The sequence below is a fragment of the Rhizobium sp. G21 genome (genome assembly GCF_014158035.1).
In the GTDB taxonomy this organism is placed as follows: Bacteria; Pseudomonadota; Alphaproteobacteria; order Rhizobiales; family Rhizobiaceae; genus Rhizobium_E.
In genome coordinates, this window is sequence record NZ_JACFXW010000002.1 from 286,976 (window position 1) to 344,646 (window position 57,671).

General features: G+C 63.4%; 45 protein-coding genes and 11 pseudogenes (2 of these 56 running past the window's edge). 22 read left to right on the plus strand and 34 right to left on the minus strand.

Annotated elements, in window-relative coordinates; genetic code table 11:
* The 13 genes and pseudogenes from H2O14_RS22655 to H2O14_RS22705 form a co-directional block, all read right to left on the minus strand.
* A pseudogene (locus H2O14_RS22655) lies at positions 1-2,949 on the minus strand (molybdopterin cofactor-binding domain-containing protein) (it extends 188 nt beyond the left edge of the window).
* Between the two features lie 16 nt (positions 2,950-2,965).
* Positions 2,966-3,817: pseudogene (locus tag H2O14_RS22660) on the minus strand (aromatic ring-hydroxylating dioxygenase subunit alpha); the annotation flags it as partial.
* A 3-nt stretch (positions 3,818-3,820) separates the two neighbouring features.
* Entirely contained in the window at positions 3,821-5,206 is a 1,386-nt protein-coding gene (locus H2O14_RS22665) for an amidohydrolase family protein (protein WP_182829675.1), read from the minus strand.
* Positions 5,207-5,246: 40 nt separating this feature from the next.
* Positions 5,247-6,419: a GMC family oxidoreductase gene (locus H2O14_RS28605; protein WP_281410056.1), complete on the minus strand. Its 1,173-nt coding sequence runs from the start codon at positions 6,417-6,419 to the stop codon at positions 5,247-5,249.
* Positions 6,302-6,805 (minus strand): GMC family oxidoreductase N-terminal domain-containing protein, encoded by a 504-nt coding sequence (locus H2O14_RS28610; protein ID WP_281410046.1) that lies wholly within the window; start codon positions 6,803-6,805, stop codon positions 6,302-6,304. Before H2O14_RS28610 ends, H2O14_RS28605 begins: the two co-directional genes overlap by 118 nt.
* 8 nt (positions 6,806-6,813) lie before the next feature.
* Positions 6,814-7,422, minus strand: a complete 609-nt coding sequence (locus tag H2O14_RS22675) for a thiamine pyrophosphate-dependent enzyme (RefSeq protein ID WP_182829676.1) — start codon at positions 7,420-7,422, stop codon at positions 6,814-6,816.
* On the minus strand, positions 7,419-7,919 hold the full coding sequence (locus H2O14_RS22680) for a thiamine pyrophosphate-binding protein (RefSeq protein WP_182829677.1): 501 nt from the start codon (positions 7,917-7,919) through the stop codon (positions 7,419-7,421). The genes H2O14_RS22675 and H2O14_RS22680 overlap by 4 nt, the downstream gene beginning before the upstream one ends.
* 93 nt (positions 7,920-8,012) lie before the next feature.
* Entirely contained in the window at positions 8,013-8,546 is a 534-nt protein-coding gene (locus tag H2O14_RS27960; RefSeq protein WP_246697721.1) for a LysR substrate-binding domain-containing protein, read from the minus strand.
* Complete coding sequence (locus H2O14_RS27965) at positions 8,546-8,998, minus strand: LysR family transcriptional regulator (protein WP_312858697.1); 453 nt, start codon at positions 8,996-8,998, stop codon at positions 8,546-8,548. Before H2O14_RS27965 ends, H2O14_RS27960 begins: the two co-directional genes overlap by 1 nt.
* Positions 8,949-10,651, minus strand: a pseudogene (locus tag H2O14_RS22690) (adenine deaminase C-terminal domain-containing protein). Before H2O14_RS22690 ends, H2O14_RS27965 begins: the two are co-directional and overlap by 50 nt.
* Positions 10,652-10,765: 114 nt before the next feature.
* Positions 10,766-11,395 carry a glutathione S-transferase family protein gene (locus H2O14_RS22695; RefSeq protein WP_182829678.1) on the minus strand — a complete coding sequence of 210 codons (630 nt, stop codon included), beginning with the start codon at positions 11,393-11,395 and terminating at the stop codon, positions 10,766-10,768.
* Positions 11,395-12,087: a Rieske (2Fe-2S) protein gene (locus H2O14_RS22700; protein WP_182829679.1), complete on the minus strand. Its 693-nt coding sequence runs from the start codon at positions 12,085-12,087 to the stop codon at positions 11,395-11,397. The genes H2O14_RS22695 and H2O14_RS22700 overlap by 1 nt, the downstream gene beginning before the upstream one ends.
* 35 nt (positions 12,088-12,122) lie before the next feature.
* Positions 12,123-12,371, minus strand: coding sequence for a hypothetical protein (locus H2O14_RS22705; RefSeq protein WP_210275582.1), 249 nt, complete (start codon positions 12,369-12,371; stop codon positions 12,123-12,125).
* A 445-nt stretch (positions 12,372-12,816) separates the two neighbouring features.
* Between H2O14_RS22705 and H2O14_RS22710 the strand changes: the two genes are divergently transcribed.
* From H2O14_RS22710 to guaD, 8 genes are all read left to right on the plus strand, one after another.
* Complete coding sequence (locus tag H2O14_RS22710) at positions 12,817-13,932, plus strand: BMP family ABC transporter substrate-binding protein (RefSeq protein WP_182829680.1); 1,116 nt, start codon at positions 12,817-12,819, stop codon at positions 13,930-13,932.
* Between the two features lie 70 nt (positions 13,933-14,002).
* A complete protein-coding gene (locus tag H2O14_RS22715; RefSeq protein ID WP_182829681.1) occupies positions 14,003-15,583 on the plus strand; it encodes an ABC transporter ATP-binding protein in 1,581 nt (526 codons plus the stop codon).
* Complete coding sequence (locus tag H2O14_RS29040; protein WP_312858698.1) at positions 15,576-16,232, plus strand: ABC transporter permease subunit; 657 nt, start codon at positions 15,576-15,578, stop codon at positions 16,230-16,232. Before H2O14_RS22715 ends, H2O14_RS29040 begins: the two co-directional genes overlap by 8 nt.
* Complete coding sequence (locus tag H2O14_RS29045; protein ID WP_312858699.1) at positions 16,153-16,620, plus strand: ABC transporter permease subunit; 468 nt, start codon at positions 16,153-16,155, stop codon at positions 16,618-16,620. Before H2O14_RS29040 ends, H2O14_RS29045 begins: the two co-directional genes overlap by 80 nt.
* 11 nt (positions 16,621-16,631) lie before the next feature.
* Positions 16,632-17,570, plus strand: coding sequence for an ABC transporter permease (locus tag H2O14_RS22725; RefSeq protein ID WP_182829682.1), 939 nt, complete (start codon positions 16,632-16,634; stop codon positions 17,568-17,570).
* Between the two features lie 61 nt (positions 17,571-17,631).
* The gene (locus H2O14_RS22730; protein WP_182829683.1) at positions 17,632-18,492 is read left to right on the plus strand and encodes an aromatic ring-hydroxylating oxygenase subunit alpha; all 861 of its coding nucleotides are present in this window, start codon (positions 17,632-17,634) and stop codon (positions 18,490-18,492) included.
* A 4-nt stretch (positions 18,493-18,496) separates the two neighbouring features.
* Entirely contained in the window at positions 18,497-19,837 is a 1,341-nt protein-coding gene (locus H2O14_RS22735) for an amidohydrolase (RefSeq protein WP_246697723.1), read from the plus strand.
* Positions 19,838-19,863: 26 nt separating this feature from the next.
* Positions 19,864-21,219: a guanine deaminase gene (gene guaD / locus H2O14_RS22740; RefSeq protein WP_182829684.1), complete on the plus strand. Its 1,356-nt coding sequence runs from the start codon at positions 19,864-19,866 to the stop codon at positions 21,217-21,219.
* A gap of 42 nt (positions 21,220-21,261) precedes the next feature.
* Here guaD and H2O14_RS22745 read toward each other — a convergent pair whose 3' ends face one another.
* Together H2O14_RS22745 and H2O14_RS22750 are read right to left on the minus strand one after the other, a co-directional pair.
* Positions 21,262-23,703: an FAD-dependent oxidoreductase gene (locus H2O14_RS22745; RefSeq protein WP_182829685.1), complete on the minus strand. Its 2,442-nt coding sequence runs from the start codon at positions 23,701-23,703 to the stop codon at positions 21,262-21,264.
* Positions 23,700-24,596: a phosphotransferase family protein gene (locus H2O14_RS22750; protein WP_182829686.1), complete on the minus strand. Its 897-nt coding sequence runs from the start codon at positions 24,594-24,596 to the stop codon at positions 23,700-23,702. The genes H2O14_RS22745 and H2O14_RS22750 overlap by 4 nt, the downstream gene beginning before the upstream one ends.
* Before the next feature lie 255 nt (positions 24,597-24,851).
* Between H2O14_RS22750 and H2O14_RS22755 the strand changes: the two are divergent.
* Positions 24,852-25,612, plus strand: a pseudogene (locus tag H2O14_RS22755) (DeoR/GlpR family DNA-binding transcription regulator).
* Positions 25,613-25,650: 38 nt separating this feature from the next.
* Here the strand turns inward: H2O14_RS22755 and H2O14_RS22760 are convergent.
* Complete coding sequence (locus tag H2O14_RS22760; protein ID WP_182829687.1) at positions 25,651-27,438, minus strand: APC family permease; 1,788 nt, start codon at positions 27,436-27,438, stop codon at positions 25,651-25,653.
* Positions 27,439-27,556: 118 nt separating this feature from the next.
* Positions 27,557-27,877 carry a hypothetical protein gene (locus tag H2O14_RS22765; RefSeq protein WP_182829952.1) on the minus strand — a complete coding sequence of 107 codons (321 nt, stop codon included), beginning with the start codon at positions 27,875-27,877 and terminating at the stop codon, positions 27,557-27,559.
* Position 27,878: 1 nt separating this feature from the next.
* Between H2O14_RS22765 and H2O14_RS22770 the strand changes: the two genes are divergently transcribed.
* From H2O14_RS22770 to H2O14_RS22780, 3 genes and pseudogenes are all read left to right on the plus strand, one after another.
* Complete coding sequence (locus H2O14_RS22770; RefSeq protein ID WP_246697724.1) at positions 27,879-29,147, plus strand: ammonium transporter; 1,269 nt, start codon at positions 27,879-27,881, stop codon at positions 29,145-29,147.
* A 24-nt stretch (positions 29,148-29,171) separates the two neighbouring features.
* Positions 29,172-29,342 carry a hypothetical protein gene (locus H2O14_RS22775; RefSeq protein WP_182829689.1) on the plus strand — a complete coding sequence of 57 codons (171 nt, stop codon included), beginning with the start codon at positions 29,172-29,174 and terminating at the stop codon, positions 29,340-29,342.
* A 206-nt stretch (positions 29,343-29,548) separates the two neighbouring features.
* A pseudogene (locus H2O14_RS22780) lies at positions 29,549-31,832 on the plus strand (DUF1989 domain-containing protein).
* Between the two features lie 24 nt (positions 31,833-31,856).
* On the opposite strand, the gene H2O14_RS22785 reads toward H2O14_RS22780, so the two are convergent.
* The 9 genes and pseudogenes from H2O14_RS22785 to H2O14_RS22825 form a co-directional block, all read right to left on the minus strand.
* Positions 31,857-32,456, minus strand: a complete 600-nt coding sequence (locus H2O14_RS22785; protein ID WP_263825240.1) for a PAS domain-containing protein — start codon at positions 32,454-32,456, stop codon at positions 31,857-31,859.
* Between the two features lie 128 nt (positions 32,457-32,584).
* Complete coding sequence (locus H2O14_RS22790) at positions 32,585-33,829, minus strand: NAD(P)-binding domain-containing protein (RefSeq protein WP_409526967.1); 1,245 nt, start codon at positions 33,827-33,829, stop codon at positions 32,585-32,587.
* A 158-nt stretch (positions 33,830-33,987) separates the two neighbouring features.
* On the minus strand, positions 33,988-35,028 hold the full coding sequence (locus H2O14_RS22795; RefSeq protein WP_182829690.1) for a heme-dependent oxidative N-demethylase family protein: 1,041 nt from the start codon (positions 35,026-35,028) through the stop codon (positions 33,988-33,990).
* 29 nt (positions 35,029-35,057) lie between these two features.
* Positions 35,058-36,016: pseudogene (locus H2O14_RS22800) on the minus strand (PDR/VanB family oxidoreductase).
* Positions 36,013-36,618, minus strand: a complete 606-nt coding sequence (locus tag H2O14_RS22805; RefSeq protein ID WP_182829691.1) for a dimethylamine monooxygenase subunit DmmA family protein — start codon at positions 36,616-36,618, stop codon at positions 36,013-36,015. Before H2O14_RS22805 ends, H2O14_RS22800 begins: the two are co-directional and overlap by 4 nt.
* Before the next feature lie 10 nt (positions 36,619-36,628).
* The gene (locus H2O14_RS22810; protein ID WP_182829692.1) at positions 36,629-37,762 is read right to left on the minus strand and encodes an aminomethyltransferase family protein; all 1,134 of its coding nucleotides are present in this window, start codon (positions 37,760-37,762) and stop codon (positions 36,629-36,631) included.
* Between the two features lie 204 nt (positions 37,763-37,966).
* The gene (locus H2O14_RS22815) at positions 37,967-39,493 is read right to left on the minus strand and encodes a tripartite tricarboxylate transporter permease (RefSeq protein WP_182829693.1); all 1,527 of its coding nucleotides are present in this window, start codon (positions 39,491-39,493) and stop codon (positions 37,967-37,969) included.
* Positions 39,494-39,520: 27 nt separating this feature from the next.
* Entirely contained in the window at positions 39,521-39,991 is a 471-nt protein-coding gene (locus H2O14_RS22820; RefSeq protein WP_182829694.1) for a tripartite tricarboxylate transporter TctB family protein, read from the minus strand.
* 136 nt (positions 39,992-40,127) lie between these two features.
* Positions 40,128-41,102 (minus strand): Bug family tripartite tricarboxylate transporter substrate binding protein, encoded by a 975-nt coding sequence (locus H2O14_RS22825; protein WP_182829695.1) that lies wholly within the window; start codon positions 41,100-41,102, stop codon positions 40,128-40,130.
* Positions 41,103-41,346: 244 nt separating this feature from the next.
* Here H2O14_RS22825 and H2O14_RS22830 point away from each other — a divergent pair, with 244 nt between their 5' ends.
* The 4 genes from H2O14_RS22830 to H2O14_RS22840 are packed head-to-tail and all read left to right on the plus strand — an operon-like array spanning position 41,347 to position 44,489.
* Entirely contained in the window at positions 41,347-42,024 is a 678-nt protein-coding gene (locus H2O14_RS22830; RefSeq protein ID WP_182829696.1) for a response regulator transcription factor, read from the plus strand.
* The gene (locus H2O14_RS22835) at positions 42,011-43,402 is read left to right on the plus strand and encodes a sensor histidine kinase (RefSeq protein WP_182829697.1); all 1,392 of its coding nucleotides are present in this window, start codon (positions 42,011-42,013) and stop codon (positions 43,400-43,402) included. Before H2O14_RS22830 ends, H2O14_RS22835 begins: the two co-directional genes overlap by 14 nt.
* Positions 43,399-43,713: a hypothetical protein gene (locus tag H2O14_RS27970; protein ID WP_246697725.1), complete on the plus strand. Its 315-nt coding sequence runs from the start codon at positions 43,399-43,401 to the stop codon at positions 43,711-43,713. Before H2O14_RS22835 ends, H2O14_RS27970 begins: the two co-directional genes overlap by 4 nt.
* On the plus strand, positions 43,710-44,489 hold the full coding sequence (locus H2O14_RS22840) for an ABC transporter substrate-binding protein (protein ID WP_312858700.1): 780 nt from the start codon (positions 43,710-43,712) through the stop codon (positions 44,487-44,489). Before H2O14_RS27970 ends, H2O14_RS22840 begins: the two co-directional genes overlap by 4 nt.
* Positions 44,490-44,495: 6 nt before the next feature.
* Here H2O14_RS22840 and H2O14_RS22845 read toward each other — a convergent pair whose 3' ends face one another.
* On the minus strand, positions 44,496-44,975 hold the full coding sequence (locus H2O14_RS22845) for a class I SAM-dependent methyltransferase (RefSeq protein WP_182829698.1): 480 nt from the start codon (positions 44,973-44,975) through the stop codon (positions 44,496-44,498).
* A 125-nt stretch (positions 44,976-45,100) separates the two neighbouring features.
* Between H2O14_RS22845 and H2O14_RS22850 the strand changes: the two are divergent.
* The 3 pseudogenes from H2O14_RS22850 to H2O14_RS28620 all read left to right on the plus strand — a co-directional run bounded on the left by H2O14_RS22850 (position 45,101) and on the right by H2O14_RS28620 (position 47,144).
* Positions 45,101-45,954: pseudogene (locus H2O14_RS22850) on the plus strand (FkbM family methyltransferase).
* A 55-nt stretch (positions 45,955-46,009) separates the two neighbouring features.
* Positions 46,010-46,465 (plus strand): annotated as a pseudogene (locus H2O14_RS28615) (DUF3095 family protein); the annotation flags it as partial.
* A gap of 11 nt (positions 46,466-46,476) precedes the next feature.
* Positions 46,477-47,144: pseudogene (locus tag H2O14_RS28620) on the plus strand (DUF3095 family protein).
* 12 nt (positions 47,145-47,156) lie between these two features.
* On the opposite strand, the pseudogene H2O14_RS22860 reads toward H2O14_RS28620, so the two are convergent.
* From H2O14_RS22860 to H2O14_RS22890, 7 genes and pseudogenes are all read right to left on the minus strand, one after another.
* Positions 47,157-48,439: pseudogene (locus H2O14_RS22860) on the minus strand (nucleotide sugar dehydrogenase).
* Positions 48,440-48,676: 237 nt separating this feature from the next.
* Positions 48,677-49,743 (minus strand): annotated as a pseudogene (locus H2O14_RS22865) (ABC transporter ATP-binding protein).
* A complete protein-coding gene (locus tag H2O14_RS22870) occupies positions 49,740-50,663 on the minus strand; it encodes a PfkB family carbohydrate kinase (RefSeq protein WP_182829699.1) in 924 nt (307 codons plus the stop codon). The pseudogene H2O14_RS22865 and the gene H2O14_RS22870 overlap by 4 nt, the downstream one beginning before the upstream one ends.
* Positions 50,664-51,686 (minus strand): SIS domain-containing protein, encoded by a 1,023-nt coding sequence (locus H2O14_RS22875; RefSeq protein ID WP_409526968.1) that lies wholly within the window; start codon positions 51,684-51,686, stop codon positions 50,664-50,666.
* Positions 51,683-52,528 (minus strand): carbohydrate ABC transporter permease, encoded by an 846-nt coding sequence (locus H2O14_RS22880; protein WP_182829701.1) that lies wholly within the window; start codon positions 52,526-52,528, stop codon positions 51,683-51,685. Before H2O14_RS22880 ends, H2O14_RS22875 begins: the two co-directional genes overlap by 4 nt.
* Positions 52,528-53,412 (minus strand): carbohydrate ABC transporter permease, encoded by an 885-nt coding sequence (locus tag H2O14_RS22885; RefSeq protein WP_182829702.1) that lies wholly within the window; start codon positions 53,410-53,412, stop codon positions 52,528-52,530. Before H2O14_RS22885 ends, H2O14_RS22880 begins: the two co-directional genes overlap by 1 nt.
* 75 nt (positions 53,413-53,487) lie before the next feature.
* The gene (locus H2O14_RS22890; RefSeq protein ID WP_182829703.1) at positions 53,488-54,726 is read right to left on the minus strand and encodes an extracellular solute-binding protein; all 1,239 of its coding nucleotides are present in this window, start codon (positions 54,724-54,726) and stop codon (positions 53,488-53,490) included.
* Positions 54,727-54,938: 212 nt separating this feature from the next.
* Here H2O14_RS22890 and H2O14_RS22895 point away from each other — a divergent pair, with 212 nt between their 5' ends.
* The 3 genes from H2O14_RS22895 to H2O14_RS22905 all read left to right on the plus strand — a co-directional run.
* Positions 54,939-56,150: an ROK family transcriptional regulator gene (locus H2O14_RS22895; protein WP_182829704.1), complete on the plus strand. Its 1,212-nt coding sequence runs from the start codon at positions 54,939-54,941 to the stop codon at positions 56,148-56,150.
* A 214-nt stretch (positions 56,151-56,364) separates the two neighbouring features.
* Positions 56,365-57,297: a polysaccharide lyase gene (locus H2O14_RS22900; protein WP_246697727.1), complete on the plus strand. Its 933-nt coding sequence runs from the start codon at positions 56,365-56,367 to the stop codon at positions 57,295-57,297.
* Between the two features lie 119 nt (positions 57,298-57,416).
* Positions 57,417-57,671: the start of an ABC transporter ATP-binding protein gene (locus tag H2O14_RS22905; protein WP_182829706.1), read on the plus strand. 1,641 nt of this gene lie beyond the right edge of the window; 255 of the gene's 1,896 nt are visible here — the first part of the coding sequence; its start codon is at positions 57,417-57,419; the stop codon falls past the right edge of the window.

The window sequence follows — 57,671 nt, forward strand, 5'->3', positions numbered from 1 at the left end:
CGGCGGGCGCGTCCTGAATGCCAGGCAGCATGTAACTGTCGAGATTGCCGGTGAGATAGCGGCCGTCGCGCATGGTCGCATCCTCCGTCAGCGTAAAGCCAATGCCCTGTACGGCGCCGCCTTCCATTTGCCCGAGATAGGCGGCGACGTCGATCACGGGGCCTGCTGCCGTGTGCTGATGCAGATCGAGAATGCGGATCTCCCCGTTACGCGGCTCACCGCCACCCGCGCCAGCGCCGCGCCGAAAGCGAAGATGTAGCGGGCATTGCCGGCGGAATAGCTGTTCTTCGGGAATTCGAAGGTGATGGTGACGCTGGGGCGCTCATTGGGCGCGAGGCGTTCGGCGAGTTGCCGATAGGTCAGAAGCAGATCGCCGCGATTGGCGCCGCGCAGCGTGACGCCGCCGGGAGCGAGCGCCAAAGTTTCGGGATCGCGTCCGAGACAGGCGCCTGCCGCAGTCCGCATCTTCAGAGAAAATTCCGGGGCGGCCCTGCGCGCCGTCAGCCACACGACGGCGGAACCGCGCGAGGCGGTGGTGGAGCCGGATTCCGGCGTGAGCGAGGTGTCGCCGGTGACGGGCCTGACATCGTCGCGGCTGCAACCGAGCTCATCAGCCAGTACGGATTTGATGGCGGCCAGCAGGCCCTGACCCATTTCATCCAGACCATAAGCGCCTTCGATCATGCCGTCCTCGGTGAGCGAGACCCGGCCGCCGGCAGGATCAGGGACCAACGAGCCCAGGCCGTTGCCCTGATAGTTCAGCGCCATGCCGGCGCCGATGACCCATTCGCCATCCGACTGGACGCCCGAGGGCATCCGCCAGATCGGCGAAGCCTCGGCGGCGGCGAGCATCTCGTGGATGCGCTCGGAGGGCGCGACCTTCTGGCCGAGATAGCCCGGCGTTCCCGGCGCGCGAAGATTGCGGGCGCGGATCTCGATCGGGTCGAGGCCGGCGAGCGCTGCAAGACGGTCCATCTGGCATTCGATGGCATAGGTCATCTGATTGGCGCCGAAGCCGCGAAACGCGCCGCAGACGCCGTTGTTTGTGTAGGCGAGCCGACCGCGCGTCGTGACATTCGCGACCACATAGGGACCGGCGGCGTGTTCGAGCGCGGTTTCGAGCACGCCGGGCCCGAGCGAGGCATAGGCGCCGGCGTCCGACAGCACGTCAACCTCCTGCGCCACCAGCCGTCCCTCGGTGTCGCAGGCCGTGCGCATGCGGATGGTCATCGGATTGCGTTTCTGGCCGGCGAGCACGGATTCGGCGCGGCTCAACTGCAGTCGGACCGCATGCCCGCTCTTCAGCGCCAGAAGCGCCAGCGCCGGCTGCACCGTCAACTCATCCTTGCCGCCGAAGGCGCCGCCGGTCGGGCTGGTGATGACGCGGATCTTCTCCTCCGGCATGGCGAGGATGCGCGACAATTGCATCCGGTCGCGGCCGCCATGCTGGCCGCCGACGGCGACGAGCAGCGATCCATCATCCTCGATCCGCGCATAGCCGCCTTCGGTCTCCATGAAGCCGTGCATCTGGCGCGGCGTCACATAGACGTCCTCGACCACATGGGCCGCCGTGGCGAAGGCTGAAGCGGCGTCGCCGCGCGAAAAGCTGATTTCGCGCTGCAGGTTGCCGGCGTCGTGAAAGGCGGGCGCGTCCGGCTGCAGCGCCTGTTCCGGACTGTTCACCACCGGCAGCGGCTCATAGTCGATTCGGATCAGCGACAGCGCCTTCTCCGCGGTCTCGGCGTCGACGGCAGCGACGGCCGCCACCGCATCGCCGACATAGCGCACCTTGTCCGCGCAGAGCGCCGGCTGATCCTGCACGACGATGCCGAACGCGTTGTCGCCCGGGATATCGCGATGTGTCATCACAGCGACGACGCCCGGCAGCGCCTTGGCGAGACTGGTGTCGATGGAGAGAATGCGGGCATGGGGGACGCCGGCGCGGAGGATGCGGCCGACCAGCATGTCGTCCTCGCGCCGGTCGGTGAGGTAAGAAAGCTTGCCCTCGACCTTGTCGCGCATGTCTGGCCTGACATGCCAGCGATCGCGTTGCTCGCTGCGCGACAGGGTGATTTCGCCGTCGATCCCGGGAGTAGTCGGCGGTGAGTAGGCGGGGCGGCGCGCCAGTGTCGGCAATACGCCGCCGAGTCCGTGAACGAGCGCATTCGCCGCCGCTAGCCGCCGGTAGCGGCCCGACCGGAAATCGTCATCCGGCGCGTCGATCGTTTCGACAAGAGCTTCGCGGATCGCGGCCCAATCCAGATCGCTGTCGTTGCGGCCGTTCAGCAAGTATTCGGCGCCAAACAGCCTTTGCGGCCTCGTGGCGCCGCCGCCGAGCGCAAGGCGCACGCCTGAGATTTTGCCGCCGTCCATCGCGAGGATGCCCGCGACATTGATGACGCTCGGCGTGAAAGCGGCGCGCAGGCCGATCTTGCGCCATGTCCAGCGTGGGAAGTTCTGGCGCGGCAGTTCGATGGCGACAATCAGTTCCAGCGCTTGCGGCGACCCAACCAGCCACTCTTCCAGTGGCATCACGAACTGACCGCCGGGTGTGGCGAGGACCAGATTGGCGTCGAGCGCCAGAAGCGCGGGCAACAGGCAACCGTTGCGATTGGCGATGTTGCCGCCGATCGTCGCCATGTTGCGGATCGATGGGCCTGCGACGGTGCGGAGCGCGGCAGTGAAAAGGGGGCAGGCCTCCGAAAGTGTGCTGTTCTTGGCGAGATCCGCAAGCGTCGTCAGCGCGCCGATCGAGACCCGTTCCGACCTGAAGGATATGCCCCGCAAGGCCGCAAGCCCAGAGAGATCGATCAACCCTTCCGGTTTCGGCGCGCCCTTGGCCCAATCGAGTTGCGTCGTCGTCGCGCCCGCGACGGGTTTCAGCCTTCCGCCGCCGCTTCGGATCAGCGAGAAGACGTCGTCGATGGAGCGGGCGCGCCAGATCTGCATCAATGGCCCCCGCCGTGGTGCCGTAGCGCAGGCCTTTCTCCTTGAGCCAGCGGCGATAGGCAATGGAGGAACTGTCGGCGCGGGTGGGGATCTCGGCGCGCGGTTCGAGCGGCAAGAGCAGCGGTCGCTGGTTTTCGACGATGATCCGGTCCTGCAGGAAGATCACCTGTTCGAAATTCAGAAGCGCCTTATGGGTCGAGAGGCTGTCGACCAGATACATCACCGGCTGCGCCCGGCAGAGCCCGTCCTCCATGGGCTGGATGAACAGCGCGATGGCGTCGAGCCGGTTCGGCGAGGTCGGGCAGACGCGGTACAGCATCACCACGAAAGGCGAGGGGACGCGATAGGTCAGCCGCACGAAATCGCCCTGCTCCTCGGTCGCGGCGATGCGCGGCTGGAAGAAGGTGCAATTGGTGGCCCAGACCTCGTCGACATCGCGGCGGATTTCGCTGAGATAGTTCGGCACTTCCGTATGCGGCTCGGAACCGAGGATATCCGTATGTACGAAGGGGAAATGCGCCATGTCGAGGAAATTCTCGACCACGCGCAGGCCGGACGCGCGCATCGTCACCCAGCCGCACGGAACGAAGCGACGATCGCTTTCCTCGGCTTCTTCGATATGGACGATGTCTTTCTTAGGCGCGCCGAGCGTGGTGAAGAGGCAGCCATAGCGGACGCGGGTCGGCAAGGGCGGGCCGAGCGTGCCGTCATCCAGCATTTCGCGCACCTGAGGCGCGCCCTCAGCGTTGTGCGCGTAGACCAGCGATTGGCCAAGGAGCCTGGTCGTCTGCGGCGCCTCGGTCACCTCGCTCGCGGTCGCGATGGCGTACCAGTCGTCCAGCGCCACCTGATCGGTCGTCTTGGCCATGGCTCACTCCGCTCCATCGGTCCATTGCTTGGTTCCGCCGCCATTGGCCGCCAGCCATTCGGCGCGGCGGGCGAAATGATCGGGCGCGAAGCGATGGATCTCATTGATGATCTCGCCGATATCGGCGGTTTTCAGCACGCCGTCCTCGACGATGATGTCGCCATCAACCATGGTCATCGCCACGTCGCCGCCGCGCACGGCGTGGACGAGATTGTGGTGCAGGTTGAGATAGGGGCCTTCCGGGAAGAACGGCGTCATGCGCGGCGTGTTCGTCTTCATCGCGATGATGTCGGCGCGCTTGCCCACTTCGATCGAGCCGATCTCGTGATCGAGGCCGATGGCCTTGGCGCCCAGGATGGTCGCCATGCGCAGGCATTGCCAGCTGTCCATCGCGGCGGCGTCGCGATTCCTGAGTTTGCCGAGAAGCGAAGCGGTCTTCATCTCCTCGAACATGTCGAAATTGTTGTTTTCCTTTTCGCCATCCGTGCCGATGCCGACGGCGACGCCATGGGCCAGCATGTCGGCGATCGGCGCGATGCCGGAGGCCAGCTTCATGTTGGAGACCGGATTGTGGGCGACCGAGACATTGTATTTCGAGATCAGCTCGATCTCATGCGGATTGAGCCAGACGGCATGCGCGAGCATGGTCAGAGGCGTTTCGAAGAATCCGAGCTCCTCGAGCGCGAACATCGGCCGCTTGCCGTAGCGGGTCATGAACTCCGCCACCTCGATCTCGGCTTCCGAGCAATGGGTGTGAAAGCCGGTCTTGTGTTTCTTGGCGAGTTCGATCGCCCGCTTCTGGCCCGCTTCGTCGGCATAGAAGAGATGTTCGAGCCCGACCCAGACATTGACGCGGCCGCCTGCCTTGCGATGCCAGCTTTCGATCAACGCCTCGTTCATGTCGAGCGTGTCGAAATAGTTGTAATCCGGATGTTCGCCGACATAGGGCACCGCGACCAGCCGCGTGCCGATGGCCTCTGCCGCTCGGGCGCTGCCGTCCATATAGCGCCACATGTCGACCACCGTCGTCGTGCCCGCCAGCGCGGATTCGGCGTAGCAGAGCCAGCTCGCCGTTTCCGCCTCATGCGGCTGCAGCATGCGGTGCATGGGGTTGATGTGGATGGTCAGCCAGTCCCAGACCGGCAGATGCTCGGCCGTGCCGCGCAGAAAGCCGGAATGAGCATGCGCGTTGATGAGGCCGGGCATCAACACGGCATGGGTCATCATCTTGACCGGATAATTCGGATAGGTCGCCGTGATCTCGTCGAGCGGTCCAACCGCGAGGATGCGGCCGTCATCGATTGCGACCGCTCCCTCGGCGATCACGGTGTTGTCGTCATCCATGGTCAGCAGGCTCTCGCCCGCAAGGATCATTGCCGTCTTCGCCATGTTCTCTCCTGGTCTCCCTCATGGAGACGCGATGCAAAATTCAGGCCGCTCCCAACAGAAAATCGGCGGCGCGTTCGCCGATCATCGTGACGGGAGCATGGGTGTTGCAGGTCGGTATGATCGGAATGACCGACGCATCGGCGATCGTCAGGCCGGTAAGGCCGCGCAGCCTCAGTCTTGCGTCGACCACGGCCATCTCGTCACTGCCCATTTTCGCCGTCCCGACCGGATGGAAGAAGGTGGAGCATCCCTGGCGGATGAAATCGATCATCTCAGGCTTGGACAGCCGCCGGGACGGCGCGGCAAAACCATCAAACAGATCCGAGAAAACGCGGGTTTCGGCGAGATCCATCATCGTCTCGACCGCCACTATGAGCGCATCGAGATCGGAAGGTTCGGCCAGATAGTTCGGCTGGATGTCGAGCGGCCCGAACGGGTCGGATGACAGCATTTTCACATGGCCAATGCTTTTGGAATGCATCAGCCCCGCGCCGATCGAGAAGACGTTGCCGGAGAGATCGTAGAGCTCGCGGATGCGCGGCTCGGATGAATTGCCCTGGACGGGAAAGGCGTGGATATCGGGCTGGGCAAGGTCGGGGCGGGATTTCCAGTTGATCATCGAGCCGCCGCCATTGTCGAGCGCCGGTCCCATCGGCTGTTTCGATCGGCAGACCACCGCCTGCACCAATGGATGGTCCTGCAGATTCTTGCCGACGCCGGGCAGCGCATGGCGCGTCTCGATGCCGAGGGATGCAAGCTCCATGGGGTCGCCTATGCCTGAGAGCATCAGCAGACGCGGCGTATCGATCGCGCCCGCCGCCAGCACGACCTGTGTCGTCGCACGCGTCTCGATGGGCTGTCTCTCCACGAGATGCCGGACGCCGACTATCGCGCCGTTCTCGACCATGAGGCCGCCAGCCTGGGAGTTGCACAGGATCGTGAGGCGCGGATTGTCGAATATGGGCGCGAGATAGCCGGTGACGGAACTCCAGCGCTTCCCGCCGGAAATGTTGAAGTTCGAGGGCGCCGCGCCTTCATTGGTCTCGGCATTGGGATCGGCGATCGTGGGAATCCCGAGTTCGCCAGCCCCGTCGATCATCGCTTGCGCGACGGGATGCAGCGCTCTGCTGGTCTCGATCCGCAACGGTCCGCCTGCGCCACGGAACTCAGTTTCGCCGCCTTCCCAATCTTCCGCACGCTTGAAATAGGGCAGGCAGTGGGCAAAGCTCCAGCCCTCGCATCCGGCGGCCCCCAGGCGTCGTAATCGGCAGGGTGGCCGCGATACCACATCATGGCGTTGGTGGAGGAGCAGCCGCCTAGCACCTTGCCACGCGGAATGCCGATGGGGCGGCCGGCGACGCGCTCGGTCGGCGCGTAGTCGTAAAGCCAGTCATGCCGGCTGCGGCCGAGCGGGACCCATCGGGTGGGATCGGCGATCTCCGGCGCGTCGAATTCTGCCGAGCCTGCCTCGATCACCAAGACTGTCGCATCCGACCCGTCGATGAGCCGTCGCGCCACAGCCGCGCCGCCGGAGCCCGAGCCGACGACGATGTAGTCATAGGCTTTGAGGAGCGGGCGGTGAGGGACGGGGCTCGGCATCATCTGTCTCAATTGTGCTCGCTCGGGCCCATGATGACGATGCTTTCGGTCGCCTCGACATGCCGGACGAAGATGTATTTGTCCTCACGACCGTCGGAATGTTTGCGCTTGATGTCGGGCTGCACCGTGCCCGCCACTTTCGCGACGACGATATAGGGGACGTCCGCCTTCAATCCGGCCTCGCAATGGGCTTCGAAGTCTTCGAGCGTGCGGGCGGTGAAGGCGTTTTCGACGCCCGCGCCGCGAGCGATGGCGGCGATATCCACCCGGCCTGAGGCGGTGTGCGTCGGCGGGCCGCCGATCGACTGGTAGCACTCGTTGTCCCAGACCACGACGAACAGGTTTTTCGGCTGCTCATTGCCGAGCGTGGCGAGGATGCCGAGATTGAACATCATGCCGCCATCGGTGTCGAGCGAGACGATGCGGCGATGCGGAAGGCCGGCGGCCAGGCCGAAAGCCTGCGGCGTGACGCAGCCGAGTTGCTGCTGGAACAGGCTCGCCTCGCGCATATGCGGGGCGGCGTTGTACCATTCGTCCACTGAGGCGCCGAGCGAGAGGATGACGAGTTCGTCTTTCAGTCGCGCGGCGAGGAGCTTCATGCAGTCGTAGCGCTTCATCGCACGATCTCCCCGCCGAGCGCGATGGCCGAATGGTAATAGGCGTTGTAGGACCAGTTGTAGGCGTCGACGATCGACTGCTCGATCTGCTCCTCTTCGCGGACGATCCGGTAGGGAATGCGCAGTGCGTTCAGCACCGGCTCCATGGTGATGCCGTGCGGGATGGCCCACCAGTTGTTCTCGCCGAGTTCGCCGCGATAGCTCATCAGCATCACCACCGGAATGCCGGCGCCGAGGCCCATGCGGGCGAGCGGTTCGACTGAGGCGCGAAGGCCGGAATTCTCCATCACCAGCGCTGCGCGCTTTCCCGACAGGAACACGCCGCCGCAGATCGCTGCGCCTTCGCCCTCATTGGTCACGCGGATCGTGCGGATGTCGGTATCGGCGTCGAGCGCCGGATAAAGCGGCTTGAAAAGGGAATCGGGCAGATAGCAGACGATGGACACGCCCGCTTTCTTGAGCCCGCGCAACACCGCGTCGACGGCTGATGGCTTCATGATGGTCTCTCCGTTCCGGGAGAGAAAAGCAAAGTCGAGGTGTTCCGAATAGACGGGAAAATTTGTTGCTGTTGTTGCTCCTTGCGCAACATCTCAGGCCATGCCCGGGGCTGCGAGCCGATCGATGGCTTCCGCCAGCAATTTGCCAAAGGCGGAGGCCGCGTCGGATATTTCCTTTTCCGATCGCGACAGCAGCATCAGCTTGCGCGGCGGCAGACGGCTGTCCTTCAGCGGCACGAAATGCAGCGTGCCGTCGGCCAGTTCCTGTTCGACGCCGACGCGCGTCTGAAGCACGGCGCCCAGATCCCGCTTGGCGAGATCGACCATCAGGCCGATCGAGTTGGTGCGGGCGCGGCGGGAGAGATCGATCAGAGAGCGGTTGAAGGCTTCTTCCACAGAAGCGCCGAGCGTCAGCGAGGCGTCGGACAGGATGACGCGCTGGTTGGCGAGATCGAACAGCTTGAGTTCGCTCTTGGTTGCCATTTCGCTGCCGGGAAGGGCGAGAACGCCGAGCGGCAACAGCGCTTGCGTGATGCGCCGCATGGCGCGGGGCGGTCGGATGTCGAAGACGACGGCGAGATCGCAATCGCCTTCCGCCACCGCCGTCGCCGCTTGTTGTGAACCCATCACCTTGATTTCGACGGTGATGTCCGGATGCCGTCCCCAGAACTGCTGCAGCGCCCCGGCATCAGGCCGCGGGCGACGCTTTCCACCACCGCCACCGACAGCGAGCCGCGATGCAGCCCGTGTAACTCGTTGATCTCGTTGCAGGCGCGGTTGAGTTCGCCGAGGCTGGCGCGGGCGTGATAGAGCATCAATTCGCCCGCGCTGGTGAGTTTCAGCCTTTGCCGCACGCGTTCGAACAGCGGCGTGCCCAGCTCGTCCTCGAGCTGTTTCAGCACGCGGCTGATGGAAGAGGGCGCGACATTGAGCGCGAGCGCCGCCCGCCGGATCGAGCCCAGCCGCGCCACCAGCTGGAAATAGTGGATGCGGGTAGCGACGAGCCCGAGCCGGAAAGGGTCCATGGCGTCAGGCCGGCTCGAACAGCGGCTGGATGCGCATTTCCGGCACCAGCACATTGCCCTTGTCGGTGATGCGGATCTCCGGGAATGACCGAGAGCGGGATCAGGTTGAAGCCCATATAGGGGATGGTGCAGCCGGCCTTTTCCCATTCGACCTTGAGCTTCTGCACCTCTTCGGCCACCACATGCACACGCTTGTCGGACAGGAGCCCGGCGATCGGCAGCGGCACCATGGCGGTCACCACGCCGTCCTGCACCACGCAGACGCCTCCCTGATGGGCTTCGATGGCGCGGAGCGCCACCTGCATATCCGCCTCATTCGCGCCGGCGATGATGATGTTGTGGCTGTCATGGCCGACCGAGGAGGCGACCGCGCCGCTCTTCAGCGCAAAATTCGACAGCAGGCCATGGGCGACATTGCCCGAAGATTTGCCATGGCGCTCGATGACGGTGACGAAGCACAGGCCGTGACGGTCGAACTGCGTCTGCCAGTCGTTGGCAGGCTCGAGCTTGATCTGCTCGTGGCCGAGAATGATGCCGGGCAATTCGGTGCGAATCGTATGGGCGATCACCGGCGTCGTCGGCAGGTCCGGGGTGAGCTTCAGCTCTTTCGGCAGCTTCACCGTATGATAGGCGGCCTCCGGGTAGCGCCAGAGGTCGTGCAGCGCCTCGTCCAGGATCGGGGTTATCTTTTTCTGGTCGACGACGAGTTCGCCGCCATACCAGGTCGAGACGGGCTTCAGGTCGTCGTCGAGCAGCACGAGATCGGCGCGCCGGCTGCCGCCCATGCCGCCGATTTCGCCTTCCTTGCCGAAGCGAGTGGCGCCATGCAGCGAGCCCATCGACCAGGCCTGTTCCTTGGTCATGCCGGCTTTCACGGCTTCACGCACCACCCAGTCCATGCCGAAAGCCAGGAGGTCGTCGGCGTCGCGGTCGTCGGTGCAGACGGCGACGCGCTTGTGCGACGAGCCGAGTTCGGTGATGGTCCTGATCGCGTCGGGCAGCGAATGCCAGGGCGTGGTCGGCGGGCCGCCGCGCAGGAAGAGCCAGATGCCAGCCTCCAGCATGTCGTCGGCGATATCGCGGTCAATGGCTTCATGGGTGTCGGTGACGCCCGAGGCGGCATAGGCCGCGACGAATTCCCGGCCATAGACATGGCCGCAGACCGGCTTGCCGCGCGACAACGCCGCCGCCAGGATCGCATGGCTCCGCTCGTCGCCCATGGTCACCGGCACGAAATCCATCTTTTCCCCGAGCGCCACGGCTTCGGGCCATTTGTCGAACAGCGCCGCAATCTTGTCGGGAGTCAGGTCGCCGCCGGCGGTTTCGAGTTCCGGCGAGGTTGCCGGGACGGTCGAGGGCACGGTGAGGAAAATGGACAGTGGCGCGTGCCGGGCATCCTCCAGCATCGCCTCGACGCCCGCGACATCCATGACATTGCCGATTTCGTGGCTGTCGCAGAAGATCGTCGTCGTGCCGTTGAGGAGAGCGGCCTCCGCATAGGCGCAGGCCGTGACCATCGAGCTTTCGATATGGATATGCGGATCGACGAGGCCGGGCGCGATGATGCCCCCGGGCGTCATAGCGTTTCGCGCCGCCCTTATGGGTTCCGGCGGGCTTGACAGCGGCGATGCGGCCGCCGGCGATCCAGACTTCGCGCGCGGGCAGGATGCGCTCGGAATAGGTCGAGAGCACGCGCGCGTCGGAGATGACGAGATCTGGATCGGCGCGGCCGGAGGCGACGTCGGCGAGCCTTCGGGTCATGCTGGCGAGCGGCGCGACGGAAAAACGGGTGAGGGACGTCATGGTCTTCTCCTGAGGCCGTCAGTGATAATCGGGGATGCCCGGCATGGTCTTGAACCCGTCGAGCGTGCGGAAGCGGCGGATCCAGCGGCGCAGCGCCGGGAATTCGTCGTGATCGATGCCGAAATCGCGCGACAGCGCGAAGATCGGAAACAGCGTGACGTCGGCGATCGTGGCGTGATCGGCGGCAAACCATTCGACGCCGTCCATCTGGCGAAGGGTCATATGGTCGTCCATGACGCGGAAGGCTTCACGCGCGGCGCTCCTCAAGGCATCGAGATCGCCCGGTTCGCCGAACAGCGCCACCAGCCGCGCCTGCATAGCCGGGGCGAGCGCCGAGGCCGAGAAATTGAGCCAGCGCATGGTCTCGCCGAACGCCATGGCGTCCATCGGCAGGAATTGCCCGGAGGGATCATGGGCTTTGGCCAGATAAGCAAGGATCGCCTCGGGACCGTAGAGCGTCAATTCGCCTTCTCTCAGCACCGGCAGCGAGCCCAGCGGCGACAGCGCCCGCATGGCGGGGCCCAAATGTTCCTTGCCCGGAACCATGTCGACGGCCACGATCTCATGCGGCGTCTTGAGGATCGAGAGAAGCAGCCTGACGCGGTAGCTGGAATCGTCGAGTTCGTAATTGTAGAGAGTGAGAGACATCACGCCACCTTTGCGATTGGAGCGACCGGGGCGGCTTCGATCATTCGACGGGCGTTCTCCGCCCATTTGGCGATTTGCTTGCGGGTCGAGGCATCGACCGCGCCTATGGCTGCGATATGCAGGGCGCATTTCTCCGGTGGGATCGCCTGTCCGGCGATGAGAAGCTTAACCGCGCCGCTCGTGAAAAGCACTGCGCCCGAAGACAGAAGCTCCACCGTCACATCCGCGCCGTCGACGGGCAGGCAGGCCAGCAGGGGCGCGATCGCCTCGATCGAACGGTCGATGTAGAGGCTGCGGATCGGCGTGACGTCGTCGGATACGACGGGCAGCGCCAAAGCGTCCGCCGTCTCCTTGAGACTGGTCCAGATCACGCCGCCTCGCTCAGTGACCGCATAGGACGGGATCTTGATGGTCGCGGGAACTTCGAGGTCCGGATGCGCCGGAATATAGCGGCACTGCCCGCCCGTGTCGTATTGCCAGCCGTGATAGAGGCAGGCGATGTGGTCGCCACGCACGAAACCAAAGCTCATGCGCATGCCGCGATGCGGACAACGGTCTTCCCAGACATGCGCCTTGCCGCTGTTGTCGCGCCAGACCACGATTTCAAATCCATCGATCTGTGTGCCCGCTGACGTTCCGGCCTCGATCGAGGCGCTGAGCGCTACCGGCGTCCAGCCGTTTGCCGCTGTCATGTCTTCACTCCTTCGCATCCGATCCCACGGACCATTCAAATTTCATTCCAGGCTCCCGCGCGGGTGACCTCGCGGATGACGCAATCGCTCGGCCCCAGGCTGCAGGCCATTTCGAACATATCCACCAGCGCTTCCTGCCCGGTGACCCTCATCGTTGCACACCCGTCGTTGCAGGCGCCGACCACGAGCGCGAGATCGAGCCTTGCCGCCCGGTGGCGCGCAAATTCAATAAAGCTCTCGCAGACGATCTCCCCGATGAAGGCGAACTGGATGTCTTCGGTCACGGCATGCCCTTTAATGCGGTGTCTATGCGCGGCGGGTTGGTCTGAAAGAGGCGGAGCTTCGGTTTCAATCACGTCCCAGCATTTTAATTGTGCGAATGACTAAAAATTAGACATGCACTTGATTTCATCAATGTAGACTTCGGCTGGCGTATATTTCAAGCGATTTTTGACGCGACTTGTTGCGCGGAGCGCATCAAGCACGTCGAAAATTCATGGCTATGCGGAACATCCCCGATTTGAAAGGCTGCCGATCCGGCGGTTCCCGGGCCTTGGCCAATCGCAGGCGAAGAGCAGAAACTGGCGCAGCGAAGCCGCCCTGGTTTCGACTGGTCGCGATTATCGCTCGTAGGCGCTGCGTGTCGGCGCCTTGGCATGGGAGTTGCTTGATGACATCGAAACGTCGGAAGCGAGGCTTTACCGGCGGAAAACCAAAAAAGGGGTTCACATGATCGATCTGCGTAGTCTTTCCCGTCGCGGTTTCCTCAACATGGCCGCCGCCGGCGCCGCTTCCACCATGCTGCCGGGAGGCTTCGCCCGTTCGGCGATGGCCGCAACGCCTTTGGCCGCCGTCAAGGAAGAAGACGCCGTCATCGGCTTCGGCCATGTCGGCCCGATCACCGACGAAGGCTGGACCTGGAGTCACCATCAGGGCCTGCTCGCCGTCAAGGAAGCCTATCCGAAGCTCAAGAAGGTTCTCGAAGTCGAGAACGTCCCCTATTCCGCCGATGCGACGCGCACCTATCGCCAGTTCGTCAGCGAAGGCGCCAATATGATTTTCGACACCTCGTCGACCGGCGACTTCCTGCATGAAGTTGTCAAGCGCGCGCCGGACACCGCCTTCCTGGAGTGCAACGGCCATATCCTGATGGACAATCTCGGCTGGTATTACCTGGCGCACTGGTATCCGACCTATGTCTTGGGCGTCGCCGCCGGCATGCTGTCGAAAACCGGCAAGCTCGGCTATGTCGCCTCCTTCCCGGTCGCCTCGGTCTACGCCTCCACCAACGCCTTCCTCATGGGCGCGCGCACCGTCAATCCGACTGCGACCTGCAAGACCATCGCCATCAATTCCTGGTTCGATCCGCAGGCCGCATCGCAGGCCGGCACGGCGCTGATCGATGACGGCTGCGACTTCCTGTTCGGCATCATGGATGAAGCCGCTTATCTGCAAGTGGCCGAGAAGCGCGGCGTCTGGGCCGCGATGTGGAACACCGACATCCGTCGCTACGGCCCGAATTCCTACGTGTCCTCGATCATCATCGACTTCAAGAAGTTCTACGTCGATCAGGTCGGCAAACGTCTCGCCGGAACCTGGACCCCGGGCGAAACGCTGTTCGGCATGGGCGCGGGCGTCGATCGCGACAAGTGGGGCGAGAAGGTTCCGGCCGAGGTCGGCAAGGCTGCGGACGCCGTGCGCGACAAGATCCTCGGCGGCTGGTCGCCGTTCGAAGGCGAACTCAAGGACGCCAAGGGCAATGTGAAGGTCGCCAAGGGCCAGAAGATGACCGAGATGGAGCTCTACAACTGGGATTGGTCGGTCGAGGGCGTCACCGGTCTCTGACTTCAGCCACAGGAAGGGGCGCGATTCGCGCCCTTTCTCCCCCGCCTGTCTCCCTCTCCGGTTCCGCCCGATGTCAGATCACCCGACCCGCTATGTCGCTCCGCCCGGGGCAGCGCCACTCGTGCAATTGAAGGGCATCGCGAAATATTTTCCTGGCGTCATCGCCAATGAAGATGTCGACCTCGACGTCATGCCCGGCGAAATCCACGCGCTTCTCGGCGAAAACGGCGCGGGAAAATCGACCCTCATGAATATCCTGACCGGCATCTACCAGCCGGATGGCGGTGAGATCATCATCGACGGCTATGCGCGGGAATTTTCCACGCCGCAGCAGGCCATCGCCGCCGGCATCGGCATGGTCCATCAGCATTTCAAGCTGGTCAACGCCTTCACCGTGGCTGAGAACATCCATCTCGGTTGGAGCGAAACGCCGCGGCGCGCCTCCGCCTCCATCCTCGAAGCGAGGACCGCCGATCTCGCCGCGAAATTCAATATCGACGTCCGTCCCGCCGCCCGCATCACCGAATTGTCGACCGGCGAACAGCAACGCGTCGAAATCCTGCGCGTGCTGGCGCGCCGGGCGAAGGTTCTTATTCTCGACGAACCGACCGCCGTGCTTACCCCGGGCGAAGCGCGCGAATTGTTCAAGGCGCTGCGCGACTTCGTCTCGACCGGCAACGCCGTCATTTTCATCTCGCACAAGCTCGATGAAGTGCTGGAGATTTCCGACCGCATCACCATTTTGCGCGGCGGCCGCAAGATCGCCACGGAAAACGCTGCGGACTGTACGCCCGCCAAACTTGCGCGCCTGATGGTCGGCCGCGACATCGTGCTCGCCGATATGCGCGGCCGTCCAGAAGGCGCGGCCCCAATGTCGGCGGCTCCCGTGCTCAGCCTGCGCAACGTCGTCGCGCTCAATGATTTGGGCGACGAGGCGCTCCATGGCCTGTCGCTGGATGTGCGGGCCGGCGAAATCGTCGGCGTGGCGGGCGTCGCCGGCAACGGCCAGCGCGAACTCTCCCAGGTGCTGACCGGCACCCGCGCCATCGCGTCGGGCGAGATCGTGCTCGACGGCCGGGTGATCGACCGCGCCAACGCCGCCGATTTCGTCGCGCGAGGCGTCGGACATATCCCCGAAGACCGACTGCATAGCGGGCTTGCGCCGGCGCTGAGCGTCACGGTCAATGCGGTCATGCGCGAATATGGCGCCCCGCCGGTCACCCAAAGCGGCGTCTACCGTCCGGGCGCCGCAACCGCGCTCGCCAAGGATATCGCCGCTGCGGCGGACGTCGCCATTCCCGATTTCGCCATGCCGATCCGCAATCTCTCCGGTGGCAACCAGCAGCGCCTCGTCGCCCGCCGCGAAATGCGGGTGGCGAAGAAGGCGCTGGTGGCGGCCTATCCCAGCCGTGGCCTCGACGTCGGCGCCATCAACACCATGCTGCGCTACATCGTCGAACTGCGCGACGCCGGGGCTGGCATCATTCTGATTTCAGAGGATCTCGAAGAATTGCTCAATCTCTCCGATCGCATCGCAGTCCTCTATGAAGGAAAGATCATGGGCGTCGTGGACAACGACACTGTCGACATCGAGGAGATCGGTCTGCTGATGGGCGGCCGCAGCAAGGACGGGGGCGCCGTCCATGGCTAAGGTCCGTCTTCAACGACTTCCCTCCGCCCATCCCGGCATGGCGCTCGGCGCCCGAATCGCGGCCATCGCGCTCGCCTTGATTTTTGCCGGCGTCATCCTCGCTCTGGCTGGCCATAATCCCCTCGATCTCGGCATGCAGGTGTTAAACGCTTCCTTCGGCTCGTCCTTTGGAATGGAAGATCTGGGGCTTCTGGTCATCCCGCTGATCCTGACCGGATTGTCGGTGACGGTGGCGCAACAGATCGGCGCCTGGAATATCGGCGCCGAAGGCCAGTTCTACGCCGGCGCCTTCGCCGCTACCGCCGTCGGCCTGTTCATTCCGCTTCCAGACGGATTGAGCCTGATTGCGATGTTCATCGCCGGCGCGATCGGCGGGCTGGTCTGGATCCTGATCCCGACGCTCGCCCGCGCCTATGCCAATGTCAACGAACTGATCACGACGCTGCTTCTGAACTTCGTCGCCATCCTGCTGGTTTACTATGTCTCGACCGACGCTTGGCGCGAGCGGGGGAGTGGCCAATTCCGCGACCCCGCGCATCCCCGCCGAAATGCCGGAATTCTGGGGGTTGGTGCATTGGGGCCTTCCGATCGCCGTCATCCTCGCCGTTGTCGCAGCGCTGATCTTCAACTTCACCAAATGGGGCTATGAAATCCGCCTGATCGGCTCCAACCCCTCGGCCGGCCGATACGCGGGCATCGCCTCGCGGCGCTATCTGATCCTGGTCATGCTCGCATCCGGCGCGATCGCGGGCGTCGCCGGCATGCTGGAAATCGCCGGCACAGTGCATCGCCTGCAAGGCGGCATTTCCAACAATTACGGCTATCTCGGCATCATGGTGGCCGTGCTGGCGCGCGGCTCATCCGTCGGTGTGATCTTTTCCGGCGCGCTGATGGCCTTCATTCTCAATTCCGGCATCATCCTGCAGACGGAAGGGCTCACCACCTCCGCCGTGCTCGCCATAACCGGCCTTATCCTCTTCCTCACCGCGATCGGCGATGAACTTTCTCATTACCGCATCATCCGCGACAAGGCCTGAAAGGACGCGCCATGGAACTCCTGACCGGTCTGCTCACCACCGCTTTTCTCGCCGGCGGCGTGCTGTCGCTCGCAGCTATTGGCGAAGTGATTTCTGAACGCGTCGGCGTGGTCAATCTCGGCGTCGAGGGCCTGATGGCGATGGGCGCGGTGACCGCCGTCGTCACCGTCACCGCCGCGCCCTATCCAATGCTGGGATTCCTGGCCGCGCTTCTGGTCGGCGCGTTGCTCGGCATATTGTTCGCAACCGCCACCGTGGCGCTTCGCGCCAATCAGGTTCTGTGCGGGCTGGCGCTGACGCTCATGGGCACAGGTCTCGCCCAGACCATCGGCAAAGCTTATTCGGGAATGCCGGTGCCTGCCACCTTCGAGGGCGTTGCGATCCCGCTTCTGTCCTCGATCCCGATCCTCGGCAAGGCCTTTTTCAGCCAGAACATTCTGGTCTATCTCATCTATATCATCCTGCCTTTCGGCCTCTCATTTCTGATGTTCCGCACTCGCCACGGCCTCAACATGCGCGCAGTCGGCGAAAATCCGGCGGCTGCGGACGCCGCCGGCATTCCCGTTAATCTGATCCGCTTCGGCTATGTCGCGCTGGGTTCGGCCCTGGCTGCGGGCGCGGGCGCGTATCTCGTTCTCGCTTTCGTGCCGTCTTGGTCGGATGGCGTCGTCTCCGGTCGCGGCTGGATTGCCGTGGCGCTGGTGATTTTCGCCGGCTATCGGCCCATTCCGGCGGCGCTGTCGGGTCTGTTGTTCGGCTTCATCACCGCGCTCGGCTTCGTCGGTCAGGCGCGCGGCTGGCCGATCGCGCCGGCCTTTCTATCGATGCTGCCCTATGCCGGCACGATCGCCTTCATCATCGCGCCCGTCGTCGCCTGGCAGCGGATGAAGCGGCTGATGGCGGCCCCGGCGGCGCTCGGCGAACCCTATTTCCGGAATGTGAGGTCGTGAGCCGCTTGCCTCCGCACACGGACGGCGTCATGACAGGACAAGAACTGAAGGGAGCACGGACATGACCATCGCCACAGACAAAGCGTCACTGGACCAGTGGTATGTGATCGAGACCGAGGCGGCGCTGCCGGTCGGCACATCCCCGAACCGCCTGCTTGGCGTCGATCTTGCGGTGACCACGACCGAGGACGGCGACATCACCGTCATGGCCGAGGGCCGGGCCGAGCCGCTGCCGATCCGCAAGCGTTTCGGCTTTGTCTGGACATCGCTCGGCGAGCCCGCCGGCGAGATTTTCCCGGTTCCCGAAGCAGACGAGCCGGATCGCCGCTACGTGCCCTGCGGAGCGGTGGCGGTGAAGGCGTCCGGCCTGCGCATCATCGAGAATTTCCTCGACATGGCGCATTTCCCCTTCGTGCACACCGATATTCTCGGCTCTGAGCCGCATACTGAAGTCGAGCACTACAATGTCGAAATCCGCCGCGACGTCGACGAGGTCTGGGCGACCAATTGCCAGTTTTTCCAGCCTCAGGCGGCGCTGTCGGCCACCGACGGCCTCATGACCCAATATATCTACCGGGTGATGACGCCGTTCACGACGCTGCTTTACAAGACCTGCCCGAATTCCGCCAATCGCTGGGATGTGATCTGCCTCTTCGTGCAGCCGCTCGATCCCGATCGCTGCCGGGCGCATCCGGTCATGTATCTGATCGACGACGTCTCGACGACGCCGGCGCTGATCCAGTTCCAGCAACTGATCTTCCTCCAGGACCGCATCATTCTCGAAAACCAGCGGCCCGTGCTGCTGCCGATGGAGCCGCGCTCGGAAATCCCGACCCGCGCCGACGCCTCCTCGATCGCCTATCGTCGCTGGCTCAAGGAAAAGGGCGTCACCTACGGCACGTCTCTGATGAACGCGGCCTGACGCAATGGCTGCGCCCGCGACCCAGATCGACCTCGCTTTCATCAACGCCACGGTGCTGCCGATGGGCGGGGCCGCCGAGATCGCCAACGGCGTGGTGGCGGTGCGCGGCGACGAGATCGTCGCCGTCGGCGCGGCTTCCGAGATCGATGTATCAGGCGCGACACGCATCATCGATGCGAATGGACGCGTGGTGATGCCGGGTTTCGTCAATTGTCACACCCATATCGCCTCCAACATGCTGTTGCGCGGCCTGCTGGAAGATGTGCAGCTGTTCGAATGGCTGCAGACCATGTGGCGGCTCAAGCGCAATTTCGACGAGAACACGCTCTATTGGGCAAGCCTGATGGGCCTCGTCGAGATGGTGAAGTCGGGCATGACCTGCTTCAACGAACATTTCGACGGCTATCGCGTCGAGCCTCAGACAGAGGCGCTGAAGAACGTTCCGCTCCGCGCCACGCTCGGTTACGGTTTCGCCGATCGCGGCATCTATGCGCCAATCACCGATTGGTCGTGGAAGACCCTGGACAGGTTCGGCGATAAAGTCTCCGCGCATCATCGCGGCGGCGATGGCCGCATCCATGTCGGCCTGTCGCCGCATGCGCCCTATTCCTGCGGACCGGACATGTATCGCAAGGTGCGGGATGTCGCCGACGCCTATGACCTCGCGATCCACACGCATCTCGCCGAGGGGCCGCAGGAGATGGCCTATATGCGGGAAACCTATGGGACGAGCCCGGTGAAATGGCTGCATTCCCTGGGCTTTCTGAAGCCGGATGTCACGGCGGCGCATTGCACGCAACTCGACGATGACGATATTCGCATTCTGGCGGAGACGGGGACCAAGATCGGCCATTGCCCTTGTTGCAACGCCAAGCTCGATTCCGGTACGCTGAGGCTGAGATGCTGCCAGGAGGCGGGCGTCACCGTCGGGCTCGCCACCGATGGCCCGGCCAGCCACAACAGTCTCGATATGTTTCAGGAAATGAAATTCGCGGGCATGATCCACAAGGACAAGACCCACGATGTCGAATTCCTGAAGACGCGCGACTTGCTGGAAATGGCCACCTGCGAGGCGGCGAAAGCCATGAACCGGCCGGAAACGGGGCGTTTGGCGCCCGGCGCCAAGGCGGATCTGATCATGGTCGATCTCGACAAGCCGCACACTCTGCCGGTCTATGATATCCCGGCCGCGCTCGTCTATTCGGCGCGCGCCGACGATGTCGAGATGACCGTGGTCGACGGCAAGATCCTGATGGAAAACCGCGCCGTGCTCGGCGTCGACGAGCGCGAAATCCGGGCGCGGTTTCGCGAGGCGGCGCTTTCGCTGCGCGACCGCAGCCTTTGAACACGCCAAGAGGCGGGACAATCACCATGCGCAACAAGACCCTGCTCGCCAACGCTTTTCATGCGCCGACGCCCTGGAGCGTCGAGTGCCTCACTGACGCGCTGATCACCGTCGACGCCGACGGCGACATTGCCGATGTAATCGGGCCTGAGCATTCCAGCTATGCGGAAAAGCGCGCGGCGCTTTCGGCGAGCGGAGACTTGGAGGTCCTGCCGCGCAGCTCCTATCTGCTGCCCGGTTTCGTCGATTGCCATGTGCATGCGCCGCAATATCCGCAGCTCGGCAACGCGCTCGACGTCCCGTTGGAAGTCTGGCTGCAGAAATACACCTTTCCGCTCGAAGCCCGCTATGCCGACACGGCTTTTGCCCGCCGTGCCTATTCGTTGCTCGTTCAGGACATGCTGGCCAACGGCATTACCACCGCGCTCTATTTCGCCACCATTCATCAGGAGGCGACGCGGCTCCTCGTTGATATCTGCCTGGAAAAGGGGCAGCGGGCGCTGGTCGGCAAGGTGGCGATGGACAATGCCGAGAGCTGCCCGGATTATTATCGCGATGGCTCAGCCGCCGAGGCTGTCGAGGGGACGCGGGCGCTGATCGATTACGTCAGGAGCCATCCCGCCAATCGCGACAATCTCGTGCATCCGGTGGTGACGCCGCGCTTCATTCCCTCCTGCACCGATGCGGCGCTGGAGGAACTCGGCGCGCTGGCCAAGCAATGCGGCTGCCATGTGCAGACCCATTGTTCGGAAAGCGACTGGGAGCATGGCTATGTACTCGAACGTCATGGCATGACCGACGCCGAAAGCCTTGATCGCTTCGGCCTGCTCGGCCGGCGCACCATGCTTGCGCATTCCAACCTGCTGACGGCCTCGGATATGGAGCTGATCCACACGCGTCAGGCGGCGGTGGCGCATTGCCCATTGTCGAACGGCTATTTCGCCGGCGCGGTGTTTCCACTGCGCGCGGCGCTGGAAAAGGGGCTGAATGTCGGCCTGGGCACCGACATCTCTGGCGGCCCTTCCGCCTCGATGCTGGAAAACGCGCGCGCCGCCATCCTCGTCTCGCGCATGCTGGAAACAGGCGTCGATCCCGAAAAGGCCGCGGACGAGCGCGCCTCCGGCAAGCCGGCGCGCATAGATTTCCGTCAGGCCTTCCACATCGCCACCGCCGGCGGGGCAAAGGCGCTCGATCTTCCGGTCGGCCGCTTCGAACCCGGCTGCAAATTCGACGCCATCGTCATCGACACCGATGCCGAGAAGGGCACGATGCGGCTATTCGACGAGTTCGACAGCGGCGAAGCGATCCTGCAGAAGATCATCTTCACCGCCTCGCGCGCCAATATCGCCGATGTCTATGTCTCCGGCCGCAAGGTCGCTTGAGCGGCAGCGCCGGCCGGTCGAAAAACTGGCCGGCCTTTTCCATCAGGCTTTGATCTTGGCCATGTCGGGGTCATAGAGCGGGCCGAGATGCAGCGTGGCGGGCGCCTTGTCCATGGCGACGACGAGCTCGTAAATCCCACTGGTCAGGAAGTCATCCGTCACGCCTTCAGCGTGTTTCACATAGCCGTAGCCGATATTCTTGCCGACCGTGTAGCCATAGCCGCCGCTGGTGAGGTAACCGACAGCGACGCCGTCGCGCAGGATCGTCTCGCGTCCCAGAAGAACTACCGAGGGGTCGTCAACGGTGAAGCCGACCAGCCTTTTCTTGAGCGTCTGACCCTTCACGGTCTCCAGCGCCCTGCGGCCGAGGAAGTCGACCGGCTTGCCGAGCTTGACGGCCCAGCCGAGCCCAGCCTCCTCAGGCGTATCGTTCGGCGTGATGTCGGAGCCCCAGGCGCGGTAGCCTTTTTCAAGACGCAGAGATTCCAGCGCGCGATAGCCGACAGCCTTCAGTCCATGCGGCGCGCCCGCGCCCATCAACGCGTCATAGATGCGGCCGAGATCGCCGATAGGCGCATGCAGCTCCCAGCCGAGTTCGCCGACATAGGTGACACGGAGCGCCCGAACGCGCGATCCGGCGATGTCGATCTCCCGCACATGGCCAAAGGGGAAGGCGGCGTTGGAGATTTCGGCGGATGTCGCGGCCGCCAGCGTGTCGCGCGCCTTCGGCCCCATCAGCGACAGCGTGCCCCAGGCTTCCGTAACATCGGTGAGCGTCACGTCGAGACCCTCGGGAATATGGTCGCGGATCCAGCCGAGATCATGGGTGCGGAAGCCGGTGCCGGTGACGATGTAGAATCTGTCCTCGGCAATTCGGGCGACGGTCAGGTCCGCCTCGATGCCGCCGCGGCTGTTGAGGAGCTGCGTATAGGTGAGTCGTCCCGCGGGCTTGCGGATATCATTGGCGCAGATCCAGTCAAGCGCTGCGAGAGCGTCCGGTCCCGACAGCTCGAATTTCGCGAAGGAGGACTGGTCGAACACGCCGACCGCCTCGCGCACATGGCGATGTTCCGCGCCGACCGCATCGAACCAGTTCTGCCGGCCCATGCTGTAGCGGTCTTTCAGCTCTACGCCCTCGGGTGCGAACCAGTTGGGTCGCTCCCAGCCGAGTTTCGAGCCGAATACGGCGCCCGCCGCTTTCAGCCGGTCGTAAAGCGGCGAGGTCAGGCGTGGGCGGCCGCTGTCATATTCTTCATGCGGGAAGGCGACGGTGTAGTGTTTGCCATAGGCTTCCAGCGTGCGGTCGAGCACCCATTGCCGGTCGCGATGCATCTCGGAGAAGCGCCTGATATCGACCACCCAGAGATCGAGCGGCGCTTCGCCATCGACCACCCATTGCGCCAGCACCCAGCCCGCGCCGCCGCCAGAGGCGATGCCGAAAGCGTTGAAGCCCGCGCCGACGAACATGTTCTTGCATTCCGGAGCGGCGCCGAGAATGAAATTGCCGTCGGGGGTGAAGCTTTCGGGGCCGTTGATCATCTGCTTGACGCCGACCGTCTCCAGCGCCGGCACGCGGGCAATGGCCTGCTCCATATGCTGTTCGAAATGGTCGAAATCGTCGTCGAACAGGCGGAAGCCCCATTCGTCCGGCACGTCGCCGGTGGTCCAGGCCTGCGGATTGGGCTCATAGCCGCCCATCACCAGACCGCCGACTTCTTCCTTGAAATAGGTGCGCCGGTCGGGGTCGCGGATGGTGGGGGCGTCGGTCGACAGGCCCTCGATCTTTTCCGTGACGATATATTGATGCTTGACCGGCTGCAGCGGCACATTGATGCCGGCCATCGCGCCCACCTGCCGCGCCCATTGGCCGGCGCAATTGACGACCTTTTCGCAGGCGATGTCGCCGAGCGTGGTCTTGACCTTGAGAATGCGGCCATCGTCGATCTCGAAGCCGGTGACGCGGACATTCTCGACGATCTTTGCGCCATGCATGCGCGCGCCCTTGGCGAGCGACTGGGTGATGTCGGAGGGGCTGGCCTGGCCGTCGGTCGGCAGCCAGCTCGCGCCGATGAGGTCATCCGTCGTCATCAGCGGCCACATGCGCTTGACTTCTTCCGGCGAGATCAGATGCATGTCCATGCCAAAGCTGCCGGCGGTGGTGGCGAGGCGCCGGAACTCTGTCCAGCGATCCTGATTGGTGGCGAGGCGGAGGCAGCCGGTCATTTTCCAGCCGGTGGCGAGGCCGGTTTCCGCCTCCAGCCCCTTGTAGAGCTCGACGGAATATTTGAGCACGCGGGTGATCGAGGCCGACGAGCGCAGCTGGCCCACAAGGCCCGCCGCATGCCAAGTGGAGCCCGATGTGAGCTGGCCCTGCTCCAAGAGCAGCACATCCGCCTTGTGGTCGCGGGCGAGGTGATAGGCGGTCGAACAGCCGATGATGCCGCCGCCGATGACGACGATCTGGGCGTGGGAGGGCAGGGTCATGATCTCAGTCCATATTGGGTGCGGTATTCATCGAGCGCCGCATCGAGCTTGTCGAGATTCTCGGCGGTGTAGGCGACATAATCGGCGCCAGGAGCGGAGAGGTGAAGTTCAGACGCCATGCTCCACATGGCTTCGCGCAGAAGCGAGGCGCATTGCATGGCGGCAAAGGCGCGAAGGACCGAAGGGTCCGGCCTGGCCTCGAAATAGGCCTCCAGAAAGTCCTGCGCCTCGTCCGGGCTGAACCCGGCATTTGAAGCTGCGCCGGCAAGATCGAACATCGCGGTCGAAAAGCCCGCATATTCGAAATCGATCAGCCAGAGCCGTTCGCCATCATCCAGTAAGTTCGACGGCAGAAGATCGTTATGGCCGAAGATGATCGGCAGCGGCGTCTGCGCCGCCTCCAACTCCTCGGCCAAAGCGAGATAATCCGGCAGCTTTTCCGTCATCCGGCTGCCGCCCTCGCGCAGCACGCGGGCGTAATCGCGGATGACATGGAAGACCCAGAACATGTATCCGGGGCCGGAGACATGGCGGGGCATGACGCGGTGGAACTCGGCGAGAAGCCGGGCAATGCGCAGCCGTTCCGCCGCCACATCCTGAGGGCCAAGCGTCTTCGCGCCCAAATAGGCGGAGACCATCACGCCCGGTTCGGCATATTCGACGGCGGGCGCGAAGCCGGCCGCATGCGCGGCGCGCGCGGTCATCAATTCCCGGTCGCGATAGACCTGATGAAAAGGATAATCCTTGCCGAAGCGCACCACATGCCGGCCGCTCGCGTCTTCGACGACGAAGCTCTCATTGCTGAGGCCGCCCTTCAGCCTGTCGATGCCGATAGAGCCGTTCCAGCAGGGGAGGGCGCGGATGCGGTCCTCGATCTCCGGGGCGATCGTCATGGGCGCCTCGCAGTCTGAAGGGGAAGGAAAGTCGAGATATGGAGCTCTTCCATCGCGTTCTCCCGGTGCGAAGACCAGGCCGCGCGTTCCCTGTTTTTTGTCACGGCCTCGTCGTTGAGCGCATGACACGCCATCTGGCCCGAGCTGTCAATCTGGAATCTGTGGTTATGTGTGGTTTTGTGACCGATTACGTGGCGGCGCATTGTCATGCGGCGCAGGCTTCGGTTATGATTGCGGCAGTGAAATGAGGCGTTCATGGTTCAGAGCAAGCGTCAGACGGAGATATTGCGGCTGCTCGAAAGCGAGGGCGCGATCGGCATCGCGGAGCTCGCGGCGCGGCTCGGCGTATCGCTTGAGACCGTCAGGCGCGATCTAAAGCCGCTTGCCGGCCTGGGCGCCGTCATCAAGACGCATGGCGAGGTCGGGCTCCCCTCCTCGATGGGGGAAGCGCCATTCGAAAAACGCATGCGGGAAAACAGCGCGGCCAAGAAGATCATCGCCGCCCATGTGGCGGCGACGATCCGCGACGGCGATTCCGTCATGCTGGACACCGGCACGACCACGAGTTTCCTCGCCCGCGCCCTGATCGGCCATCGGCGGCTGACGGTGGTGACCAATTCCTCCGACATCGCCCGGACGCTCGCCACCGTCAATGGCAACAGGGTCTATATGGCGGGCGGCGAATTGCGCAGCGACAATGGCGCGGCCTTCGGCTCGACGGCGATCGATTTCGTCAGCCGGTTCAGCGTGACCCACGCCATCGTCTCGGCGGGCGGCGTCGACAGGGACGGGGTGATGGATTTCGACCTCGATGAAGCGGATTTTGCGCGCATGGCCCTGAGCCGGGGCCAGCGCCGGCTTGTGGTCTGCGACCACACGAAATTCGGCCGCCAGGGGCTGGTGCGGGTCTGCGGCTTCAGCGGCGTCACGAACTCGCCACTGATCTAGCGCCGCCCGACGACATCAGCGCCGCGCTCGAAGTTTCGGGCGCGACGCTGACGGTGGCTCACAAGTAAGGATCGGACCGCGGGAATGGCGGCCGGATCAACGGTCGTCAGGCTGGCAGCTGGAAGACCACATTGGCGATCAGCACGATCGCCAGGCCGCCGGCGAGCGCGACATAGGGGAGCACCCCGGCTTTCTTCACCCCGAGATCCTGGCCGACCAGGCCGAGATCCTCCATGGCTTCCGGCGGGAACTGGCCCTTGTCCTGCACGAAATGTCGGTAGGCGAAGACCGGCAGGATCAGGGCAGCGAAGATGAAGCCGACCCACAATGCATTCGAATAGCCCCAGACCTTGGCGCCGGCGCCGAGGAACAAGGCGTTGACGAAAGCCAGGACGGTATTGACGCCGATCAGCCAGGTCGGCGCTTTCCACGGGCGTGCGATATGGCCCGAATCCATCCGGTGGATCCAGCCGGAATTGAGGTTCAGGAAGTTGAAGATGATGTAGCCGACATTCGAGACGGCCAGCACGAAGAAATAGCCTGCGGCGTCCGACGCGATAGCCAAGAGCAGCAGGTTGAAGCCGAAGTCGGTCCACATCGCGCCGGTGGGCGCGCCGTTCTTGTTGACATGGCTCAGATAGCGCGGCAACCAGCCGTCCCGGGAGCCCTGATAGAGAGTCCGCGAGGAACCGGCCATCGCCGTCATGATGGCGAGAAACAGCGCCATGATCATCAGGATCACGAGGATCTGCGTGACGATGCGGCCGCCATGGATGAGGCCGGCCAGCGCTTCGGCGACGCCGGTGCCGTCGACGATCCCCGGCGCGAGCATGCCGGAATGGCCGAGCACGCCTTGGAAGGCGAAGGGAACGAGGAAGAAGAACAGGCAGCAGACGAGGCCCGAATAGAATATGGCCTTGAACGTGTCCGTCTTCGGGTTCTTTAGTTCGCGCGTGTAGCAGACTGCGGTTTCAAAGCCGTAGGTCGACCAGGCCGCGATATAGAGACCGCCGAGAAACAGCGTCCAGCCGCCATTGCTCCAGGTTCCATCGACGCCGGAATAGCCGGCGGTCGGCGGCACGAGGCCGGTGACGTTGGCGGCGACGATCTGGCCCGAAAAGATTGGCCAGAGGCCGATGAGCAAAAGTGGGATCAGCACGATGATCGCCAGCCATTTTTGCACGCTGGCCGTTTCGGAAATACCGCGATGCTGGATGGCGAAAATGATCAGCATCAGCGCGCCGCCGATCACGAAGGTGGCGTTGAGGTTGGCCTTGGCGAGGAAGGGGATGTCGAAAGAAAACAGCGACCAGTTGCGGATGGCGGGCGTGAGCGCCGAGACCGCGTCAGTGGTCAGGAGCGCGTTGATCGCTTGATCCGGCGTCGAGCCGGCATTGGCGGCGAGCCATTCCGCCACGCGTGGGCTGTCGGCGGCGAGCGTCGAGGCGTGTGCGGCGACCCAGTCCAGCACGGCCTGTGATTCCGCCGCCGGGATCGGGAACAGCGCGTTGAGAATATAGCCCGCGGCGATTGCGCAGCCGAGCGACAGCACCGGCGACCAGGCGAACCAGTTGCACCACACCGACAGCGGCGCGATGAACTTTGAGTAACGCAGCCAGGCGGTGGCGCCGTAAACCGAAGCGCCACCGGACTTGTTGCCGAACATGCCGGCAATCTCGGCATAGGTGAAAGACTGCAGGAAGCCCATGATCATCGAGATGATCCAGACGAGGAAGGCGAGCTTGCCCGTGGTGCCGGCGATGCCGCCGATCGAGAAGAGCACGAGGGGCGGCACGCCGGCTGCGACCCAGAAAGCGCCCTTCCAGTCGAGCGCACGCTGAAGACTGCCCTGCGACGAGGGCGGCGCCGTGGTGGCGTCAGTAATATTGGTCATTGTTTTAGTTCCCCAAGATGTTGTGACGCAATGCGTCCGTCATTTGGCCAGCGCGCTTGTTCGGTCGACTCCCGGTCGCCGGCGTCCTCTTTCTGTGTGACGCGCGTCGTCGGCAAAACTATCCTGAGAGTGGAATAAATTTAATAAAGGTCAATAGGCGATCGTGACCAGGCGCCCGATAATCGTAAATTTTTCTCTTCAGCGCCGCCGAGACGTACATCGTCATGCGTCGTGCGAGGATGCTGTCGGGCCAATCGCCCCAGGCTGCAAAAAAACGCTTGCGGAATTTCATCATGTGCATATGTTTTTCCTCATAAGAAATAAGGGTGGAAGCGCCGCGAGGAGCCAGAAAAGAGGGGAACTCGCGCATGAACGAAACGACAATCGACGTCGCGGCCAGGATCGCCGCGCTTGAGAAATCGCTGGCGACGGCGAACACCTTGAATTCTGAAATCTTTTATTGGTGGTGCACTGCGCTGATGGTGGCCATTCACGCTGGCTTCCTGGCTTATGAGATGGGCGCCTCCCGCAGCAAGAATGCGCTCGCATCCGGAATCAAGAATCTCATCGCCTTCGCCTTCCTGGTGCCGGCCTTCTATTATGTCGGATGGTGGATCTATCTGTCCTTCCCGACCGGCCTGACCATTTCGGAAGCCGGCGCGGCCGGCCTGCCCTGGTCGGCCAATATGGGGCCGAATGTGACCGATCATACCTCGGGCGTGTTCTACGCCGCTTTCACCCTGTTCGCCGCCACCACGGCGTCGATCATGTCGGGCTCGGTGATCGAGCGCATCCGCATTTCAGGCTTCACCATTCTGGCGCTGGTGTTGGGCGCAGTGGTATGGAATCTCGGCGCGGCCTGGGGCTGGCATCCGCAGGGATGGCTGACCTCCACTTTCGGCCTGCATGATACGGCTGCGGCTGGTTGCGTGCATACCGTCGCCGGCTTCTTCACGCTCGGCGTCCTGCTCAATCTCGGTCCGCGCATCGGCCGCTACAACGCTGACGGTTCGATGAACGAGATCGCCGGCCACAATATGCCGATGTCGCTGATCGGCCTGATGTTGATCGTCATGGGCTTCTTCGGCTTTCTCGGCGGCTGCATCATCTACACGGCTGATGGATGGACGACCATCTACAACACGCCGACCAATCTGTCCGCCTTCGCCTTCAACACGCTCATGGGTGTGGCCGGCGGCATGATCGGGGCCTATATCATGACCCGCGATCCGTTCTGGATGATGTCCGGGGCGCTGATCGGCGTGATCGCCTCGGGTTCGGGTCTGGATCTCTATTACCCCGGACTTGCCTTCCTCAACAGCTTCGCGGCAGGTCTCGTGATCCCCAAAGTGAACGATCTGATCGTTCGCAGGTTCAGGATCGACGATGCGGTCGGCGCCGTCGCCGTTCACGGCGTGACGGGCGTATGGGGCGTGATCGCCATGGGCGTGTTCGCTTCGGGCTATCCGAACATCGCGGGGCCTGAAACCTCGATCTATGGCCAGGCTTTCAGTGCGGTCATCTTCGCCGTGCTCGGTTTCGTGCCGGGTTACGCCTTGTCTTATGTTCTCAAGGTCTTCGGTCTTCTGCGCGCCGGCAAGGAGGCGGAAATCGCGGGTCTCGACAAGGTCGAAGTGCCTGCCATGGCCTATCCGGAAGCGCGTATTCCCGCTTTCGAACACCATCTTCACGCTTCGCCCGCGGAGTGACGCGGCTCATGAAAGGAGACCAGCATGTATTCCGCGCCTATCACTGAATGGAAGGATGTCAGCGCCTATTTCACCTTTGCCGACAAACCGGCCGTTCTCGTGTTGCTGACCATCGTCGGCGTCGCAGTTTGCGCTTATTCGATCGTCAGCATGGTGAAGCACGAAAACGCATCCTACAAAAAGAACGGCCATTGAACGAATCGCCGCCTCCCGGCTTTGGTCGGGAGGCGGCGTCGCCGAAAGCGAAAGCCGGCGCAAAAAGTCTGGATCGCTCAAAGATCCGGATATTGGGAGGCAGCATGTCAGGTATCGACACGATCACGGACAGGAGAGGACGCGTGATTAGACCGCCCCGGGCGAGCATAGCGCTCAGGCCGGGGAGCGGCCCAAAAACTGCGGCTATGGAGCGCTATCGCATCAGGGGCGGCGGATCTCTGCTGCTACCGGTCGCGCCGGGGGACACGTTGGTGTTCATCGACAAGGAAGGACTGCAGCCCTGCGAGGCGACCTTCATCTCCGAGGCAGGAAAATGCGAGGGCGCAGGCCTCGGCGTACGGTTCGCCAACGACGCGTCGGGGGCTTCGATCCATATTGGCGCGGGAGGAGACCGGCGCTCGCCGCCAGCGAGCCGCCCTTTTGAAAACCGGTTTAGAGATTTCCCAGCTTGCGGCGATACGATTTTTCGGCGGCGGGTCGAGAGCAGGGAGCCGCGCAGAGTTCGTCGTCGCGGCTCCCGGACTTCTGTTGGCCGGCGCGCCCGGAGAAAGAATGGAGCCCGACGGGCAGGCTGTCGCCACCGAGATCGAACTGCAGATCACCCGCATCGCCGGCGCGCCTCGCGATTATCATGCCTACCTGCCCGAGCCGCTCGCCGATCCGCTTCAGGACATCCGCATCGATGCGGCGACAGCCAAAGCCTATTTCGTCCGCGCCGGCGAATTCATCCAGGTGATCGATGTCTTCGGTCGGCAATGCACTGATTTTCAAGCCTTTTCAGCCCGAAAGCTGGACAAGGGACTGGATCTCGCTCTCGACGCGACGGTGACGCGGACATTGCTCGGTCGCAGTTATCCCATCCCGGGTCTTCCGTCCAAGGCCTTCGATCGCGATTTCGAGCCGCTGGTCGAGGTGGTGCAGGACACGGTCGGTCGCCATGACGCCTTCGCGACGGCCTGTAATTCCCGTTACTATGACGACATGGGCTATCCCGGCCATGTCAACTGCACCGACAATTTCAACGAGGCGCTCGCGCCTTACGGGATCGCGCCGCGCAAAGGCTGGGAAGCGCTCAATTATTTCTACAACACCCGCGTCGATGATCATAACCAGCTCTATCTCGACGAGCCGTGGTCGCGGCCCGGCGATTATGTGCTGATGCGGGCGCTGACCGATATCGTCTGCGTGTCCTCGTCCTGTCCCGACGATATCGACCCCGCCAATGGCTGGATGCCGACCGATATTCATATCCGCACCTTCTCCGCCCAGGAAAAATTCTCTCGAGCCGTGGCTTATCGCATGACCCCTGACGCGCCTGCCGAATTGACCCGCGAAACCGCCTTTCACGAGCGGCTGTCCGACAAAACCAGAGATTTCATCGAATATCGCGGGTACTGGCTGCCCAACCGCTTTACGGCGACCGGGCCATTCGAGGAATATTGGGCTTGCCGCGAGGCCGCGGCGTTGATCGATCTGTCGCCGCTCCGCAAATTCGAAGTGACCGGACCGGACGCCGAAGCCCTGCTGCAATATTGTTTGACGCGCGACGTGCGCAAGCTGACCACCGGCCAGGTGGTCTACTCGGCGATGTGCTACGAGCATGGCGGCATGATCGACGACGGCACGCTGTTCCGGCTCGGCGACCACAATTTCCGCTGGATCGGAGGCGACGATTACAGCGGCGTGTGGTTGCGGGAAGTGGCGGAGAAGAATGGCTTTCAAGCCTGGGTGCGCTCCTCCACCGACCAGTTGCACAATATCGCGGTGCAGGGGCCGAAATCGCGCGACATTCTGAAAGACATTTTCTGGACCGCTCCGCGCCAGCCTGAGATTGCCGATCTCGAATGGTTCAGGTTCTCGGTCGCACGCATAGGGCATTTCGAGGGGCCGCCCGTGGTGGTTTCGCGGACGGGCTATACGGGTGAGCTGGGCTATGAGATCTTCTGTCATCCCAAGGATGCTGCGGCCGTGTTCGACGCGGTCTGGACGGCCGGCGAGCCGCACGGATTGAAGCCCATGGGCCTGCAGGCTCTCGATATGGTGCGTATCGAGGCGGGTCTGATCTTCGCGCATTACGATTTCGACGATCAAACCGATCCGTTCGAAGCTGGCATCGGGTTTACCGTGCCGCTGAAATCCAAGCAGGACGACTTCATCGGCCGCGACGCGCTCATCCGCCGCAAGGACAATGCGAGGGTGCGCATGGTGGGGCTAGACGTGGCCTCGAACGAGGCGGTGAGCCACGGCGATCCGCTGTTCATCGGCCGCGCCCAGGTGGGCGTCGTGACCAGCGCGACGGCGTCGCCGATCCTCGGAAAGACGATTGCGATGGCGCGGGTGGATGTCACTCATGCCCTGGTCGGAACCGAGCTGGAAATCGGCAAGCTGGATGGACTGCAGAAGCGCATTCCCGCCGTCATTGTTCCACTGTCGCATTACGACCCGGAGAAGACCCGTCCGCGGGCATGAGCCTCGCCCAACGCCCTTGCGGGCTCAACTGGCCCGTTTCTGCGCGGCGGTGATGGCGCGGGCGGCCTCTTCCGAAGCGTTTGCCAACTGCCGCATTTCGGCGGCGAGCACGGCGAAGCCGGATCCCGCCGAGCCGGCGCGCGCGGCTTCGATGCCGGCGTTGACCGCCAGCATCTTGAGGTAACGCAGCGAATGCAGGATCTCTCCGGTCTTGGAGGCGGTGATGCGCATTTCCGAGGTCTGGGCGTCGATGCGCTGATAGAGCGACTCGATGTTGATGATGCTGCCTTCGAGATAGAGAAGTTCCCCGGTTTCGGACCAGACGCCGCCGCCGGTTTCGGTTACCCAGACCTCGTGCCCCTTGGCGTGGCGGATGCGATATTCCATCGTCCAGTTTTCCTTGCGCTCCAGCGCGCCGCCGACAGACGCGTCCATCCGCTCCAGATCATCCTTCGAGATGAGGTCTGAAAAGGCGTAGACGCGGTTGCCGATGATCTCATCCTGGCGATATCCGAAGACCCGATGAATGCCGTCGGTCAGTTCGAGCATTGTATATTCAGCGTCGGCGCGGCAACGGTAGAGGAAGCCATCCATGCGGCTGAGAACGCTGGTCAAGAAATCCACGGCCGTCTCCTCGGCGAGAGTATTGAATGAAGGTGATATTTAATTCCTGAAATGGTTATTTTTGCGTAAACATGCAACTTCTGGGCGCGCTGCGCACTCGTGATTTCGAGAGCACAGCGCGCGAAGCGTCAATTCTGGAGATAGACCTCCATCGTGTCGTCGAGCGCGTCCTTCCATGGCGTGTGATGTTTCGGCGCCATGGTGCCGGTCAGCAGCGACTTGTAGGAATTGTCGCGGAAGGCCATGATGTTGTCGGTCTTGTGCTGCTTCCATTCGAAGAAGGCCTTGCACATCCCGTCGACGTCGAATTGCGGATAATCCGTATCCGCCAGCAATTCCTTGACATAGGCGCCCTGATATTTGATCGCCGATTTCACGTCGTCATAGGCGTCTTCGCGGGCTTCACGATCGGCGACATCGGCAAGCAACGTCTCCTTGTCCGAAGGGATCGCGATGCGGCCCATGATAATGTCGCGGACATACCATGCCTGGACGTCGAACATGTTGAAGGTGAACCACTGATCCTGCATGCCGATATAGAACATCTTCGGATTGTGCACGAAGACCACACCCTTGTAGAGATCGGCGGTCGCCAGCCGGTTCTTGGTCTTCAGCCGGAGATCGTCGGGCAGGAAGGGAAAATAGTGACGATAGCCGGTGCAGAGGATGATCGCGTCGACATCCTTGCTCGTGCCGTCCTTGAAGAAAGCCGTCTTGCCATCCACTCGTTCGAGCGCGGGCTTCTCTTCCCAATTGTCGGGCCATTTGAAACCCATCGGCGCCGAGCGGTAGCAGGACGTGACGGTCTTAGCGCCATATTTCCAGCACTGCGAACCGATGTCTTCGGCGGAATAGGACGAGCCGACCACCAGCACGTCCTTGCCGGAAAATTCGCGCGCATCGCGGAAGTCGTGGGCATGGACGATGCGGCCATTGAAGGTGGAAAAGCCGGGATATTCCGGCACATTCGGCGATGAGAAGTGTCCCGAGGCGCAGATGACATAGTCGAAGCGGTCGGTCGTCACGCTGTCCTTGACGAGGTCGTGGACGCTGACGCTGAAATCGCCTGTATCGGGATGATACTCCACCCAGCGCACCACGGTCGAGAATCGGATCCAGTCGCGCACGCCAGCCTTGTTCACCCGGCCCTCGATATAGTCGAACATCACCGCGCGGGGAGGGTAGGAGGCAATCTGCTTGCCGAAATGTTCTTCGAAGGGATAGTCGGCGAATTCCAGTCCTTCCTTGGGCCCGTTGGTCCAGAGATAGCGATACATGGAGCAATGCACGGGCTCGCCATTCTCGTCGACGCCGGTGCGCCAGGTGTAGTTCCACAGCCCGCCCCAGTTGGACTGCTTCTCGAAGCAGACCACTTCGGGGATCTCCGCGCCTTTGGCGGCGGCGGATTGAAGGCGCGCAACACCGCGAGACCGGAAGGGCCGGCCCCGATCACTGCAACTTTCGTCATGGGATTTCCCCCTCTTCTAGCATTGAGATTTCGAAATCGTCGGCCATCCCAGGGGAGGGTCGATCAGTCGGGAAAGATGCCGGGACTGGTCGGCGCGCCATCATCATGCCGCGACAGCCACTCTATCGTCGTGTCGCGAAAGCGGGTCAGCCCCTTGTAGTCGACGAGTTCCGGCGGCAGCGTCTTGAGGACGCGGTGGAAGCGCCGCGCCCATTTCGGCACCGTCACCAGTTCTTCCATGTTCATGAGATAGCAGCGGATCACGAACAGGATGGCGTTGGAGCGCGGCAGCCGCCACAGGCTCTGCAACTCCACGCGCAGATGCACCTTCTCGCCGACATTCTCGGGAGTGACCGTCGTGCGGTCCTTGCCCCATTTGGGATAATTCTCCGGGCTGGTGTCGAGGCGCGGATTGATGGTCATCGTCCAGTTGAAGCGCCGTGTCGGCTGACCCTGCTGAAGGTTGAGCAGAAATTTCAGCGCACGCTCGAAGACGCCGATCTGATGGGCGAGCGGCACCGGCCCATGCCATTCCATGAAATTCATGCCGATATCGAAATCAAGCGACCAATCGGCCTGAGTGGTCACCATGCCAGCGTCCATCCAGAGATTTCCGTCGCGCTGGTCGACGATGCAGAAATCGCCTTGCGCCTGACGGGTGATGTATTCCAGCGGCTCATAGGGCAGGGTGGTCGGATCGCCGAAGGTGAACGCATCGTCGATCCCGAGCGGTCGATTGATCCAGCGCCAGCGGTCGCCGTCCTTGGTGAGCGAAAAATGCTCGGGGTAGCCGGCGGACTGCTGCTCCATCAAGAGTTCCAGCGTGTCCCATTGAGCCTGCATCATATGCGGCAGCGCCTGATAACGCAGCGGATCTTCCTTGAGCACCATCGCCCGATCGGCCATTTCGGAGACATAGTGCTCGTCGACGTCGATCAGGCTTTCGAAGACGGTGCCCGCTCTGCCCTTCACATGCGGCTCCATATTGACCGAATACATGTAGCCGTCCTCGTGGAACGGGAAGGGGAAGCGCCGAATGTTGCCCGGGCTGTTGCGATAGGTGAAGTCGTTGCGGAAAGTTTCCTGCTTGAAAACGATGGCCATGGATCGGGCCTCCTTGCGCTCGGGCGCCGTCAGAGATCGAGTTGCAGCCGCGTCCCCTCGAAGCGGGAGACGCAGAGCATGATTTTTTTACCCGACGCCTTTTCGGCATCGGTCAGGAACACGTCGTTGTGCATGATCACGCCGTCGCAGGCCGAGACTGATGTCTCGCATTGCCCGCAGGCGCCGCCGCGACAGAGATAGGGGCGTCGACTCCCGCCGCCTCCAGCGCCTCCAGAATGCTCTCATGCGCGCCGACCGGAACCGAGACGCCGCTGCGCAGGAGATCCACCGAGAAGGGCTTGCCCGGCGGCGGCGCGAGGAAGCGTTCGGAGTGTAGATTGTGCGCCGGCCAGCCAGCCTCGAGACCGGCGGCGAGGACAGCGTCGATCATGCCGCCGGGACCGCAGACATAGAGATGCGAGCCGAGCGGCTGGCGGGCGAACAGCGCATCGAGCGAGATCGCCGATCCCTCCTCGTCGACATAGATCTTGACTCGGTGGCCGTAGCGGGCGGCCAGATCCTGGCAATAGGCGCCGCGGCTTCGCGATCGGACGGCGTAGTGAAGCTCAAAGGCAATGTTTTCGCGGTCGAACTGCGCCATCATAGCGAGGAAGGGCGTGATGCCGATGCCGCCGGCGACGAGGATATGCTTGCGGCCGCGCCAATCCGGCTGAAACAGGTTCACCGGCTGGCTGATGGTGAGCACCTCGCCTTCATGAACCCGGTCATGCATGAAGATGGAGCCGCCGCGCGATTGCGGCACGCGCAACACGCTGATTTCATAGGCGGAGGTGTCGGCCGGATCCGACATCAGCGAATAGGCGTTGCGCCGGATATGATCATAATCGCGCATCGCCACCACGACATGGGCGCCGCCGGAAAAGACCGGCAAGGGTTTGCCTTCGACATGTTCGAAGCGGAAGCGCTTCACACCTTCTGCAACAGGTTCGACATGGGTCACGCGAACGGAAAGATCGGTCTTGGTCATAAAAACAACGCCTCCGGCTCCGGCGTGACGCCTGGCTCTTCCGCGTCGACGCAGACGCCCTGAAAGGCGCCGAGCCGTCGCGAATAATGATCGCGAACGAGGAGAGACAGGCCGCAATGGCTGCAGGTGAAGGGCGTCGTGGTCACGTCTTCGGTGACGCCTTTGCAATGGACGCATTGAACGCGGCGGGCGAGCGAGCCGCGATGTTCTGTGGGGATGGTCGAATAATCCATGCCCTGGTCGAGCGCGAGCTGCATCGCCTTGCCGATGAAACCTTCCGTGCCGGCGATGTAGAGCCTTGTTCCCATATGCGCGACGGCCAGCATGGCTCTCAGCCGGAACAGCAATGTCTCCACTGTCGGCGCAATCCAGGCGACATCGGCGCCGAGCGCCGAGAGCGCATCGGCATGTCCTTCGCGCGCGGAGCCTCGGGCGACATAGAGGATCTCGGTCGACGCCAGCATCGCCGGCGTCAGCGTGGGTCTCTGCTCGAGCAGCGCCCGTGCGCCCTCGCCTTCCAGGACGAAGATGTGCCGGCGCGCGCGCGGGTCGGCCGCAATCCCGTGATAGACTGGACGGCTCTTGATGCCTTCAACCAACATGACGCGATCCTCAGCCGATCGCCGTGCGCTTTTTCTTCTCGGGATCGTCGAAGGGCAACTGATGCGCGATCGCTTTGGCCTGCATCGTCTTTCCCTTGACCTCGAGCGGCGTTCCGTGAACCGCCTTGTCGACGTCGAGACGGGCGATCGCCATGCTCTTCTTGGTGAGCGTCGAATAGCTCGGGCAGGTGATGACGCCCACTTTCTTGCCGTCGGCCCAGACTTCGTCGCCGAGATCAGCCGGGCCATCGGCCTCGATCAGCATGCCGTAGATCTTGAAGCGTTCCTTGCCCTTGAGGCGGGCATGTTCTTCCGCGCCGCGGAAACCGGTCTTGCCGGGGCTGACGGTGAAGTCGAGGCCGAGCTCCCACAGGCTGTCGCCCGGCTGTTCATTGGCGAAGGGATACATCTGCGAATTGTCATAGGGATAGAACAGCAGGTAGCTTTCCACCCGCAGCATGTCGAGCACACTGAAGCAGCAGGGGATGATGCCCATATCCGCGCCCTCGGCGAGGATCGTGTCCCATACTTTGCCCGCATCCTGGCCGCGCACGAAAATTTCGTAGCCGCGCTCGCCGGTGTAGCCGGTGCGGGAGATCATCACCGGCGCGCCGAACAAGGTCGTCTGCATGTGATGGAAATATTTGAGATCGCGGATGCCGGGCACATGTTTGGCGAGGAAATCGACCGCCAGCGGCCCCTGCAGCGAAAGATCGTGAAGGTCGTCGTCGAAAAGAACGGCGCAGTTGCGGCCTGCGGCCTGCTTGATCACTTCCTCATGGGCCGAGCCGGACCCATGCACCAGCATCCAGGAATTGGGGCCGGTGCGATAGACGATGCAATCATCGGTGAAATGGCCGCGATCGTTGAGCATGGCGGCATAGACGGAGCGGCCGGGATAGATCTTTCCCATATCGCGCGTGGTGATATAGTCGAGCACGGCAATGGCGTGCGGGCCGACCAGATGGACCTTCTTGAGGCCTGAGACATCCATCAACCCCGCTTTGGTGCGGATCGCCACATGTTCGGCGTAAATGTCCTTGTCATAGGTCCATGCCGTACCCATGCCGCTCCAGTCTTCGAGCTTGGAGCCGAGCGCGCGATGTCGTTCTGCGAGCGCGGAGAAGCGCCAGGAAAGAGTCATTGTAGTTCCCCATGCTTTACCGCACTTTACTGTGCGGAATAATTATTTCCTCACTATAGAGCGAATTTGGCGGCTGGCAAGCACCCATCGAGCCAAAATCTACCAAGGTCGCAGAGGGGGTGGAGAGGTCATTGCATGCTCCCCAATGAAAAGCCGGGCCGCATGGAGCGACCCGGCCGAAACAATTGATGGAACGATAAGATCTTACTGCGCTGCGGCGGACGCAGTCGCCGCGGCCGCGTTCAAACGACGCTTGGCGCGACGGGCGAGGAAGATCGGCAGCACGGCGACCAAGGCCGCGAGGCACCAGAGAACGATGGAGATGGTGCTTTCGAACAGGATCGACACGTCGCCGCCGCTGATCGCCAGGGCGTTGCGCAGGTTGACTTCCATGACCCGTCCGAGAACGAAGCCGAGAATGATCGGCGCCATATCGAAGCCTGCCTTTCTGAGCAGCCAGCCCGCCATGCCGATCGCCAGCATCAGATAGATCGAGAAGACCGAGGCATGCGTGGAATAGACGCCGACGATGGAGAGAACCAGGATGCCGGGCACCAGCAGCCAGTTCGGCATGGTCAGCACGCGGGCGAAGATGTTGACCAGCGGCAGGTTGAGCGCGAGCAGGATGAAGTTGCCGACGAACAGCGAGGCGACGAGACCGCCGACGATCTCGGGCCGTTCGACCATCAGCATAGGGCCGGGCTGGATGTTGTAGAGCATCAGCGCGCCGAGCATGACGGCGGTGGTGCCCGAACCCGGCACGCCGAGCGTCAGCATCGGCACGAAGGCGCCGCAGGCGGTGGCGTTGTTGGCGGCTTCGGGGGCGGCGAGACCGCGCACGTCGCCCTTGCCGAAGGTGCCTTCGGTGTCGGAAATGCGCTTTTCCGTGGTGTAGGAGACGGCGCTCGACACGGACGCTCCGGTGCCCGGCAGCACGCCGACGACGAAGCCGATGACCGAGCCGCGCAGTGTCGCGCCCGTGCATTTGACGATGTCGCTCATCCGCGCGGTCATCCGGCCGAGTTCGCGGATCACGGTCATGCCGCGGCCCTGATGCTCCAAGATAATCAGCGCTTCGGATATCGAGAACAGGCCGATGACCAACACCACGAATTCGATGCCGTCGCCCAGTTCAGGCTCGTTGAAGGTGAAGCGATAGGCGCCGGAGGTGGCGTCGAGACCAACGGTCGCCAGCATCAGGCCGAGCACGCAGCCGATCAGCGTCTTGGCGGGCGCGCTGCCGACCATCGAGCCGAGGGTCGCGAAGGCGAAGACCATCAGCACGAAATATTCGGCCGGCCCGAAGCCGATCGCGAGCCCCGAGAGGAGCGGCGCGAAGAATGCCAAGCCAACAGTGCCCAGGATGCCGCCGACGAAGGACGATAGGCCGGACAACGCCAGCGCCTCTCCGGCGCGGCCCTGTTTGGCCATGGGATAGCCGTCCATCGCCGTCATCACCGCGCCGGCGTCGCCGGGCACGTTGAGCAGGATGGAGGAGATGCGTCCGCCATATTCCGCCCCGCAATAGATCGCGGCGAGCAGGATCATCGTGCTCTCGGCGGGAAGGCCCATCGTATAGGCGATGGGGAGAAGAAGCGCGATGCCGTTGATCGGGCCGATGGCGGGCAGCGCGCCGACCATGGTGCCGATGAAGCAGCCGACCAGGCCGATGATCAGGTTTTGCCAGGTCAACGCGACCGCGAAGCCTTGCCAGAGATAATCGAGATTCATGGCGAATGTCCTTTCAGGTCGGCTCGCTCAGCCGAACAACATGCCGGCGGGCAGATAGACTTCGAGGAGATAGGAGAAGATGAGCCACCAGAGCGCGGCATGCCCGATGGCGCCGATCAGCGCGAGCTTCAGCGGCGCGCCGAAGATGTAGCCGGTTCCGAGCGTCAGCACGAAGATCGAGGCGGCGAAGCCCGCGGGTTCGAACAGCGCGATCGAAATGACGGTCAACACCGGAATGGCGAGCACCTTGACGAGCAGCGGACCGGTCGGGAAGCCCTCGCAGGCGCCGGGTTTCAGAAAGTAGAAGATCGAAAGACCTGCAAGCACGACGGCGAGCGCCACCGGAAAGACGCGCGGCCCCAACGGATCGGAGGCGAAGGCGTATTCGATCACGCTGCCGCCGAGGCCGTAGACCAGAGCGAGAGCGATGAGAATGAGGGCTGCGATGCGGCCGGTGAGACGCGCGGCGCGCGCAGAGGGCTGATGGGAGTCCGACATCGGCTGGCTCCGGTATGGCTAGAGAAACATGTTCAGAATCTGGGGATCGCACGGCGATCCTGGTCTCCTCCATGCCCCGGCCGCCTCAGCGACGGCCGGGGCGCGCCCCTGGCTCGGGAGGAGGAGAGGGGCTCGATTACATCCCGGCTTCCTTGGCGAGGATCTTGAAGCGGGCGACGTCGGACTTCACACGATCCTCGAAATCCTTGCCGAGCAGGGTGAATTCGAACAGGCCGCGCTCTTCGCGCTCCTTGGCGAATTCCGGCGTTTTGGAAGCGGTCTCGAACGCCTTCACCCACCAGTCGTAATCGGCCTGGGAAACGTCCTTGCCGACATAATAGCCGCGCCAGACCGGCCAATCGATGTCGAAACCCTGCTCCTTGGCGGTCGGCACATTGGCCAGTTCGCCCGGCAGGCGTTCGGACGACATTACCGCGAGGATGCGGACTTTGCCGGCGACATGGTGCTTGACCATTTCGGCCGCGTCGCCGGAGCCGACCTTGACATGGCCGCCTTCGAGCGCGGTCAGCACGGCGCCGCCGCCTTCGAGCGCGACGTAACGCATGCTCTTCGGATCCTGGCCGGCGGCCTTGGCGAGCAGCGAGCCCTTCATCCAGTCCTGCGAACCGACGGCGCCGCCGCCGGCGATGGCGAAGCTGGAGGGATCCGCCTTGTAGGCTTCCACGAGTTCGCCGAGCGTCTTGTAAGGCGCATCGGCGGCGACGACGAGCACGCCGTAATCGGCGCCGAGCGCGCCGAGCCAGCGAACGGCCGTTTCGTCATATTTGCCGAACTTTCCCTGGGCGATCAGCAGCGCTGAGCCCGAAGAGGCGGCGGTGATCAGACTGCCGTCATGGGCGCGCTTGCCGATCACATGGTTGTAGGCCACGGCGCCCACGCCGCCTTCCATATAGGTTACGGCCATGGGCTTGGAGATCTGCTTGGTGGCGAGCAATGAATTGGCGGCAAGGCGGCAAGTCAGGTCGAAGCCGCCGCCGGGCTTGGCGCCCGCCAGGCATTCGGGCTTGGCGGGTTCTGCAAAAGCGGACGAAGCGGCGCCGAGTGCGGCGAGGCTGGCTCCGACGAAAGCGGCGGCGAAAAATCTCTTCATCATGTCTCTCCCAATGGCGTGATCTCCGGGAGAAGCCGCGCAAAGACAGGCCCTGTTCGAACCGTCTTTCACAGCGATTTTGATGGTGCTCCTCCCCGGAGCGGCTCCTCCTCTCGGAGCCGATAACGATCCATTAACCCGCAAACCTGTCATCTTGCTGTCATGGCGCCGCAGCATGGAAATGCCGCGTATGGAGCGTTTCAGGCGGCTTGATCGCGCCTTCCGACCGTGACAGCATAGGCGGATGCGCATTCTCCTGGTTGAAGACACACATGACGTCGGCGAGGCCATCTGCCGCCGTTTCCAATCGACGGGCCACACCGTCGACTGGGAAACCGACGGCGCGGCGGCGGCCGACATTCTCGACTTTACCGATTACGACCTGGTGATTCTGGATGTCATGCTGCCGGGCTTGGATGGGTTTTCCATCCTGCGCCGCCTTCGCAAGGACAAGAGCAGCGTGCCGGTGCTGGTGCTGACCGCGCGCTCCGAGATCGACGATCGGGTCAGCGCGCTGGATCTCGGCGCCGACGACTATCTGGTCAAGCCCTTCGATTTCCGCGAACTCGAGGCGCGGGCGCGGGTGCTTCTCCGGCGTCGCAGCGGCGGCGAAGCCACGAACATCATCATGTGCGGCGATGTTAGTCTCGACCGGGCCAACAGGAGCGTCAAGGTCGGCAAGCGGGAAGTGCAACTCAAACGCCGGGAGATGACCCTGCTCGAAGTGCTGGCCTCCCGGCCGGGCAAAATCTTCAGCAAGGAGGAATTGCTGGATCGCTTGTTCGGCTTCGAGGAAGCGGCGGGGCCGAACGCCATCGAGCTCTATGTCGGACGTTTGCGCAAGAAGCTGGAAGGCGCGAGCGCCCGCATTGTCACCCAGCGCGGGGTCGGCTATCAGCTGGTGTCCGATGAGCCTGCTTAAGGATTCGCTGTTTTCACGCCTGATGACGCGGGTGGCCGCCGTCCTCGCTTTGGGCGCAGCCGCTCTGGTGACGGCCGCATGGTTCTACGCTCGCGCCGCCGCCGACGACGCCTATGACCGACTGCTTCTGGGCGCCGCCTTCCAGATGTCCGACAGCCTGATCATCACGGGCGGGGAGCTGAATTTCGAATTGCCTCCTTCGGCCTTCGATCTCCTCGGCCTCGCCCAGCGCGACCGTATCTTTTACAGGGTGATAGATCCGCAAGGGCAAACCCTGACCGGCTATCCCGACCTGAGCACGCGGGCAGGACTCGACCAAAGCCGCGCCGGGCCTCGGCTGGAAAATGGCCAGTATCGCGGCGCCGCGGTTCGCATCGTCACCGTGGCGAGGGCTTTGACGCAGGCGTCGGGGCCGGGCTGGACCTATGTGATGGTGGCGCAGACGACCGAAGCGAGGCAGTCGCTCGCCGCTGAACTCACCTGGCGGGCGGTGATCCTCGTCGGCGTCATGAGCGCGCTCGCGCTCGTCGGCTCCGCCTTTGCCGTGCGATTTTCGCTGAAACCGGTGGCCGATCTCGGTGAGGCCATCAAGGGCCGCGATACGCAGGACCTGACTCCGATCGGCGGGGCCGCGCCGCGCGAACTCCTGCCCTTCGTCGACGCCATCAATCATTTCATCCGCAGGCTCGACGAGCGGATCAAGCTGCTGCAGCGCTATGTCGCCGACAGCGCGCACCAGATCCGCACCCCTTTGACGGCGCTGTCCGCACAGGTCAGCCTCATCAACGAGGATGCGCTCGGCCCCGACGATCGCCGGCATTTGGAGCGGGTGCGCAACAGAACCGCGGAACTCGCCCGCTTCACCAACCAGCTTCTCAATCATGCGATGGTCATCCATCGCTTCGATTCGGCGCAACTGGCCTCCGTGGCGCTCAACGACGCGGCGCGGCTGGCGTTTCGAGCGGCGATTCCGATCACGGTCGATCCAGATCTCGTGGTGTCGTTCGAGCCGGCCGAAGGCAATCCGGTCGTCACGGGCGACATGCTCAGTCTGCGCGAGGCGATCGTCAACGTCATCGACAATGCGCTTCGCCACGGTGCGCGCAATCGGCTCGATGTTCGCGTCGAAATGAGCGAGGAGCGCGCGCGGGTGGTCGTGGAGGATGATGGACCCGGAATCCCGCCGTCGGAATGGGAAAACGTCACCAAACGCTTCTTCTCCTCGCGCACAGAGGGGCCCGCTTCCGGTCTCGGCTTCGCCATCGCGGCCGAAGTGGCCAATGCGCTTGGCGGCGCGATCGGCTTTCAGGAGCGGTCGGCGATCGCGCCGTTCGCAGTCTTTCTCGACCTGCCTCTTGCGAGGGAGACGCCGAGATGAACAGCCTGCGCATCTTTTTCACCGTCTTTGCAGTGTTCGTCATGTCGTCGTCGGTCGGCGCCATCGAGGGGCAACGCCAAGTCTTTCCGGCTTTGTCGGGTCAGGAAGGCGCTCGGTTGGTCATCCACGCGGCGACCGATCTGGAAGCCATGCGGCCGCTGATCCTCGACTTTCAGGAGACGGCGCCGGATCTCGCCGTCGATGTGACGGATTATGTCACAAACGATCTGTTTCGCGAGGCGCAGAAGGCCTGCGCAGACGGGGGAGAAGCGGTGATATCCTGCTGTCGTCGTCGGTCGATCAGTTGGTGAGGCTCGCCAATGACGGCTGCGCCCAGGCGCATCGGCCGCTTCCGACATCGCGCATCAAGGATTGGGCCAATTGGCGTGACGAAGTGTTCGGCTTTACTTTCGAGCCGGTGGTCTTCGTCTACGACCGCTCCAAGGTGCCGTCGGAAGATGTGCCCGACAGCCATGAGGCGCTGGTCGACCTGCTGCGACGCAATCCCTTGCGCTATCATGGCCGTATCGGCACCTATGACATCGAGGCTTCGGGCGTCGGCTATCTCCTGGCCTTCAACGATTCGCGCCAGGCGCCCACCACCTATGGCCGGCTGATCGAGAGCGTCAGCCGAGCCGCTCCGGTGATCCGCTGTTGCAACAACGAGGTTCTGGGCGAGCTGTCGAGCGGCGGGGTTCGCATCGCCTATAATGTTCTCGGCTCCTACGCCTATGCCGCGGCGCGCCTCGATCCGGATCTCGGCATCGTCGTGCCGCGCGATTACACGCTGATCCTCTCGCGCGGCGCGATGATTCCGAAAACAGCCGCCAACCCGGCGCTCGGACAGCGCTTCCTCGATTATCTGCTTTCGGAGAGAGGGCGGACGGTGGCGCGGGAGAAATCCTTCTTCTTCGCCGAGGGTAAGCCTATGCCTCCCGGCGTGGACGGGCCCGACGACCTCATGGCATCGGGCGTGGGCCGACCGATCCGGATCGGGCCTTCGCTGCTCGCCGCCCAGGACGATATACAACGCCGGCATTTCATCGGCGACTGGAAGCGGCTGATCCGCAACGATGTCAAACGCTGAGACGACCTAACGGCGTCGATAGAGGAAATAGCGACCGTCCGGCACGCCCTCGGGCTGCGGAAACGATGCAAACGCGTCGTGATCAAGCGGCAGGCCGCTGATTGCAATCCCGCCTGTGGTCAGGGCGCGCGCCATGGTTTCGGGCAGCCAGGTCAGGGTGACGGCGTCGCGGTCTGGATTACCCGTTCCGATATCGGCATGCACCACCGCGGCGGCGCCGGTGAGGTAGGGCGCGATTGTCTCCTGGATCTCGCCGACCACCATGTCCCGGTCGTCGGGCCGGGAAATCTGGTCGCGCCGCTCGTCGCGATCGAAGGCGATGATGCGCTTCTCCGGAAACAGTTCGCGCAGGTGATCATAGGTGCGTCCATTGCCGAGGCCGAGCTCGAGAACATCGCCGTCCAGACGGCGCGCGTCCTCGGCGATCGCATTTAAGATGTCGCGTTGGGCCAGCAGACGGCGGATGAAACTATCCAGGCGGCTCATGATGTCTTTTCCCCGATCACTGTTTTGTGATGCTCTAGCGCCCGGCGGCGGCATTGTCGACGCCCCGGGTGGAAGCGAGCCGCGTTTCAGGGTAGGAGCGAGCGGATAAGCAGAGGGATGCGGGTTTGAGCGGCTGGAAAAAACGTTGGAGCAAGACGAGGGATCGATGGGCGACGCGCTTTTTCGACACGCCCATGGGCCGGCGGCTGCTCATTCACGGTATCGGCGAGCGCGCTGTGTCGATGACCGTGGATTGCGGCGATCACGTCATGACCTTCTCCCCGGCCGACTATATCGGCCGCAAGATCTTCCGAAAAGGGCATTACGACCGAGATCACGTGACGAGGCTGATGGATATCCTGGCGCAGGAAGGCATCGAAACGTCCGGCGGCGTGCTGTTGGAGCTCGGGGGCAATATCGGCACGCAGACGGTGTATTTCGCGCTTGAAAAGCATTTCTCCCGCATCGTCACGGTGGAACCGGACCCACGTAATTTCGCGCTTCTCTCCGTCAATCTCGCACAAAATGGCCTGGCGGGCGAAGTCTCGGCCCTCAATTGCGCGGCGGGGAGGAACCGGGTAGTCTCGACTTCTTCCAGAACCCCGACAATCACGGCCGCAGCGGCATGATCCGGCGCAGCGCCAAGGATAGACAGATCACCGTGCCGGTGAAGCCGGTGAGCCGCCTGCTCGAAGACGCCGGAGTCGGTGAAGACGACGTGGCGCTGGTCTGGGCGGATATAGAAGGCTTCGAGCCCGTGGCGTTTCGCAGCATGCAGAACCTCCTTCAGCGTCGCGTCCCCATCCACACCGAATTCACGCCCGAGCTCTACGGACCCGCAGACAGTGCGCGGTTCCGAGATTGGCTCGGCCAATATTACGACGATTGCTGGGTGTTCATCGAGGATGACCGACGGCGGATGAAGGTGAGCGACATTCCGATCGGCGAGCGACAGTTCGATCTGTTGCTGTTGCCTTGAACGAAGATGTCAAACTGTCATCGCGTTGCGGCAGAGGCCGTGCTAAGTTTTGTCCATGCCTTTGGAACGCGTCGATCCCTTCTACAATGATGTGCCCGTCTTCACGCAGTTTTCCGGCGTGATCGATCTGGACAACTACAGGCCCTTGCCGGACGACTGGTGGCTCGCCACCGGCGATATTGTCGACTCCACCGGCGCCATCGCCGCCGGCTCCTATAAATCCGTCAATATGGCCGGCGCGGCGCTGATTTCCGCCGTGCTCAATGCGCTCGGGCATCAGGACCTTCCCTTCGTCTTCGGCGGCGACGGCGCTCTTGTCGCCTTGCCGGCCGCGGGGATCGAGAAGGCGAAGGCTGCGCTCGCCGCGCTTCGAACCTGGGCGAAGGAGGCGATGGGGCTGGAGATGCGCGCGGCCCTGGTGCCGATTCGCGATGTCCGCGCTTCGGGTCTGGATGTTCGCGTCGCCCGGTTTCGCGTGTCCGAGTTCGCCTCCTATGCGATGTTCGCTGGCGGCGGCGCGAGTTGGGCGGAAGCCCAGATGAAAAACAATCGTTACTCCGTCGACCCGCGCCGCCGGCGGGCGCTGCGCCGGATCTCGAAGGCCTGTCCTGCCGCTGGAGCCCGATCCCGGCCAGGCATGGCGCGATCGTGTCGATCATCGCGATGCCCGGTCCCGCGAATGATATGCCCGCCTTCGCGCGTCTGGTCGAAAAGATCGTGGCGATCACCGGCGGCGAAGAGCGCGACGGCCATCCCGTGCCGGCCGAGGGACCGGAGCCCAGGGCGTCCGGGGACGGCATTCGCATCGAAGGGCGCGCCGGTCCCCCGCCGGCAGGATCAAACGCTTCCTCAAGGCGGTGGCGGCGACCGTCTTCGCCTTTGCGCTGATTCGATGGAAGATCACGGTGGGGCGGTTCGACCCTGTAGTCTATCGCCGCGATGTGGCCGACAACAGCGATTTCCGCAAATTCGACGACGGGCTCAAGATGACCGTGGATATCGATTCCCGCCGTCTCGCCGAGATCGAAGCGCTTTTGCGCGACGCGGCGGCGAGAGGCGTCTGCCGCTACGGCTTGAGCAAGCAGGACGCGGCGCTGATGACCTGTATCGTGCTGACCGCGCTCGAACGGGATCACATGCATTTCATCGACGGCGCGGCCGGGGCTACGCCCGCGCCGCCGAGCATTTGAAGGCGTCTGCGCTCATGCTTTGACGATGTGATCGGCGGCGATGCCCATCCGCCCGAAGACGTTCCTTGTGTCGACGATCAGCGGCGACCACGCTGCGATGGACGCATAGTCGACGTCGTCGTGATCCGTCGCCAACAGCACCGCATCGAAGCCGCGCACCATCTCTTCGGTCAGGGGCGTCGAGGCGCGGCCCTTGAAGCAGAGATATTCGCGTGTTGCGGGAATGGACTGCACATGCGGATCATGGAAGGCGGCCTCGCCGCCGCGCGCTTCGATCAGTTCGATCAGCTTCAGCGACGGGCTTTCGCGAATATCCGGAACGTTCTTCTTGTAGGCCAGGCCCAGCACCAGCACCCGGCAGCGACTGAGCGCCCGGCCGAGCTTCATGTCGAGCGCCTCGGCCAACCGATCCACCACATAGCGCGGCATCGAGGAGTTGATCTCGCCGGCCAATTCGATGAACCGGGTCGGCAGCTCATATTCATGCGACTTCCATGTCAGGTAGAACGGATCGATCGGGATGCAATGGCCGCCGAGACCCGGGCCGGGATAAAGGCCATGTAGCCGAACGGCTTGGTCTTGGCCGCATCGACCACTTCCCAGATGTCGATACCCATGGCGTCGTAGACGACCTTGAGTTCGTTCACGAGCGCGATGTTGACGGCGCGAAAGACGTTTTCGGTGATCTTGACCGCCTCGGCCGCCGCCGTGGACGATACCGGCACGACCTTTTCAACCACCGCGCCATAGAAAGCCTGCATCAACGACGACGCCTCTGCGCCGTCGCCGGCAACGATCTTCGGGATGCTGGCGGTGCGGAAATTGCGGTTGCCGGGGTCTTCCCGCTCCGGCGAGAAGCCGAGGAAGATGTCGGTGGCGGATTTCAGGCCGGTTTTTTCGAGAATCGGGCGCACCACTTCATCAGTGGTCCCAGGATAGGTGGTCGATTCGAGAACGATCATCTGTCCTCGGCGCAAAGTCGCGGCGATCGCCTCGGTCGTCTTGACGATATAGGAGAGATCCGGAGCGCGATGCTTGGTCAGCGGCGTCGGCACGCAGATGACGATGACGTCGCAGTCTCCGAGACGCTCGAAATCCGTGGTCGCCGCAAATGCCCCCGACGCGACGTGGCCGGAAAGGGTGTCGCTTGCGACCGCCTCGATATAGGAGGAGCCGGCCTCGATCCGCACGATTTTTTCCGGATCGATATCGAAGCCGATGACGCGGAAACCTCCATGGGCGACGGCCATCGCCAAGGGCAGGCCGACATAGCCCAACCCGATGACCCCGACCATTGCGGACTTGGATGCGATCTTCTCGGACAAGGCGGAAAAGGTGGAGACGGGTTCGGTCAAGACGGCTCTCTCGGGCTGATGCGTTGACGCCTTATAGAGGGCCCCGGGCAGAGAGTGTCAAGCAAGGGCCGGGGACACAGCTTCGTGAAAGCTCGGCCGCCCCGGCCGGAAACCTGTCGAAACATGTTGTAGCGTTGCTCTGACCTCTATCCGTGGCGAGACGGAAGGCAATCCGCCTCAGTTGAGGCGGAGACCGGTTTCGGGATCGAAGAGGTGCAGCGCTGCGAGCGGCGCGGTGAGTTCCAGCGTCTCACCCGGTTGGACGCGGCTATAGGGCGGCGCGGAGGCGAGCACCTGCTGTCCGCCGACTTTCCCGGTGAGGATGATCTCTGGCCCCGTCAGTTCCGTCACCTCGATCGTCACGGGCAGGCGCACGCCTTCGCCGCCCGGCTTCAGGGCTTCGGGTCGCACGCCGACAATGACGGGCTTGCCGATCGCGATGGCCTCTGCGCCCGGGGGAGCGGAAGCGTTATCACAGCGCCGTCGATCGTCAGCCCATCGGCGCTGCGTTTGGCGTTGAGCATGTTCATCGGCGGCGCGCCGACGAAGGTCGCGACATAGAGCGTGGCGGGACGATTGTAGATCGCCTCCGGCGTGTCGAGCTGTTCGATCCGGCCGTTGCGCATCACCGCGATGCGGGTTGCGAGCGTCATCGCCTCGATCTGGTCATGCGTCACATAGACGACGGTGGTCTTCATCATCTGGTGCAGGCGCTTGAGTTCGGTGCGCATTTCCATGCGCAATTTGGCGTCGAGATTGGACAGCGGTTCGTCGAAAAGGAAGACCTTGGGATGACGGACCAGCGCGCGACCGATGGCCACGCGCTGGCGTTGCCCACCCGACAGCTGGCTTGGCTTCCGGTCGAGCAGGTTTTCGATCTGCAGGAGGCGCGCGGCGTCCAGCACGGCTTTGTCGCGTTCGGCGGCGGGGACTTTACGCATTTCGAGCCCGAAGCCGATGTTCCGCGCTACGGTCAGATTGGGATAGAGCGCATAGGACTGGAACACCATGGCGATGTCGCGGTCCTTGGGATGCACGCCGACGACAGAGCGGTCGCCGATCCTGACATCGCCGCTGGTCGGCTCGGCGAGCCCCGCGATGATGTTGAGGAGCGTGGACTTGCCGCAGCCCGAGGAGCCGAGAAGCACGAGGAACTCGCCGCTGTCGAGCGCGATGTCGATGCCCTTCAGCGTTTCGACTTCGCCATAATTCTTGCGGATCTTGTCGATGGTGAGCGCGCTCATGCGGCGTCTCCTTGCTGGGCCGGGGCGTAACTGCGGGGGAAGGTCGAGACCGCGCGCGAGGCGATGGCGACGCCGGCTTCGAGGCAGGCCGTCAGCGGCTCTTCCCGCGCCAGCGCGTCGAGGAAGCCCGCATTGAAAACGTCGCCGGCGCCGATCGTGTCGATGACGTCCACTTTGGGCGCAATGGCCTTGTGCAGCGCTCCATCCGCGTCGATGGCGATCGCTCCGTCCGGGCCGCGCTTGACCACGACGATCGCGCCCTCCGGCATGATCGCTTTCAGCGCACGCGCCGCCTCGATCGGATCTGCGACGCCTGTGAGGGTGGTGGTCTCGATCTCGTTCATCAGCGCCAGCCGGCAGCGGCCGAGCCAGGCGCGGGTCGCCGCGCAATTGGCCTCCGTCCAGCCGTCCAGCGGCCAGCCGGTGTCGAGGGCGGCGGACGCACCCTGCGCATCCAGCCAGTCGAACAGCGCGCCGTAATCGCGGGTCAGCGCATCGGTGAGGAAGGAGCCGCAGAGAAGGACGTAGCCGCCTGCGAGCCTTGCGGTTTCCAGCATCGTCCGCGTATCGCCGAGGCTGAAATGCGGCAGATGGCCTTTGGTGGTGAAGAAGGTGCGTTCGCCGTCGGGATGGGTGATGCCCACCGAGATCGTTGTGCCTTCGGGGCGCGCGGGCCAGGCGCTGGCATAAGCGCCGAACTCGCCTTGCAGCCAGCGGCCAAACTGGTCGTCGCCGATATTGGCGGCGATGGTGAAGGGCGTGCCCAGAGCCATCCAGGCGAGCGCCGTGTTGCCCGCGGCGCCGCCGACGCGCAATTCGTTGTGGTCGACGATGATCTCGGTTCCCGGCTGTGGCCAGGGCGCGGCAGGGCCCATGATCAGGTCGACATTGACGTTACCGATGACGGCGAGCGGCTTCATTCATTCGCTCCGGGTGATCTTGGACGAGCGGACGGGCGTGCCGGCGTCGGGCACGCGCGCTTCGGCGAAAGCGACCATCAGCCGCTGGGCCGTCGGCAGCATGGAAAAGACGGCGGCGAGCCCTGTGGCGGGCTTGAACGGAATGGTGACCGCGCCCTCGACCGGGGCTTCGCCCGAGGCGTCGAAAACTACCAGCGGCGCTGCGGTCTGGGCCACCGATGTCGCCATCGCCGTCACCAGTTCGGATGTGGCGTCTTGGCCGCGGAACAGCGCGACGCCGATCTCCGGCGACAGCATCTCCATCGGGCCGTGGCGCAACTGTCCGCCTTCGAGCGAGAAGCAGGGCAGGCGCGACAATTCGGTGAGGCCGAGCGCCAGCGCTTCGGCGACGCCCTGCAGGCGACGACCCGACGTCACCACGGTCCGCACTTCTGAAAAGGCGGCGAGCGCTGGAGAAATGTCGGGATTCTCGGGCGCGTTGAGTGCCACGAGGGCGGCGGAGGGATCTTCGCCGAGCGCTTCGAGCACGGCGAGATGCAGCGCAAAGGTTATAGTCAGGCTGCGCGTGGCCGCAAAGGCGCGTTCGGTGCCGCCCACGCCGACGAGGCTTTGCGCCGCGCCGGCGAGGAAGGAGCCGGCTTCGAGCGTCAGGCCGAATGTATCGGTGGTCGCGCCGGTCTCCTTGAACCAGCGGACGACTTCGGCGCTTTCGCCGGATTGCGAGGTAACGATGACCGTCTTGCCGTCGAGCGACAGCGGCGCGCCGAGTTGTTCCGACAGCGGGATGGCCAGGGCGTCAATGCCGAGGGCGCGGTAAAGCGGCTCGACCGCGCGGCTGACGGCATGGGAGCCGCCCATGCCGAGCAGCAGAAGTCGCCCGGTCTTTTTCAATGAGGCAGCGATGGCGACATCGCCGTCACGGGCAGCCTCGTAGGAGGCGATGGCGTCGGCATGCTGGCGGGCCATTTCGCGGTCGATGGCGAGCAGTCCTTCCGGACGAGTGTTTGTCTCGGTCATGGTCATCCCTTTACGCCGCCATTGGTGAGGCCCGAAATCAGGGCCCGTTGCATGAGAAGACCCACGGCGACCGGCGGTAAAGCGGCGAGCACGCCGGCTGCGGCAATGAGCCCGTAATCGGAGACGCGGCCGCCGGCGAGATCGGCGATGGCCACGGTGAGCGTCTTGGCGCGCTGGTCGGAGGTAAACAGCAGCGCATAGAAGAATTCGTCCCAGGCGAGCAGGAAGGCGAACAGCGCCGAGGTCGCCATCACCGGCAGAGCGAGCGGCAGCGTCACGATTCGCAGGGTCTGGAAGAGGCTCGCGCCGTCGATCATCGCCGCCGATTCCAGTTCGCGCGGAATGCCGTCGAAGCCGGACTTCATCAGCCAGGTGGTGAAGGGCGCGAGGATGGTGAGATAGACCAGCGCCAAGCCGAAGACATTGTTGAGCATGCCGAAATGCGCGAGCGCCATATAGAGCGGCACGGCGAGCGCCACGGGCGGCAGCATATAGGTGCCGATCACCAGCGTCAGCGACCAACCCACCGACGGCGTGCGCGAGACCGCCCAGCCGGCGGGAATGGCGAGCAGGATGGCCGCGATCGTCGCCATGCCTGCGACCACAAGGCTGTTGCGCAACGACGACGTGAAGGCCGCGCCGGCGCTGTTCTCAACGGTCGAGAGCAACATGGCGTAACGCGAAAAATCCATCTCCGACGGCCACCATTTCAGGGGTTTGGCGGCGAGATCGGCGGCAGGCGCGATGCTCATGATAAAGAGCCAGACGAGCGGCGCGAGGATGACCAGCGCCAGGAGCAGCGCGGCGAGGTGGATGAAGATCGAGAAGAGGGGGCTCTGGCGTTCCATCAGGCGGCGCTCCCGGCGGTCTTGCGCACCAGCGCGCCATAAGCGAGCGCGAGTAGCGTGACGATCAGCGTGACGATGAGGGCGAGCGAAGCGCCAGATCCGGCCCGCTGGAAGGAAAAGGCTTCCTGATAGACGAGGATCGACAGCGTGCGGGTGGAGTTGGCCGGGCCGCCGCGCGTCATGACCCAGATGATGTCGAACACTTTGAAGGCTTCTATCGTGCGCAGCACCAGCGCCACCATCAGAGGACCAGCGAGATAGGGCAGGATCACGAAGCGAAAGCGCTTCCAGGCGCTCGCGCCATCCACCAGCGATGCGGAGACGATATCGCGCGGAACGGCTTGAAGGGCTGCGAGCGCGATCAGCGCCACGAGCGGGAAATTCTTCCAGCAATCGGCGACGATGAGCGCCGCCATGGCCGCGCCCGGTTCGCCCAGCCAGGAGCGATAATCCGAGATCAGACCGATCTGGGTGAGGGCGGCGTTCAGCGCGCCATATTCGGGATTATAGATCAGCCGCCAGAGCGTGGCGTTGACGATGGTCGGCAGCGCCCAGGGCAGGATCATCAGCGCGCGAAGAATGGTGCGGCCGTAGAATTGCTGATTGAGGAGCAGCGCCGCGAGCACGCCGAGCACCATTTCCGCCGTCACCGAGATCACGGCGAACCAGGTGGTGGTGATGAGCGTCCGGCGAAAATTGGAGCCCGAGAGCATCTTCACGAAATTGTCGAGACCGACGAAATGGCCCGGCGTGCCCACGAGCTTGGCGTCGGTGAAGGACAGCCTGACCGTGTCGATCATTGGCCAGCCGATCACGGCGATCATCACCGCCAGCAGCGGGAGCATGAGCAGCCATGCCCGGGTCGTGAGCCAGGTGCTGGACATCGTGTCCTCTCGGTATTTTTGGGATTGGGTTGGTCTTTAAAGAGGCGGGCGGCGCGAAGCCGCCCGCGGACGGGCTCAGAGCCCGCTGTTTTCGACGGCAGTCTTCAGCGCGTCTTCAGGCGAGGACTGGCCGAGCAGGGCTTCCTGGATCGCCTGTTGCAGCGCGGTCGACATTTCCTGATATTTCGGCGTGGTCGGACGCGGATACATGGCGGCGAGGCCGAGCTTGGCGGCGGCGATCAGCTCTTCCTGACCCTTGGTGACGGCCGGATCGTCATAAGAGGACGCCCAGATCGGCAGGCTCAGCTTGGCGTATTGGTTCTGCACCTGCTGCGAGGTCATGAACTCGATGTATTTCCAAGCTTCGTCGGGATGCTTGCTGGCGGTGGTGACGCCGAGACCCATGGAGCCGTTGACGGCGGAGACGTCGCTCTTGCCCGCAACGCCCGGAGCCGGGACCACGCCGACCTTGCCGGCGACCTTGCTGTCCTTCGGATCATTGGCCATATTGTACATATAGGTCCAGTTGAGCGCGAAGGCGGCGTCGCCGTTCTGGAACACCTTGCGGACGTCCTCTTCGAGGAATTCCTTGGAGTTCGGATTGGTGAGGCCCGACGTGTAGCTGTCGACCATGTATTTCAGCGCATCGAGCGCGCCGCCCTGATCGAAGACCGGCTTGCCGTCCTTGAGGAAGTCGCCCTTATGGGCGCTGACTAAGGTCGTGTAATCGCAGATCGCGGCTTCGGCCTGCGACCACGACCAGGCGATCGGGGTCTTCACGAGACCTTTGTCCTGGATGATCTTCGCCTGTTCCTTCAATTCGTCCCAGGTCTTCGGCGGGGCCTTGATGCCGGCCTTCTCCAGGATTTCCTTGTTGTAGAACAGATATTTGGTGTCGAGGATCCAGGGCATGCCGTAGGATTTGCCGTCATATTGCACGGTGGTCCAGGCGCCCGGAAGCACGCCCTTCTTCATCTCGTCGGTGATGCGCGAGGAGACATCCACCAGGACATTGTTGGAGGCGTATTCGGCGGGCCAGATCACGTCGAACAGCACGACGTCATAGCCGCCGCCAGAACCCTGGGCGAGCACGGTCTTGTCATGCAGGCCTTCATAGGGGACGAATTCGAGATTGACCGAAACATCGGGATTGGCCTTGGTGAAGGCCTCGGTCATGGCGCGCACATCGGCTTCGCTATAGGCGGCCTGCGCCATGAACAGCGCATTGATCTTGGTTTCGGCGAACGCCTGCGAGGCGAAGGCCGCGCCGATGGCGGCTGCGCCCATAAGGGTCATTGTCAGTGATTTCAACATGTCTGCCTCCAGTGAGTGGCTACGCTTGAGATCCGCGGCGGCCCTGAGGTCGAAGCGGTGTTCGATTGGGTTTAAAAACCCGTCGGATGTGGAGCGTCGCAGCGCGTGAGTGGCGCTTTCGCGTTCCCCGGAACTCTTCGGTTCCTTATTAAGTCAAACATCTTGACTTAATCCTTGTGGAATATTCTATGGGTGTCAAGAGGGTATTTCGCATGCATGACGTCAGAACCATCCGCGCCAAGAGCGGCACCAATCAGGAAGGCGCGGGCGCGCATAACAAGCGCGTCATCATCGACGCGCTCAGGCTGAACGGGCAGTTGTCCCGGGCCGATCTGGCGCGGGCGACGCGGCTGACCAAGCAGACTATCTCCAACCTCATCGAAGCGCTGGAACTCGACGGCCTGGTGATGTCGGAAGAGGTGGTGCGCAAGGGGCGCGGACAACCGTCGACGCCTTATCGTCTCGTGCCGGAGGGCGCCTTCGCCATCGGTCTCCAGATCGACCGGCATGTGACCCGGGCGATCGCGGTGGATCTGGTCGGCAATGTGCTGGCGCGATTTCAAGCCGCTCTGCCGACGGATGGGCCGGCGCGCGGGGTCCGCGTCATCCTCGACCTCATCGAAGACACTCGGCGCGAACTCAAGATGCTTCGACCCCATGCCGAAAGCCGGTTGGCGGGTCTCGGCGTGGCGATGCCGGGTCCTTTTGGACTTGAGCCCGCCGCCGACGATCCCTGGATGATGGGCGCCTGGCAGGCCTTTCCGCTCTTGGAGACGCTCGCCGCCGGCACGGGTCTCGACGTGGCGCTGCAGAACGACGCCGCAGCCTGCGCCACCGCTGAACGCATGGTCGGCGCGGCGCATGGTTTGGATCACGCCGTCTGTCTCTATCTCGGCTACGGCATCGGCGCCGGCCTCATTCTCGGCGGCGAACTCTATAGCGGCGCGCATGGCAATGCCGGCGAAATCGGTATGGCGCTGTTTTCGGATGGCGGCCGGCTGACGCCGCTGGAACATCGGGCTTCGCTCGCCTCGCTCTATCAGACGCTGGGCCTCAACCCGGCGGAAGGCGACCTGCATGACGTCGTGACCGAGCTCGTCGAGGCCGATGATCCCGCGCTTTTGGCCTGGATCGACGCCGCCGCGCGCGACCTGCGCTGGGCCGTTCACCTGATCGAGACGGTATTCGATCCGCAGTCGATCGTCATCTCCGGCGGCGCGCCGCCGGCGCTCGCCAGTCGGCTGATCGCCGCCATTGAGCCGCTTCTGCCCTCGAACGCCGAGCGCCGCGATCGGACGGCGCCGCGACTGAAGGCCGGCATGTTCGATCCCTGGGCCGTCGCGCTGGGCGCCGCCGCCGAACCGATCGGCCGCGCCTTCGAGCCGCGCTTCGCGGCCATCCTCAAGGAAGCCGCGGGCCGCTGACGCTCCGTCGACACGGAGACCACTTCCGGACGGGGAACGTTCCCGGCATCGTCACGTTTCCGTGCCGGCGATGTGAAGCGCTGCATCTGGCGCCACTTCGGTTTCCGATTATAGTGATCCCTGGATAAGAGCGGTCACGCGATTGGGCGCCTTTTCATCGAGCTTTTACAGTGAGAGTGACGAAATGATCCGTATTTTGATGTCGGGGGTGTTGATGACTTTGCTGGCCGCTGCGCCTGTGCTTGCGGATCCTCTGAATACGCGACTTGCCGATCGCTTCGAAGGCCAGGATTTTTCCCCGGACGGAGGCCTTTATTACAAGGACAATGCCGAGCAGCGGGCAGGGTCGGTCGAGTTTCAGGGCGCTGATGTCTTCGAGGGCAAGGGGGCGCTCAAACTCTCGGTTCGCCCGCTATGCGATGCCGCCGAGGACGGTTGCAGCGAGCGCGCCGAGATCTGGGAGAAGCCAGAGCTTCGCGCGCCCTACGAGAGCCCGGTCTGGTTCGGTTTCGCCGTCAAATTCGCAGATCCGATTCCCGATGACGATCACCGCTATCTCATCGCCCAGTGGAAACGCGAGATCGAGGCGGACGCCGAGGGCGATTACAGCCCGTTCCTGGCGTTTCGCATGCGCAACGGCAAACTGTTCGTCACGGTCGAAACCGATCTCTTCGAAGAGGGCGCGACGACCGGCGAGGACCATGTCCAGAATGCCTGTGCAACGGGCGGAACCCCGGTCTGGTTGCGCCCCAAGGTCAAGCAGATGCGCGCCTTCGTGGCCGGGGACGCCGATTGGACGCCCGGCGACGGCGGCGAGTTCAAGAGCTGCACCACCGCGATTCAGGTGACCCGGCGGGGAGAACTGCCGAAACCCTCGTCCGGCTGGATCGATTTCGCCGTCCTCAGCAAACCGGGGCCCGGCGGCGACGGCCATATCGAAATTTTCGCCAACAAGATCTGGATCGCCACCGTCAAGGGTCGGATCGGCCATCAGGGAAAAGGGCTGGGGCCCAATCAGTATTTCAAGTTCGGCCCCTATCGCGCTGCGCGTGACGGCGTCTGGTCGCTCTACTACGACGATTTCCGCCGGTCGCCCGACTGCCGCGACGTCTTGCGTGACGAAGACCTGTGCGCAGCCATCAAGTAAAACGCGGCGAATGTTCATAAAAATATTGTGAACGGCGCATAGACGCATTCCCGGTCATGCGTTAGCCTCCCGGCAAAAAACAAAACGAAGCGTCTCAGGCGCGATGGGGAAATAGTGGAATGAGCCTTGGACGGGATCTCCTCAGGATCGAAGACCTGAGCATCTCCTTCTCTTTGTTGGGAGGGAAGATCGACGTCGTGAAAAAGGCGTCGCTGCGCGTATCTCCGGGCAAGATCACCGCGCTGGTCGGCGAATCGGGATCCGGAAAATCGGTGATCAGTCAGGCGGTCATGGGCATTCTTCCCTCGATCGCCAGCGCTTCGGGCCGGATCCTGTTCAACGACGATCTCTGTTCGCAGGGTCCGATCGACATC

Excerpts from the sequence above, each read along its gene's own strand:
- H2O14_RS22875 (WP_409526968.1), bottom strand. The coding sequence starts at position 51,686 with ATGACCATGACCGAGACAAACACTCGTCCGGAAGGACTGCTCGCCATC.
- guaD (WP_182829684.1), top strand. The coding sequence starts at position 19,864 with ATGCGCAACAAGACCCTGCTCGCCAACGCTTTTCATGCGCCGACGCCC.
- H2O14_RS22835 (WP_182829697.1), top strand. The coding sequence starts at position 42,011 with ATGAGCCTGCTTAAGGATTCGCTGTTTTCACGCCTGATGACGCGGGTG.
- H2O14_RS22760 (WP_182829687.1), bottom strand. The coding sequence starts at position 27,438 with ATGACCAATATTACTGACGCCACCACGGCGCCGCCCTCGTCGCAGGGC.
- H2O14_RS27970 (WP_246697725.1), top strand. The coding sequence starts at position 43,399 with ATGAACAGCCTGCGCATCTTTTTCACCGTCTTTGCAGTGTTCGTCATG.
- H2O14_RS22825 (WP_182829695.1), bottom strand. The coding sequence starts at position 41,102 with ATGAAGAGATTTTTCGCCGCCGCTTTCGTCGGAGCCAGCCTCGCCGCA.
- H2O14_RS22880 (WP_182829701.1), bottom strand. The coding sequence starts at position 52,528 with ATGGAACGCCAGAGCCCCCTCTTCTCGATCTTCATCCACCTCGCCGCG.
- H2O14_RS27965 (WP_312858697.1), bottom strand. The coding sequence starts at position 8,998 with ATGTGCTGGTGCCGGAAATGCGCATCCAGCCGCTGTTCGAGCCGGCCT.
- H2O14_RS22795 (WP_182829690.1), bottom strand. The coding sequence starts at position 35,028 with ATGGCCATCGTTTTCAAGCAGGAAACTTTCCGCAACGACTTCACCTAT.
- H2O14_RS22845 (WP_182829698.1), bottom strand. The coding sequence starts at position 44,975 with ATGAGCCGCCTGGATAGTTTCATCCGCCGTCTGCTGGCCCAACGCGAC.
- H2O14_RS22715 (WP_182829681.1), top strand. The coding sequence starts at position 14,003 with ATGTCAGATCACCCGACCCGCTATGTCGCTCCGCCCGGGGCAGCGCCA.
- H2O14_RS22725 (WP_182829682.1), top strand. The coding sequence starts at position 16,632 with ATGGAACTCCTGACCGGTCTGCTCACCACCGCTTTTCTCGCCGGCGGC.
- H2O14_RS22810 (WP_182829692.1), bottom strand. The coding sequence starts at position 37,762 with ATGACTCTTTCCTGGCGCTTCTCCGCGCTCGCAGAACGACATCGCGCG.
- H2O14_RS22900 (WP_246697727.1), top strand. The coding sequence starts at position 56,365 with ATGACTTTGCTGGCCGCTGCGCCTGTGCTTGCGGATCCTCTGAATACG.
- H2O14_RS22870 (WP_182829699.1), bottom strand. The coding sequence starts at position 50,663 with ATGAAGCCGCTCGCCGTCATCGGTAACGTCAATGTCGACCTGATCATG.
- H2O14_RS22830 (WP_182829696.1), top strand. The coding sequence starts at position 41,347 with ATGCGCATTCTCCTGGTTGAAGACACACATGACGTCGGCGAGGCCATC.
- H2O14_RS22735 (WP_246697723.1), top strand. The coding sequence starts at position 18,497 with ATGGCTGCGCCCGCGACCCAGATCGACCTCGCTTTCATCAACGCCACG.
- H2O14_RS29040 (WP_312858698.1), top strand. The coding sequence starts at position 15,576 with ATGGCTAAGGTCCGTCTTCAACGACTTCCCTCCGCCCATCCCGGCATG.
- H2O14_RS22665 (WP_182829675.1), bottom strand. The coding sequence starts at position 5,206 with ATGGCGAAGACGGCAATGATCCTTGCGGGCGAGAGCCTGCTGACCATG.
- H2O14_RS22820 (WP_182829694.1), bottom strand. The coding sequence starts at position 39,991 with ATGTCGGACTCCCATCAGCCCTCTGCGCGCGCCGCGCGTCTCACCGGC.
- H2O14_RS22885 (WP_182829702.1), bottom strand. The coding sequence starts at position 53,412 with ATGTCCAGCACCTGGCTCACGACCCGGGCATGGCTGCTCATGCTCCCG.
- H2O14_RS22745 (WP_182829685.1), bottom strand. The coding sequence starts at position 23,703 with ATGACCCTGCCCTCCCACGCCCAGATCGTCGTCATCGGCGGCGGCATC.
- H2O14_RS22710 (WP_182829680.1), top strand. The coding sequence starts at position 12,817 with ATGATCGATCTGCGTAGTCTTTCCCGTCGCGGTTTCCTCAACATGGCC.
- H2O14_RS22700 (WP_182829679.1), bottom strand. The coding sequence starts at position 12,087 with ATGACAGCGGCAAACGGCTGGACGCCGGTAGCGCTCAGCGCCTCGATC.
- H2O14_RS22750 (WP_182829686.1), bottom strand. The coding sequence starts at position 24,596 with ATGACGATCGCCCCGGAGATCGAGGACCGCATCCGCGCCCTCCCCTGC.
- H2O14_RS27960 (WP_246697721.1), bottom strand. The coding sequence starts at position 8,546 with ATGGGTTCACAACAAGCGGCGACGGCGGTGGCGGAAGGCGATTGCGAT.
- H2O14_RS28610 (WP_281410046.1), bottom strand. The coding sequence starts at position 6,805 with ATGCCGAGCCCCGTCCCTCACCGCCCGCTCCTCAAAGCCTATGACTAC.
- H2O14_RS22695 (WP_182829678.1), bottom strand. The coding sequence starts at position 11,395 with ATGTCTCTCACTCTCTACAATTACGAACTCGACGATTCCAGCTACCGC.
- H2O14_RS22890 (WP_182829703.1), bottom strand. The coding sequence starts at position 54,726 with ATGTTGAAATCACTGACAATGACCCTTATGGGCGCAGCCGCCATCGGC.
- H2O14_RS22895 (WP_182829704.1), top strand. The coding sequence starts at position 54,939 with ATGCATGACGTCAGAACCATCCGCGCCAAGAGCGGCACCAATCAGGAA.
- H2O14_RS22775 (WP_182829689.1), top strand. The coding sequence starts at position 29,172 with ATGTATTCCGCGCCTATCACTGAATGGAAGGATGTCAGCGCCTATTTC.
- H2O14_RS22730 (WP_182829683.1), top strand. The coding sequence starts at position 17,632 with ATGACCATCGCCACAGACAAAGCGTCACTGGACCAGTGGTATGTGATC.
- H2O14_RS22805 (WP_182829691.1), bottom strand. The coding sequence starts at position 36,618 with ATGTTGGTTGAAGGCATCAAGAGCCGTCCAGTCTATCACGGGATTGCG.
- H2O14_RS22680 (WP_182829677.1), bottom strand. The coding sequence starts at position 7,919 with ATGAAGCCATCAGCCGTCGACGCGGTGTTGCGCGGGCTCAAGAAAGCG.
- H2O14_RS22815 (WP_182829693.1), bottom strand. The coding sequence starts at position 39,493 with ATGAATCTCGATTATCTCTGGCAAGGCTTCGCGGTCGCGTTGACCTGG.
- H2O14_RS22675 (WP_182829676.1), bottom strand. The coding sequence starts at position 7,422 with ATGAAGCGCTACGACTGCATGAAGCTCCTCGCCGCGCGACTGAAAGAC.